Source organism: Rhizobium sp. RM (assembly GCF_013390595.1).
GTDB lineage: Bacteria > Pseudomonadota > Alphaproteobacteria > Rhizobiales > Rhizobiaceae > Agrobacterium.
Genome location: NZ_JACAWV010000022.1, coordinates 563,346 through 620,009 on the forward strand (window position 1 = coordinate 563,346; position 56,664 = coordinate 620,009).

Annotated in this window: 56 protein-coding genes and 2 tRNA genes (2 of these 58 running past the window's edge); 32 read left to right on the forward strand and 26 right to left on the reverse strand. The window is 58.0% G+C overall.

All coding sequences use genetic code 11. The features are described 5' to 3' along the window. Positions 1-348 carry the 3' portion of a DUF192 domain-containing protein gene (locus tag HWX89_RS19270; RefSeq protein ID WP_138793847.1) on the forward strand. It extends 123 nt beyond the left edge of the window, so the window shows 348 of its 471 coding nt (coding positions 124-471); the start codon falls outside the window, past its left edge; its stop codon occupies positions 346-348. Positions 349-392: 44 nt separating this feature from the next. On the opposite strand, the gene HWX89_RS19275 is transcribed toward HWX89_RS19270, so the two are convergent. Next, the gene (locus tag HWX89_RS19275) at positions 393-641 is read right to left on the reverse strand and encodes a BON domain-containing protein (RefSeq protein ID WP_138793848.1); all 249 of its coding nucleotides are present in this window, start codon (positions 639-641) and stop codon (positions 393-395) included. 186 nt (positions 642-827) lie between these two features. On the opposite strand from HWX89_RS19275, the gene HWX89_RS19280 reads away from it, so the two are divergent. Beyond that, on the forward strand, positions 828-1,097 hold the full coding sequence (locus tag HWX89_RS19280; protein WP_138793849.1) for a DUF982 domain-containing protein: 270 nt from the start codon (positions 828-830) through the stop codon (positions 1,095-1,097). 207 nt (positions 1,098-1,304) lie between these two features. Then, the gene (locus HWX89_RS19285; RefSeq protein WP_138793850.1) at positions 1,305-2,450 is read left to right on the forward strand and encodes a ceramide glucosyltransferase; all 1,146 of its coding nucleotides are present in this window, start codon (positions 1,305-1,307) and stop codon (positions 2,448-2,450) included. A gap of 133 nt (positions 2,451-2,583) precedes the next feature. Here the strand turns inward: HWX89_RS19285 and HWX89_RS19290 are convergent. Both HWX89_RS19290 and HWX89_RS19295 read right to left on the reverse strand, forming a co-directional pair. Beyond that, positions 2,584-2,660, reverse strand: a tRNA-Arg gene (locus HWX89_RS19290). A gap of 33 nt (positions 2,661-2,693) precedes the next feature. Next, on the reverse strand, positions 2,694-2,999 hold the full coding sequence (locus tag HWX89_RS19295) for an ETC complex I subunit (RefSeq protein ID WP_138793851.1): 306 nt from the start codon (positions 2,997-2,999) through the stop codon (positions 2,694-2,696). A gap of 267 nt (positions 3,000-3,266) precedes the next feature. Here HWX89_RS19295 and HWX89_RS19300 point away from each other — a divergent pair. Beyond that, positions 3,267-3,343, forward strand: a tRNA-Pro gene (locus HWX89_RS19300). Positions 3,344-3,597: 254 nt separating this feature from the next. Here the strand turns inward: HWX89_RS19300 and HWX89_RS19310 are convergent. Next, entirely contained in the window at positions 3,598-3,750 is a 153-nt protein-coding gene (locus tag HWX89_RS19310) for a hypothetical protein (RefSeq protein WP_178340841.1), read from the reverse strand. Between the two features lie 254 nt (positions 3,751-4,004). On the opposite strand from HWX89_RS19310, the gene HWX89_RS19315 reads away from it, so the two are divergent. Genes HWX89_RS19315 through HWX89_RS19325 form a run of 3 tightly spaced genes read left to right on the forward strand, consistent with a single transcriptional unit; the run spans position 4,005 to position 7,232 of the window. Beyond that, a complete protein-coding gene (locus tag HWX89_RS19315) occupies positions 4,005-5,300 on the forward strand; it encodes an efflux RND transporter periplasmic adaptor subunit (RefSeq protein WP_138793853.1) in 1,296 nt (431 codons plus the stop codon). Positions 5,301-5,314: 14 nt separating this feature from the next. Beyond that, positions 5,315-6,034, forward strand: coding sequence for an ABC transporter ATP-binding protein (locus HWX89_RS19320; RefSeq protein ID WP_138793854.1), 720 nt, complete (start codon positions 5,315-5,317; stop codon positions 6,032-6,034). Then, positions 6,024-7,232 (forward strand): ABC transporter permease, encoded by a 1,209-nt coding sequence (locus HWX89_RS19325; protein WP_138793855.1) that lies wholly within the window; start codon positions 6,024-6,026, stop codon positions 7,230-7,232. Before HWX89_RS19320 ends, HWX89_RS19325 begins: the two co-directional genes overlap by 11 nt. Before the next feature lie 199 nt (positions 7,233-7,431). Here the strand turns inward: HWX89_RS19325 and sufA are convergent, their stop codons facing one another. The 7 genes from sufA to HWX89_RS19360 all read right to left on the reverse strand — a co-directional run bounded on the left by sufA (position 7,432) and on the right by HWX89_RS19360 (position 14,549). Then, positions 7,432-7,821, reverse strand: coding sequence for a Fe-S cluster assembly scaffold SufA (gene sufA / locus HWX89_RS19330; protein ID WP_138793856.1), 390 nt, complete (start codon positions 7,819-7,821; stop codon positions 7,432-7,434). A 113-nt stretch (positions 7,822-7,934) separates the two neighbouring features. Beyond that, positions 7,935-8,318 (reverse strand): SUF system Fe-S cluster assembly protein, encoded by a 384-nt coding sequence (locus tag HWX89_RS19335; protein WP_138793857.1) that lies wholly within the window; start codon positions 8,316-8,318, stop codon positions 7,935-7,937. A gap of 23 nt (positions 8,319-8,341) precedes the next feature. Beyond that, positions 8,342-9,592 carry a cysteine desulfurase gene (locus tag HWX89_RS19340; protein WP_138793858.1) on the reverse strand — a complete coding sequence of 417 codons (1,251 nt, stop codon included), beginning with the start codon at positions 9,590-9,592 and terminating at the stop codon, positions 8,342-8,344. Further along, positions 9,585-10,856, reverse strand: coding sequence for a Fe-S cluster assembly protein SufD (sufD, locus tag HWX89_RS19345; RefSeq protein ID WP_138793859.1), 1,272 nt, complete (start codon positions 10,854-10,856; stop codon positions 9,585-9,587). The genes HWX89_RS19340 and sufD overlap by 8 nt, the downstream gene beginning before the upstream one ends. 24 nt (positions 10,857-10,880) lie before the next feature. Then, a complete protein-coding gene (sufC, locus tag HWX89_RS19350) occupies positions 10,881-11,636 on the reverse strand; it encodes a Fe-S cluster assembly ATPase SufC (RefSeq protein ID WP_138793860.1) in 756 nt (251 codons plus the stop codon). A 72-nt stretch (positions 11,637-11,708) separates the two neighbouring features. Beyond that, a complete protein-coding gene (sufB, locus tag HWX89_RS19355; RefSeq protein WP_138793861.1) occupies positions 11,709-13,178 on the reverse strand; it encodes a Fe-S cluster assembly protein SufB in 1,470 nt (489 codons plus the stop codon). A 201-nt stretch (positions 13,179-13,379) separates the two neighbouring features. Beyond that, positions 13,380-14,549 carry a cysteine desulfurase family protein gene (locus HWX89_RS19360; RefSeq protein WP_138793862.1) on the reverse strand — a complete coding sequence of 390 codons (1,170 nt, stop codon included), beginning with the start codon at positions 14,547-14,549 and terminating at the stop codon, positions 13,380-13,382. A 210-nt stretch (positions 14,550-14,759) separates the two neighbouring features. Between HWX89_RS19360 and HWX89_RS19365 the strand changes: the two genes are divergently transcribed. Beyond that, positions 14,760-15,437, forward strand: coding sequence for an alpha/beta hydrolase (locus tag HWX89_RS19365; protein ID WP_003522662.1), 678 nt, complete (start codon positions 14,760-14,762; stop codon positions 15,435-15,437). A gap of 101 nt (positions 15,438-15,538) precedes the next feature. Here the strand turns inward: HWX89_RS19365 and HWX89_RS19370 are convergent, their stop codons facing one another. After that, a complete protein-coding gene (locus HWX89_RS19370) occupies positions 15,539-16,660 on the reverse strand; it encodes an anhydro-N-acetylmuramic acid kinase (protein ID WP_138793863.1) in 1,122 nt (373 codons plus the stop codon). Between the two features lie 149 nt (positions 16,661-16,809). On the opposite strand from HWX89_RS19370, the gene tyrS reads away from it, so the two are divergent. Next, a complete protein-coding gene (gene tyrS / locus HWX89_RS19375) occupies positions 16,810-18,063 on the forward strand; it encodes a tyrosine--tRNA ligase (protein WP_138793864.1) in 1,254 nt (417 codons plus the stop codon). Positions 18,064-18,118: 55 nt separating this feature from the next. Here tyrS and HWX89_RS19380 read toward each other — a convergent pair whose 3' ends face one another. Further along, complete coding sequence (locus HWX89_RS19380; protein ID WP_138793865.1) at positions 18,119-21,505, reverse strand: YhdP family protein; 3,387 nt, start codon at positions 21,503-21,505, stop codon at positions 18,119-18,121. 119 nt (positions 21,506-21,624) lie between these two features. On the opposite strand from HWX89_RS19380, the gene bcp reads away from it, so the two are divergent. The 15 genes from bcp to HWX89_RS19450 all read left to right on the forward strand — a co-directional run bounded on the left by bcp (position 21,625) and on the right by HWX89_RS19450 (position 36,616). Then, on the forward strand, positions 21,625-22,092 hold the full coding sequence (gene bcp, locus HWX89_RS19385; protein WP_138793866.1) for a thioredoxin-dependent thiol peroxidase: 468 nt from the start codon (positions 21,625-21,627) through the stop codon (positions 22,090-22,092). Between the two features lie 309 nt (positions 22,093-22,401). Then, positions 22,402-23,682: a M23 family metallopeptidase gene (locus tag HWX89_RS19390; RefSeq protein ID WP_138793867.1), complete on the forward strand. Its 1,281-nt coding sequence runs from the start codon at positions 22,402-22,404 to the stop codon at positions 23,680-23,682. A gap of 221 nt (positions 23,683-23,903) precedes the next feature. Continuing rightward, complete coding sequence (locus tag HWX89_RS19395) at positions 23,904-25,397, forward strand: DEAD/DEAH box helicase (RefSeq protein WP_138793868.1); 1,494 nt, start codon at positions 23,904-23,906, stop codon at positions 25,395-25,397. Between the two features lie 19 nt (positions 25,398-25,416). Beyond that, positions 25,417-25,854 (forward strand): NUDIX domain-containing protein, encoded by a 438-nt coding sequence (locus tag HWX89_RS19400; RefSeq protein WP_138793869.1) that lies wholly within the window; start codon positions 25,417-25,419, stop codon positions 25,852-25,854. Positions 25,855-25,999: 145 nt separating this feature from the next. Next, a complete protein-coding gene (locus HWX89_RS26220; RefSeq protein ID WP_210271451.1) occupies positions 26,000-26,149 on the forward strand; it encodes a hypothetical protein in 150 nt (49 codons plus the stop codon). A gap of 628 nt (positions 26,150-26,777) precedes the next feature. Beyond that, positions 26,778-27,857, forward strand: a complete 1,080-nt coding sequence (locus HWX89_RS19405) for a branched-chain amino acid ABC transporter substrate-binding protein (RefSeq protein WP_138793928.1) — start codon at positions 26,778-26,780, stop codon at positions 27,855-27,857. 108 nt (positions 27,858-27,965) lie between these two features. After that, positions 27,966-28,643 carry a ribulose-phosphate 3-epimerase gene (rpe, locus tag HWX89_RS19410; protein ID WP_138793870.1) on the forward strand — a complete coding sequence of 226 codons (678 nt, stop codon included), beginning with the start codon at positions 27,966-27,968 and terminating at the stop codon, positions 28,641-28,643. Between the two features lie 81 nt (positions 28,644-28,724). Next, positions 28,725-29,222, forward strand: coding sequence for a hypothetical protein (locus HWX89_RS19415; protein WP_138793871.1), 498 nt, complete (start codon positions 28,725-28,727; stop codon positions 29,220-29,222). 60 nt (positions 29,223-29,282) lie between these two features. Then, on the forward strand, positions 29,283-30,590 hold the full coding sequence (gene purB / locus HWX89_RS19420; protein ID WP_138793872.1) for an adenylosuccinate lyase: 1,308 nt from the start codon (positions 29,283-29,285) through the stop codon (positions 30,588-30,590). Positions 30,591-30,660: 70 nt separating this feature from the next. After that, on the forward strand, positions 30,661-31,224 hold the full coding sequence (locus HWX89_RS19425) for an alpha/beta hydrolase (protein WP_138793873.1): 564 nt from the start codon (positions 30,661-30,663) through the stop codon (positions 31,222-31,224). Positions 31,225-31,569: 345 nt separating this feature from the next. Then, positions 31,570-34,101, forward strand: coding sequence for a sensor domain-containing protein (locus HWX89_RS19430; protein ID WP_246705218.1), 2,532 nt, complete (start codon positions 31,570-31,572; stop codon positions 34,099-34,101). A 282-nt stretch (positions 34,102-34,383) separates the two neighbouring features. Further along, positions 34,384-35,148, forward strand: a complete 765-nt coding sequence (purC, locus tag HWX89_RS19435; RefSeq protein WP_138793874.1) for a phosphoribosylaminoimidazolesuccinocarboxamide synthase — start codon at positions 34,384-34,386, stop codon at positions 35,146-35,148. Positions 35,149-35,181: 33 nt separating this feature from the next. Then, positions 35,182-35,424, forward strand: a complete 243-nt coding sequence (gene purS, locus HWX89_RS19440; protein WP_138793875.1) for a phosphoribosylformylglycinamidine synthase subunit PurS — start codon at positions 35,182-35,184, stop codon at positions 35,422-35,424. 18 nt (positions 35,425-35,442) lie between these two features. Then, a complete protein-coding gene (gene purQ, locus HWX89_RS19445) occupies positions 35,443-36,114 on the forward strand; it encodes a phosphoribosylformylglycinamidine synthase subunit PurQ (RefSeq protein WP_138793876.1) in 672 nt (223 codons plus the stop codon). Positions 36,115-36,211: 97 nt separating this feature from the next. Next, on the forward strand, positions 36,212-36,616 hold the full coding sequence (locus HWX89_RS19450) for a hypothetical protein (protein ID WP_138793877.1): 405 nt from the start codon (positions 36,212-36,214) through the stop codon (positions 36,614-36,616). A gap of 173 nt (positions 36,617-36,789) precedes the next feature. On the opposite strand, the gene HWX89_RS19455 is transcribed toward HWX89_RS19450, so the two are convergent. Then, complete coding sequence (locus tag HWX89_RS19455) at positions 36,790-37,095, reverse strand: DUF1127 domain-containing protein (RefSeq protein ID WP_138793878.1); 306 nt, start codon at positions 37,093-37,095, stop codon at positions 36,790-36,792. A gap of 91 nt (positions 37,096-37,186) precedes the next feature. Between HWX89_RS19455 and HWX89_RS19460 the strand changes: the two genes are divergently transcribed. The 4 genes from HWX89_RS19460 (at position 37,187) to HWX89_RS19475 (ending at position 41,912) form a co-directional block, all read left to right on the forward strand. Next, the gene (locus HWX89_RS19460; RefSeq protein ID WP_138793879.1) at positions 37,187-38,605 is read left to right on the forward strand and encodes an aminotransferase-like domain-containing protein; all 1,419 of its coding nucleotides are present in this window, start codon (positions 37,187-37,189) and stop codon (positions 38,603-38,605) included. Between the two features lie 118 nt (positions 38,606-38,723). After that, positions 38,724-39,314, forward strand: coding sequence for an acyloxyacyl hydrolase (locus HWX89_RS19465; RefSeq protein WP_138793880.1), 591 nt, complete (start codon positions 38,724-38,726; stop codon positions 39,312-39,314). Between the two features lie 114 nt (positions 39,315-39,428). Further along, a complete protein-coding gene (purL, locus tag HWX89_RS19470; protein ID WP_138793881.1) occupies positions 39,429-41,663 on the forward strand; it encodes a phosphoribosylformylglycinamidine synthase subunit PurL in 2,235 nt (744 codons plus the stop codon). Positions 41,664-41,678: 15 nt separating this feature from the next. Continuing rightward, complete coding sequence (locus HWX89_RS19475) at positions 41,679-41,912, forward strand: BolA family protein (protein ID WP_003516012.1); 234 nt, start codon at positions 41,679-41,681, stop codon at positions 41,910-41,912. 83 nt (positions 41,913-41,995) lie between these two features. Here the strand turns inward: HWX89_RS19475 and HWX89_RS19480 are convergent, their stop codons facing one another. Beyond that, positions 41,996-43,144: a hypothetical protein gene (locus HWX89_RS19480; protein ID WP_138793882.1), complete on the reverse strand. Its 1,149-nt coding sequence runs from the start codon at positions 43,142-43,144 to the stop codon at positions 41,996-41,998. A 114-nt stretch (positions 43,145-43,258) separates the two neighbouring features. On the opposite strand from HWX89_RS19480, the gene HWX89_RS19485 reads away from it, so the two are divergent. From HWX89_RS19485 to HWX89_RS19495, 3 genes are all read left to right on the forward strand, one after another. Then, a complete protein-coding gene (locus HWX89_RS19485) occupies positions 43,259-43,522 on the forward strand; it encodes a hypothetical protein (RefSeq protein ID WP_138793883.1) in 264 nt (87 codons plus the stop codon). Positions 43,523-43,666: 144 nt separating this feature from the next. Next, a complete protein-coding gene (grxD, locus tag HWX89_RS19490) occupies positions 43,667-44,002 on the forward strand; it encodes a Grx4 family monothiol glutaredoxin (protein WP_138793884.1) in 336 nt (111 codons plus the stop codon). Positions 44,003-44,138: 136 nt separating this feature from the next. After that, positions 44,139-45,347, forward strand: a complete 1,209-nt coding sequence (locus tag HWX89_RS19495; protein ID WP_138793930.1) for a multidrug effflux MFS transporter — start codon at positions 44,139-44,141, stop codon at positions 45,345-45,347. 73 nt (positions 45,348-45,420) lie between these two features. On the opposite strand, the gene HWX89_RS19500 is transcribed toward HWX89_RS19495, so the two are convergent. The 5 genes from HWX89_RS19500 to rpsD all read right to left on the reverse strand — a co-directional run bounded on the left by HWX89_RS19500 (position 45,421) and on the right by rpsD (position 49,703). After that, on the reverse strand, positions 45,421-46,245 hold the full coding sequence (locus HWX89_RS19500; RefSeq protein WP_138793885.1) for an inositol monophosphatase family protein: 825 nt from the start codon (positions 46,243-46,245) through the stop codon (positions 45,421-45,423). 28 nt (positions 46,246-46,273) lie between these two features. Further along, positions 46,274-47,101: an inositol monophosphatase family protein gene (locus HWX89_RS19505; RefSeq protein ID WP_138793886.1), complete on the reverse strand. Its 828-nt coding sequence runs from the start codon at positions 47,099-47,101 to the stop codon at positions 46,274-46,276. Positions 47,102-47,113: 12 nt separating this feature from the next. Then, complete coding sequence (ttcA, locus tag HWX89_RS19510) at positions 47,114-48,022, reverse strand: tRNA 2-thiocytidine(32) synthetase TtcA (protein ID WP_138793887.1); 909 nt, start codon at positions 48,020-48,022, stop codon at positions 47,114-47,116. A gap of 63 nt (positions 48,023-48,085) precedes the next feature. Further along, positions 48,086-49,015, reverse strand: a complete 930-nt coding sequence (locus HWX89_RS19515) for a glutaminase (RefSeq protein ID WP_138793888.1) — start codon at positions 49,013-49,015, stop codon at positions 48,086-48,088. A gap of 70 nt (positions 49,016-49,085) precedes the next feature. After that, entirely contained in the window at positions 49,086-49,703 is a 618-nt protein-coding gene (rpsD, locus tag HWX89_RS19520) for a 30S ribosomal protein S4 (RefSeq protein WP_138793889.1), read from the reverse strand. Between the two features lie 452 nt (positions 49,704-50,155). Here rpsD and HWX89_RS19525 point away from each other — a divergent pair, with 452 nt between their 5' ends. Then, positions 50,156-51,145 carry a TerC family protein gene (locus tag HWX89_RS19525; protein ID WP_138793890.1) on the forward strand — a complete coding sequence of 330 codons (990 nt, stop codon included), beginning with the start codon at positions 50,156-50,158 and terminating at the stop codon, positions 51,143-51,145. Between the two features lie 32 nt (positions 51,146-51,177). On the opposite strand, the gene HWX89_RS19530 is transcribed toward HWX89_RS19525, so the two are convergent. The 6 genes from HWX89_RS19530 to HWX89_RS19555 form a co-directional block, all read right to left on the reverse strand. After that, a complete protein-coding gene (locus HWX89_RS19530; RefSeq protein WP_178340842.1) occupies positions 51,178-52,692 on the reverse strand; it encodes a helicase HerA domain-containing protein in 1,515 nt (504 codons plus the stop codon). Between the two features lie 130 nt (positions 52,693-52,822). Further along, the gene (locus HWX89_RS19535) at positions 52,823-53,707 is read right to left on the reverse strand and encodes an EamA family transporter (RefSeq protein WP_138793892.1); all 885 of its coding nucleotides are present in this window, start codon (positions 53,705-53,707) and stop codon (positions 52,823-52,825) included. Between the two features lie 37 nt (positions 53,708-53,744). Beyond that, a complete protein-coding gene (locus HWX89_RS19540) occupies positions 53,745-54,380 on the reverse strand; it encodes a LysE family translocator (protein WP_138793893.1) in 636 nt (211 codons plus the stop codon). 152 nt (positions 54,381-54,532) lie between these two features. Then, the gene (locus HWX89_RS19545) at positions 54,533-54,772 is read right to left on the reverse strand and encodes a hypothetical protein (RefSeq protein ID WP_138793894.1); all 240 of its coding nucleotides are present in this window, start codon (positions 54,770-54,772) and stop codon (positions 54,533-54,535) included. A 386-nt stretch (positions 54,773-55,158) separates the two neighbouring features. Continuing rightward, positions 55,159-55,971 (reverse strand): glutamate racemase, encoded by an 813-nt coding sequence (gene murI / locus HWX89_RS19550; RefSeq protein WP_138793895.1) that lies wholly within the window; start codon positions 55,969-55,971, stop codon positions 55,159-55,161. Beyond that, positions 55,955-56,664, reverse strand: the 3' portion of a protein-coding gene (locus tag HWX89_RS19555; protein ID WP_138793896.1) for an RNA methyltransferase. Its footprint extends 118 nt past the window's final position; 710 of the gene's 828 nt are visible here — the last part of the coding sequence; its start codon lies off the right edge, out of view; the stop codon is at positions 55,955-55,957. The genes murI and HWX89_RS19555 overlap by 17 nt, the downstream gene beginning before the upstream one ends.

Below are 56,664 nucleotides of genomic sequence, written 5' to 3' on the forward strand. Positions count from 1 at the left end.
GGTGAGAAACATGAATTTACTGTCGAACTGGCCCTGGACGATGCCCAGCGCCAGCAAGGGCTGATGTTCCGCAAGACGATGTCTCCGGACAAGGGCATGCTGTTCGACTTCGGTGAAGAGCGCAATGTGACGATGTGGATGAAGAACACCCTTCTCGCGCTCGACATGCTGTTCATCGGCCGCGACGGCAAGATCAGTCACATTCACGAAAATGCAGTTCCACATTCGGAAGCCATCATCAGCTCCCGTGGCGCCGTGAAATATGTTCTTGAACTGAATGGCGGCAGTGCAAAACGCTACGGCATCAAGACCGGCGATGTCGTTCGAAGCCGCCAGATCGGCAATTAAACCGATATGGGCTGCCGGGTGCATCTTCACCCGGCAAAAGAGTTTCAGTAAACTGGCTCGACGTGGCTCAGAATACGGCACGTCGACATGGACGAAGCCAGGCTGATGGCGATATCGATCGCTTCAACGGAATCAGCCGTTCCTTCAAGATAGATCACATCATTTTCGGCGATTGCCGAAATCTGCGACTTTTCGAGTCCGGACTCAAATGCCAGTGCGGATGTGATCGCCTGGCAAACGCCAGCCATGCGATCGCCGAAAAAGCTTTCCTGTATACCAGACAGATTGAACATGATGCGTTCTCCTTCTCTAGGGACAGTAACGTCTCAAAAACCGATTTGTTCATCTCCGGTTCATCAATTCGTTCATCTTCCATTCATCTTGGAAAATTGGAACCCCCTTTTCGATCACATTTTCGAAGGTCTGGAACCATTTCGTGAGGCCAGCATTTCGCGGCTGTAGCAGGAAAGGAGGAGGTTATGCTCATTGACAAGACGCAACCGTGTCACCATGCGCTGTGGATGAAACCGGTGGCCATCCACCTGCCGCTGTCCGCAGCGGTAGAAATCTACAGCCCCTTGGTGGCGCTAGACATGCTGATGTACCGGTGGCCGGAAGATCACGGGCCGGAATATGCGCAGGCACGGAAGAACTGCCTGGCAGCAGTTTCGGGAAGATGTGACATTGAATTGGCACGGGAATCGTTCCTGATTGCCAGCAGTCACGCCCACATTCTGAACGTCCACTGACATGCCTATAGCCCTTCTGTCATGAAGGGCTCTTTTCTCTTTTCGCATCTTCATGAAGACACGGCTTGTGAGAAACCCGTTCACGGGCGCGATGCGCATGCCGTGTGACATGTGGCTGTCACGCAAACGTTATAATCGGCAGAGACGAATTCCATGGAATCGCCCGGCCAATGCGCCGTGAAAATCTCGGGAGTGGAACTGTACGGCATGGAAACAGTCTTTGGCTTTTGCGCAGCTCTGCTTCTGGCTTTCAATCTCCTCGGCATCGGTCTGGCAGGCTGGCGTCTTTCTCGACCAGGCGGCGGAAACGAACTCACCCGCCAAAAACCGGCGGTCTCCGTCGTGATTCCCCTGCGCGGTATCGAAAACTTCACGCCGCTCACCCTCGCCCGCGCCTTCCAGCTCGACTGGCCGAATTATGAACTGCTGTTTTGTGTGGCTGACGAGTTCGATCCCGTCATCGAGGAAGTCCGCAAGGCGCAAGCCGCGTTTCCCATGGTTCCGGCGCAATTGCTTGTTGGCGATGACCGGATCAGCGCCAATCCGAAGCTGAACAATTGCGTCAAGGGCTGGCGCGAAGCGCACCATGACTGGGTCATTCTCGCCGACTCCAACGTTTTGATGCCTGAGAATTACATCGAGCAGCTGTTGTCGGCCTGGCAGAACGATACGGGTCTTGTCTGCTCGCCACCTCTCGGCTCCCGCCCGGACGGCTTCTGGGCACATGTGGAGTGCGCCTTCCTGAATGGCTCACAGGCCCGCTGGCAATATGCGGCGGAAGCCATCGGCATGGGTTTTGCCCAGGGCAAGTCGATGTTGTGGAACAAGCCAATGCTGGAATCGCGCGGCGGCATTCGTGCTCTGGCAGCAGAAATCGCCGAAGACGCCGCATCGACCAAGCTTGTGAGACAGGCCGGTCTCAAGGTCCGTCTGGTCTCCTCCCCCTTCGAGCAACCGCTTGGAGAACGCCGTGGCGCCGAAATCTGGTCCCGGCAGACACGATGGGCAAGATTGCGCCGCGTGACCTTCCCGCAATATTTCGCACCTGAGATCCTGACGGGCGCACTTCCCCCGCTGGTGCTTTCACTGATCGCCGCAAGCCTTGCCGATATTGACCTTGTTGCAACGACGCTTGCGGTGATCGCCATCATGTATGGGCCGGAACTGATGCTTGCGCTGCTGAATGGCTGGCCAGTGTCTTTCTACACCCTGCCCGCCATGATCGTCCGCGATCTCACCATGCCGCTGATCTGGGCGCGAAGCTGGATCGGTGCACCGGTCGCCTGGCGCGGTAACGTCATGACGATCGGCACAGCGGAGAGCACGCTGGCAGGCCCGTCAAGCGAACGGTGAGACCAATCTCTCGAGAAGCGCCGACAAAAGCTCAGGCTCTGCAGAAGCCGAGCCAAATGCAAACGACCTTTTCCTCACGCCATTTCAGGGACGCACAGAAAAGGGCCATACAATCAGAAACTTCGGAAAATGGTGGCGACCCCTGCAGGACTCGAACCTGCGACCTACTGCTTAGAAGGCAGTTGCTCTATCCAGTTGAGCTAAGGGGCCGAAACGCCGATTGAGTTCGGCGTCAAATAATCTTTAGTGCGTCCAGGGCTGCGTGCGGGTGAAGCGGAAGTTGTCCGTGTAGGACACGACCTTACGCGTCGCTTCCTTCGGCTGGATAACACGATATTCAATACCTTTACGCTGAGCGTAAGCTTCCGCCTGCTCCTGCGTTTCGAACGTCAGCTTGACCTGCTGGTTCATGTCGGACGTGGAGGTGTAACCCATGATCGGATCGATCTTGCGCGGAACCTCGGCGTCGAATTCCAGAACCCAGATATTCGTCTTCGCCTTGCCGGACTGCATGGCTGTTTTTGCAGGGCGATAGATCTTCGCAGACATTTCGAAACGACTCCGGTGAGACGACGGGCTTTTACCCTTTAACGACTATTGGCGTACAGGAACGACGTAACCAAATCGTGTCATGTACGATAAATCTGGAATGGACCGACTCCATGTGAGAGTCAAGCCGCCAGCGGCCATTCGATTCTGTTGTATGGCCCGCATTTGCACGATGGTTTCTGCTGACAATGAAACAATGTGGAAAAAGTCGATTTTTGTTGTTGCGGTATCGAGATGAACCGTGTATCTCCCCACCCATCGCTTCGGCGGAGTGTAGCGCAGTCTGGTAGCGCATCTGGTTTGGGACCAGAGGGTCGGGAGTTCGAATCTCTCCACTCCGACCATCAACATCTTGTTGATGTGATTGGCTTTTCCCAAAAAATCAAAAGTTAGGCTTGATGACTCTCGACAAGAGAGATGCAGGAAATGCGTGCGCCGGTTTCACGGTTGCAGCAGTCGGCAGCACAGGCCGGTATTGTCACCTACCTTGCCGCGATCAGCAGGATCGACGCAGAGCAAAATCTCCCCGTGAATTGCCGTAACGTCATGCGCCACGGCAATTCGAACAATGCTGACAGGCAAAGTGTTTCGGGCAGGTTCACTGCCCGACAAATGTGAAGTAGCCGTAAGTCGCGGCGAAGAAGAGAACGATAGCAGCAATCGTCAGCGCCTTTTTGGCATTCGGCCCAAGCGGCTTGCGCGGCTGTTTCGGTGGCTTCGGCTTGCGGAACTGCACCACGTTGTCGTTCATTGTCTCATGTCCTGCGTATTATTTTTCAGAGGTCACCAGTCAAACCGGCTAACGAAGTAAGCTCGTATGTCTGGCATGTTTCATTTTATCTATAAGCATCGACGACTGTAAGAAATATTACCAAGTTTTCACTTCCCCCTTTCGTCAAGCTGTGCCACTCCCCACAATCAGAGGAATAGAAACAGCAATATCCGAGACAGAAAGACGGCTGGAAACAATCCACCGTGGTATTTCGGGTTTTCCAGGTGATGAAAATGAGCGAAGCAGACGGTAACGGCTCGAACCCGAACAACAACCAGCCCGATTTGCGAGAAATTCTCGGCTCTGCACGGTCGGGCAAGAAAAAATCGCGCCGCTCGATCTACATCGTCGCCGGTCTTTTGCTGGTGGGTGCCGCAGGCGCCTATTATTATCGTTCCGCGACCGCTGGAGTCGCCTATAGCTACACGACAGAGGCTGCCAGACGCGGCGATCTTGCGGTAATCGTCACCTCCACCGGCTCCGTTCAGCCGACGGATCAGGTGGATATATCGAGCGAACTGTCCGGTACCGTGCGCAAGGTCAATGTGACTTATAACTCGCCGGTCAAGGCCGGCGACATCCTGGCCGAACTCGATACGAACAAACTTGAAGCCGACGTGCAGAGCGCCCGTGCCAAGCTTGCCTCCGCCAAGGCAAACGTGCTGAAGGCGCGCGCCGATCTCGGCTCCGCCAAGACATCGCTCGAACGGTTGAAATCTCTGGTGCAGAACCGGGTGTCCAGCCAGCAGGATCTCGATGCAGCCCAGTTCAGCCACGATGCGGCAGCCGCCACGCTAGAGGTCAACGAGGCGACCGTGCTTTCCGCCGAGGCGGATCTGAGACTGGCTGAAGTCAATCTCGGCAAGGCCAAGATCGTTTCGCCGATCGATGGCGTGATCCTGACCCGTGATGTCGATCCGGGTGCTACCGTCGCCTCCTCCCTCAACGCGCCCGTTCTCTTCACCATTGCCGGCGATCTGCGCCACATGGAATTGCAGGTATCCGTCGATGAGGCTGATGTCGGCAAAGTCGAGGCAAGACAGAAGGCCACATTCAATGTGGATGCCTATCCCGACCGTAGCTTCCCCGCAGAAATCGAAACCGTGCGTTTTGCCTCGGAAACGGTCTCCAACGTCGTGACCTACAAGGGCATTCTGACGGTCGACAATGAGGAACTTCTGCTTCGCCCGGGTATGACGGCGACCGCAAACATCGTCGTTGAAGACGTGAAGGATGTGTTGCTGGTGCCGAACTCGGCGCTTCGCTATACCCCGCCGCGTGAATCCGCCTCCCGTGGCGGCGGCCTGATGAGCCTTTTCCGCCCGCCCCGCATGGGCCGTCCGCAAAACCGCGGCGCCAGCGAGGCCGCGGCTGGAAAACGTACGGTCTGGGTGCTGCGCAACAACAACCCGGAATCGGTATCGATTGAAACCGGCTCGACCGATGGCCAGCACACTGTGGTAAAATCCGGCGAACTGAAGGCCGATGACCTGGTGATTACGGACGCATCTGCACGCAACAGCGGCTGACAGAGGAAAACGTCATGCAACAACCGCCGCTCATCGAATTCCGTGATGTCATCAAGCAATACGGCCGTGGCGAAGCGACGATCCGCGCACTGGATGGCGTAAGCCTGTCGATCCACCAGCATGAGTTCGTCGCGATCATGGGTCCGTCCGGTTCAGGTAAATCGACATCCATGAACATCATCGGCTGTCTCGATACACCGACGGCGGGTGAATATCTGTTTCAGGGTGTGCCAACCAGCGGCTTTGACAACGAACATCTGACACTGCTGCGCCGCCATATGCTTGGTTTCGTCTTTCAGGGTTTCAACCTTCTGGCCCGCACTTCGGCGGTGGAAAATGTCGAACTGCCCCTCGTCTATCGCGGCATGAAGGCAGCCGAACGGCGTGAACGCGCCATGGAAGCGCTGGCACAGGTCGGGCTGAAAGGCCGTGAGGATCACACCACCCAGGAGCTTTCCGGTGGCCAGCAGCAGCGCGTGGCAATTGCCCGCGCCATCGTTACCCGCCCTGCTCTTCTTCTGGCCGACGAGCCGACCGGCAATCTCGACACAAAGACCAGCAATGAGATCATGGAACTGATCACCTCGCTCAACCGCGACAAAGGTATCACGGTGGTGATGGTGACGCATGAAGAAGACATTGCTGCCCACGCCAAGCGGCTGTTGCGCTTCGTTGATGGCCATCTTGCCTCCGACAGCGCCGTGACGGAAAAGGAGACGACAGATGTTTCTTGAAACGTCCAGACTTGCGTTGCGCGCCATCAACCGCAACCTGCTGCGCTCTTTCCTGACCGTTCTTGGCGTCGTCATTGGCGTTGCCGCCGTTATCGCCATGGTGACGATCGGCAATGGCACGACGGCACAGGTAAAATCTGAACTGTCGCGCCTCGGCACCAACATGCTGTTCGTCCGCCCAGGCCAGTTTGGCCCCGGCCGTGCCAGCACCGAAGCCAAGCGCTTCGATGATCGCGATGTGGAAGCCATCAGAAACCAGATCAGTGGCGTGCGCGCCGTCGCGCCGCAAAACCGCAGCTCTGCGGCAACGGTCATTTTCGGCGGCAAGAACCATCAGACAAGCGTGATCGGCACGACCAACGATTACCTGATTGCTCAGGACTGGACGATTGCACGCGGGCGTGATTTCCAGCCGGCGGAAGATCGTGGCGGCCAGATCGGCTGCATCATCGGCGAAACCGTGCGACAGGAATTGTTCGGTGCGGAAAATCCCGTTGGCCAGACCATCCGGGTCAGCAACATTTCCTGCCCGGTCATCGGCCTTCTGGCGCGAAAAGGCCAATCCGGCCTGGGCGACGATCAGGATGACACCATCATCATGCCGCTCAAGATCCATCAGCGGCGCATCGGCGGCACGACAACGATTTCCTCTATCATGGTCTCGGCGCAGGACGGCGTTTCGACATCCAAGGTCCAGGCGGACCTGGAGCGCCTGCTGCGCGAACGCCGCCGCATCGGCATTGGCCGCGAAGACGACTTCTCCGTAAACGACATGACGCAAATCGCCTCTGCCATGACAGGAACGACAACGCTGCTGACAGGTCTTCTCGGCGCCGTCGCTGCCGTCAGTCTTCTGGTCGGTGGCATCGGCATCATGAACATCATGCTGGTGTCGGTCACGGAAAGAACCCGCGAAATCGGCATCCGGCTGGCGATTGGCGCGCTGGAAAAGCAGGTCCTCACGCAGTTTCTGGTGGAAGCTGTGATGCTGTCGGCCTTCGGTGGCATTGTCGGCATCTTGACCGGCCTTGGCCTTGCTTATGCCGTCGTCACCTTCCTCAACGTCCCCTTCGTCACCAGCCCGTCGATCATTGTCCTGGCTTTCGCCTTTTCGGCGGCGATCGGCGTGATTTTCGGCTATTTCCCGGCGAGACGCGCCGCAAGCCTGAGCCCGATCGAAGCCTTGCGGCACGAATGAACCTGGCATTTGATGCGGTGTCAGTTTTGAAAAGGGACGCGTATTTCCGCATCCCGGCCTTGCCCGCGTCTCTCGCGATCAAGGACGTGAGAGAACGCCGATCAAGCCAGGAACGACGATGTACGGTTTAAGCAGCGCTGCAGCCTGAATCAAAAAGCGCCGTCAGAGCGGCGCTTTTTTTACACAATGGCTGAAACGATCAGATGCTTGCAGCAGCCTCGCGCTGTTTTGCCAGAGCAGCCAGATCGGCGGGCTTCAATTCGACCGATTCACCGCAGCCGCAGGCAGAGGTCTGATTGGGATTGTTGAAGGTGAAGCCGGAGCGCATTTTCGTGACTTCGAAATCCATCTGCGTTCCCAGCAGATAAAGCACGGCTGATGGCTGTATCCAGACTCTGGCACCATCGAATTCGATCAGATCGTCCTTCGCATCCGGCTCGGTCACGAGGTCGATGGTATATTCCATACCGGCGCAACCACCCTTTTTGATGCCGACGCGCACGCCTTTGGCGTCTGGACCGGAATTTTCGGTGATTGCTTTGACACGCGAGGCCGCAGCCTGCGTCATGGTCATAACTGCAAAGCCCATGGGCTCATTCTCCTTCAACAATCGAGTTCAAGGCTCGATGCTCGATGGATTCGAATTTAATCGTAGCTGAAGGCATCATCAAGGGACGATGCCTGTCAAAATTGGCAAGCGGCTCAATACCAGCCGACAGCGACCTGCGCTTCTTCCGACATGCGGTCGGGCGTCCACGGCGGATCAAAGGTCATTTCAACCGAAACGCCCGACACGCCTTCAACGGCGCCGACCGCATTTTCCACCCAGCCGGGCATTTCGCCAGCGACCGGGCAACCGGGCGCCGTCAGCGTCATGACGATCTTCACCATCCGGTCGTCTTCAATGTCGATCTTGTAAACAAGGCCGAGTTCGAAGATATCAGCCGGAATTTCCGGATCGTACACGGTTTTGAGCGCCGCAATCACGTCGTCGCTGAGGCGCGCCAACTCGTCTGGCGGAATGGTCGAGACCTTTTCCGCAACTTCGGGCGCATCCAGTTTTTTTTCAGTGGCTTCGGCAGTCATGATCCTGATCCTCGATCCTGATCTCAGGCAAAAAATTTGCGTGCATATTCGAGAGCATCCGCCAAAGCGTCCACCTCTGCGCGCGTGTTGTAAAGTCCGAACGACGCCCGGCATGTGGAGGTCACACCGAAGCGTTTCAAGAGCGGCATGGCGCAATGTGTGCCGGCACGTACCGCAACACCACGACGGTCGATCACCATCGACACGTCATGGGCGTGGATTCCTTCGAGTTCGAAGGAGAAGATACCGCCCTTGCCCGGCGCATTGCCGATGATCCGCAGCGAATTGATCGACTGCAGCCGTTCAGTGGCATAAGCGGCCAGATCGGCCTCATGCGCGGCAATCGCAGCGCGACCGATACCATCCATGTAATCCAGCGCGTAACCAAGGCCGATCGCCTGGACGATCGGTGGCGTACCCGCTTCGAAACGGTGCGGCGGATCGTTATAGGTGATCGTGTCCTCGGACACGTCGAGGATCATTTCCCCACCACCCTGGAACGGCCGCATCTCCTTCAGGCGGTCGGCCTTGCCGTAAAGCACGCCGATACCCGATGGGCCGTAAAGCTTGTGGCCGGTCATCACATACCAGTCGCAATCGATATCGCGCACATCGACAGGCATATGCACAGCGCCCTGGCTGCCGTCAACCAGAACCGGAATGCCACGCTCATGCGCAATGCGGCAGATTTCCTTCACCGGAACGACCGTGCCGAGCGCATTCGACATGTGGGTGATGGCAACGAGCTTGGTGCGCTCAGTCAGGCTCTTTTCAAAAGCCTCGATATGAAACGCACCATCGTCGTCCACCGGCACCCAGACCAGCTTGGCGCCCTGCCGTTCGCGAATGAAATGCCACGGCACGATGTTGGAGTGATGCTCCATGATCGAGATGACGATCTCGTCGCCCTCGCCGATCTTCGGCATGCCGTAACCGTAGGCAACCGTATTGATCGCCTCGGTCGAGGATTTGGTGAACACGATCTCGTCCACCGAGCCGGCATTCAGGAAACGTCGCACCTTTTCGCGCGACGCCTCATAAGCATCGGTTGCCGCATTGGAAAGAAAATGCAGGCCGCGGTGGACGTTCGCGTACTCGTTTGCATAGGCATGCGAAACGGCATCGATGACCACCTGCGGCTTTTGTGCGGACGCGCCGTTGTCCAGATAGACCAGCGGCTTGCCATAGACCTCGCGCGAAAGGATCGGAAAATCCTTCCGCACGGCTTCAACGTCATAAGGGGCCGCTACGACGGCGCGTTCGCTATCAGGCATGATTTTCCAGCCAGCCGGAAATGATTTCTTCCAGCGCCTCTACCAGATTTTCTTCTTCCAGTTCCTCGACGATCTCGGCCACGAAAGCGTTGACGAGCATTGCCCGTGCCTTTGCCTTCGGCACGCCACGCGCCATCAGGTAATAGAGGTGGTTGTCGCTGATATCGGCAACCGTCGCACCGTGGCCGCACTGAACGTCGTCCGCGAAGATTTCAAGTTCCGGCTTGGCCGAGAACTCGCCATCGTCAGACATCAGCAGCGTGTTGCACGACATCTTGGCATCGGTCTTCTGGGCATCGGGCGCAACCCGGATCATGCCCTGGAAGATGCCCTTCGCACGGTCGAAAACGACGTTGCGGAAGATTTCCGTCGAGGTCGTGTTCGGCACGTTGTGGCCGAGAACCATGGTCACATCGGTGTGCGTTTCGCCGCCCAGCAGGTTGACACCACGAACGGTGAGATCCGTGCCCTCACCTTCAACATCGATGCGCAGTTCCTGGCGTACCAGTTTGCCGCCGGCATTGATGATGAACAGGCGAAGCTTGGCTTCGGCACCCAGCTTGATGCGGAGCTGGCCAAGATGGATATCGGCTGCACCCTGCTGCTGCAGAATGATCCAGGTTGCTTCCGCACCATCGTCGACAACGATGTCGCTGACGGACGAAACGAAAGCCGCACCATCAGTCACCGACAGGTGACGTTCGATGATCGTTGCCTTGGAACCCTTGCCGAAACGGACCGGGAAACGGCTGTGCACCTGGCCAGCGCCGTGAACGGCCTGCAATTCGATCGGCTTTTCGATGTCGGCTTCCGCCGGAATATCGAGCGTCAGACCGTCGCGAACGAAGCTGCCGTTGATACGGCCGATTGCGTCATCCTTGCTGGCTTCGGCAAGACCGGCCGCAGCCGAACCGTCTAGCAGGTTGTTGGCAAAGCTCGAAACCGTCACGCCCTCGATCTTGCCGAGCGCCGATGCGCCATGCAGCACATAGGCAACGGAAGAACCGGCAACGGCAGGAGACTGCTTTTCGATCACGGGTGCCGGCGCATCCTCGGGGATAGCGCGCAGCAGGCTTTTCAGATCGGTATAGTGCCATGCCTCGATACGACGGGTCGGAAGACCACCCGTCTTCAGATCGTCAAACAGCACGTCACGGGCGGCAACCACCGCACCATCGCCCGGCAATTCGCTGAACTTGGCGGTATAGGCATCGACAAGCGCGCTTTCAGCGGGTGTCAGCCGGTTGGTAGCTTGAATGTTCATGGACATCACCTCCTGGCCTCTTGATTAGGCCGCTTCACCGATGATGTCGGCGTAACCGTTGTTTTCCAGCTCGAGCGCCAGTTCCTTGTCGCCAGAACGGATGATCTTGCCCTTGTAGAGAACATGAACGCTGTCCGGAACGATGTAGTCGAGCAGGCGCTGGTAGTGGGTGATGACGATGGTTGCGCGGTCCGGAGACTTCAGCGCGTTAACGCCATCGGCAACGATCTTCAGCGCGTCGATGTCGAGACCGCTATCGGTTTCGTCGAGAACGCAAAGCTTCGGCTCCAGAAGCGCCATCTGTAGGATTTCGGCGCGCTTCTTTTCACCGCCGGAGAAGCCGACGTTGAGCGGACGCTTCAGCATGTCCATGTCGATCTTCAGATCGCCGGCAGCTTCCTTCACCTTCTTGATGAAGTCAGGCGTCGTCAGTTCGGCTTCGCCGCGTGCCTTGCGCTGCTCGTTCATGGCAACCTTGAGGAACTGCATGGTGGCAACGCCGGGGATTTCGACCGGGTACTGGAAGGCCAGGAAGATACCCTTGGCAGCGCGCTCTGCAGCGTCCAGTTCGAGAATGCTTTCGCCGTTATACAGGATGTCACCGGACGTGACTTCATAGTCTTCGCGGCCCGACAGGATGTAGGAGAGCGTCGACTTGCCCGAACCGTTCGGGCCCATGATGGCGGCAACTTCGCCAGCGGCAACCTTCAGGTTCAGACCCTTGATGATCTCGGTTTCGGTGTCGGCGATCTTTGCGTGCAGGTCGATGATTTCAAGCATGGTTTTTTCCTAGAATAGTGTGATCGAGTGGTGCGCGAAAACCGCGCACTCAGGGTCGTGTCCGTCTGAAGATCAGCCCACCGAGCCTTCGAGCGAGATGCCGATCAGCTTCTGAGCTTCAACGGCGAATTCCATCGGCAGCTCCTGAATGACTTCCTTGACGAAGCCGTTGACGATCAGAGCGATCGCCGCTTCCTCGGGAATACCGCGCTGCAGGCAGTAGAAGAGCTGGTCTTCGGAAATCTTCGAGGTGGTCGCTTCGTGCTCGAAATGCGCCGAAGAGTTCTTCGCCTCGATGTAGGGCACGGTGTGGGCGCCACACTTGTCGCCGATCAGCAAGCTGTCGCACTGCGTGAAGTTACGCGTGTTGGTCGCCTTGCGGTGTGCCGAAACCTGACCGCGATAGACGTTCTCCGAGAAACCGGCAGCAATACCCTTGGCGATGATGCGGCTCGACGTGTTCTTGCCGAGGTGGATCATCTTGGTGCCGCTGTCGATCTGCTGATGACCGTTGGAAACGGCAATCGAGTAGAACTCGCCACGGCTGTCGTCGCCGCGCAGGATGCAGGACGGGTACTTCCAGGTGATGGCAGAACCGGTTTCAACCTGTGTCCAGGAAATCTTCGAACGGTTGCCGCGGCAATCGCCACGCTTGGTCACGAAATTATAGATGCCGCCCTTGCCTTCCTTGTCGCCCGGATACCAGTTCTGGACGGTGGAATACTTGATTTCGGCATCATCGAGTGCCACGAGTTCGACCACGGCGGCGTGAAGCTGGTTCTCGTCGCGCTGCGGTGCGGTGCAGCCTTCCAGATAGGAAACGTAGGCGCCTTCTTCACAGATGATGAGCGTGCGCTCGAACTGACCGGTGTTCTTCTCGTTGATACGGAAGTACGTGGAAAGCTCCATCGGGCAGCGAACGCCCTTCGGCACGAACACGAAGGAACCGTCGGTGAAGACCGCCGAGTTCAGCGTCGCATAGAAGTTGTCCGTTGTCGGAACGACCGAGCCGAGATACTTCTTCACCAGCTCCGGATATTCGCGGATCGCTTCGGAGATCGACATGAAGATCACGCCGGCCTTCGCCAGTTCCGCCTTGAAGGTGGTCACAACCGACACGCTGTCGAACACGGCATCAACCGCGACCGGGCGCTTTTCAACGCCAGCGAGGATTTCCTGTTCCTTCAGCGGAATGCCGAGCTTTTCGTAGACCTTCAGCAGCTCCGGATCGACTTCATCCAGCGACTTCGGGCCAGGAGCGGACTTCGGTGCGGCATAATAATAGAGATCGTTGAAATCGATCTTCGGATAGCTGACGCGAGCCCATGTCGGCTCTTCCATTGTCAGCCAGCGCTTGTACGCCTCAAGGCGCCATTCCAGCATCCATTCCGGCTCCTGCTTTTTTGCAGAAATGAACCGGATTACCTCTTCGGAAAGGCCTTTCGGGGCCTTGTCGACTTCGATCTGAGTTTCGAAGCCGTATTTATACTGGTCCACATCGATCTGGCGGACCTGATCGATCGTTTCCTGAACCGCAGCCATGTCGTTCTCCAATCTCGCCGGAGCAAAGGTCCGGTGGCTTGTCAACGTATCAAGGCGGAAAGCCGCCTTCATCCATCTTCGGGCAAATTATTCCGGGCCATGCAGGCGGACGGAACTCTTCACCCATGTAGGTGCGGGATGGCGTTTTTCACACATCCCGGCAAGCGGAAATTTGATATTCCGCAATTCTTTACCGCGCTTTCACGCCGCCTGTCCGGCCGGCTTGCGCCGCCCGGCTATTTTTCCGAACGCCGCAAGCGTGCGCTCGATATCGTTTTGCGTCGTCGCATGGCCGAGCGAAATTCTCAGCGCGCCGAGCTTGGGGTCATGCCCCATCGCCGTCAGAACATGGCTCTCGCCAACTTTTCCGGACGAGCAGGCCGATCCGGCCGAAAGGGCGATACCTTCGATGTCGAAAGCGATCTGCCCCGTTTCCGCTTTCAGTCCCGGAAGCGTGAAGAAGGTGGTGTTGCAAACCCGCGCCCCACTCTCGCCGTGGATCACCACGTCGGCGGCGGCAACGCGCATACCGGCCTCAAGCGCCGTCCGCAGATCGGATAGACGCAGCGTTTCCGCTTCCAGATTTTTGACCGCATCGGCAGCAGCCGCACCGAACCCAAGAATCGACAGCGTATTTTCAGTGCCGGAACGATGACCCTTTTCCTGCCCGCCGCCATGGATCAGCGGCCGAGGCATCATCACTTCACCGCGCGACACCAGGGCACCTGCCCCCTTCGGCCCGCCAAGCTTGTGGGACGAGAGAATGAGGAAGTCCGCATCCAGTGCTGCAATATCAAGCGGGATGCGCCCTGCAGCCTGAACCGCATCGACAACCATCAACCCGCCTGCGGCATGCACGAGCCTCGCGGCCTCGACAACGGGCTGAACGATGCCGGTCTCGTTGTTCACCAGCATGCAGGCAACCATCGGCAGGCCGGACGACGCATCATGTCCAGCCAACAGGGTCTCAAGCGCGGCTAGGTCGAGAACACCGGATGCCGTAACGGGAACTTCCGTAACGTTATCCTTGCTGAACCGGCCGCCTTCACGAACCGCAGGGTGTTCGATGGCGGAAACATAGAGGTGGCCCATCCGCAATGGAGCGCGACCCATCTTGAAATCCGGTGTCAAAACCAGATTGGCCGCTTCGGTCGCACCGCTGGTAAACGTCACATTCGGCGCTTGCGCGCCAGCAAGGGCAGCAACCTCGCGGCGAGCAGCCTCAACGGCCGCGCGTGCAGCGCGCCCTTCCCTGTGAACAGACGAAGGATTACCAGACATATCAAGAGCTTCGACAAGCACGTCCCGCACGGCAGGCCGCAACGGCGCCGTGGCGTTCCAGTCCATATATGTGCGAGTCAAAACCGTCATGACGGAACAGCTTCCGCTAATCTTCCATGCGCCGAAACGCATTTTCCTTGAAATTTCAGTTGTGCTTGCCTTATGACACGAGCCGAGTGCTTTAGCACACACAAAGTTTCGAATTGTTCTAAACTGCGTTCTAGAAAAGCTGACAGACTTCGTCAAGTCTTATCGCCAGAAGATCGCCGCCAGGAACAAAAAAACACGACCGGAGTACCAATGCCCGAAGTCATCTTTAACGGCCCGGCGGGTCGCCTCGAAGGCCGTTATCAGCCCTCCAAGGAAAAGAGCGCACCGATCGCGATCATTCTGCACCCGCACCCACAGTTCGGCGGCACGATGAACAACCAGATCGTCTACCAGCTCTTCTATCTTTTCCAGAAGCGCGGCTTCACGACGCTCCGTTTCAACTTCCGCTCCATCGGCCGCAGCCAGGGCGAGTTCGACCATGGCGCCGGTGAACTGTCCGACGCGGCATCCGCGCTCGACTGGGTGCAGAGCCTGCATCCGGACAGCAAGAGCTGTTGGGTCGCCGGTTACTCCTTCGGCGCGTGGATCGGCATGCAGCTTCTGATGCGCCGTCCAGAAATCGAAGGTTTCATGTCGATTGCACCGCAGCCGAACACCTACGACTTCTCGTTCCTCGCCCCCTGCCCGTCGTCCGGCCTCATCATCAACGGTGATTCCGACAAGGTCGCACCGGAGAAGGACGTCAATGGTCTGGTTGAAAAGCTGAAGACCCAGAAGGGTATTCTGATCACGCATCGGACCGTTCCCGGCGCCAACCACTTCTTCAATGGCAAGGTGGATGAGCTGATGGGCGAGTGCGAGGATTACCTCGACCGTCGCTTGAACGGCGAACTGGTGCCGGAACCGGCTGCCAAGCGTATCCGTTGATAATAAACCAGTTACACTCAAAACCGCCGGTCATCCCGGCGGTTTTTGTTTGGGCTGATCTGGCCGGGCCGCCGCCCGTCACGGCATGTTTTCAGGCAGGCTCACGCCGTCGCCAGAACACCGCCGGTGACCGGCTCTGCCACCCCTGTCGTACCGGGATAGGTCAGCGGCAATCCCTTCAGAGACCGAACCGCGAGATAGGCCCAGGCTTCCGCCTCCATCGCCCCACCATCGAAACCGGCATCCTCCGCCGCGATGACCTTGGCATCCTTTTCGGCGGCCTGTGCGGCAAACTCTGCCATGATAACAGGATTGAGACGGCCACCACCACAGACCACATAGGTTTTGGCCGCTTCCGGAAGATAGCTGGCGGACTTGAGAATAGCCGTACCGGTCAGGTGCGCCAGCGTGCGCGCGCCATCACCCAGCGAAACCTCGCCCTTCTGCGGCGGCAGGAAATCGCTGCGGTCGAGCGAGCGGCGAATATTGGCCGAAAAGAACGGGCTTTCCATGTAGCGGGTCACAAGCGGAGGCACGACCTTTCCGCTCGCGGCAACCTTGCCGCCCTTGTCGAAGGTCTTTCCGGTATGCGCCTCGATCCACTGGTCGATCAACATGTTGCCCGGCCCACTGTCGAAGGCCGCAAGCCGCCCATTGTCGCCAATGAAAGTGAGATTGGAAATGCCGCCGATGTTGACGAAGACGGCAGGCGTTGCAAAACCCTCGGGCAGATTGGCAGCAAGTGCGGCGTGATAGGCGGGAATAAGCGGCGCGCCCTGCCCGCCATGCACCATGTCGTTGGCACGCATGTCATAGACGACGTCGATCCCGGTTTCTTCGGCCAACAGCGGACCGTCACCGATCTGCACCGTCAGCGCCTCATCCGGCCTATGCAGCACGGTCTGCCCGTGAAAACCGATCACATCGATCTGGTCTGCCTGAAGCTTGTGGCGGTGCAGGAAGGATTTGACCGCCGCCGCATGCGCAAGCGTCAGCTTGCGTTCGGCATCGCCAAGATCCTCGGGGCGTTCGCGACGTTCGCGGATCGACTTGGCGGTCGTGAGTGCTTTTTGCCAGATGGCGCGCAAATGCGGATCATAGGGAAAATAGCCACTCGGTCCATGCCGCACGATGCTTTCGCCATCCGTGTGCAAAAGCGCAATATCGATGCCGTCCATCGATGTTCCGCTCATAAGACCGATCGCCGTTTTTACGTCACCCACGCGTCATTCTCCCGTCCGAAGGAATCATCATTGTACGATTCGCCAATATTCATGGCCGAAACGGGTGCACTTTTCAAAAAACAATGATAAATCCGCCGCGTTCATTGGCTCCCAATGACGACAAAGATCCAATCAGAAAGAAAAAGGTCATGTCCAGGTTCAAGTCCGATTTCCTCCGCACGCTCGACGAGCGCGGCTTCATTCACCAGATCTCCGATGAGGCAGGTCTCGACGAACTGTTCGCCAAGGAAACTGTGACTGCCTATATTGGCTATGATCCGACGGCATCCAGTTTGCACGTCGGCCACCTGACCCAGATCATGATGCTGCACTGGCTGCAGCAGACCGGCCACCAGCCGATCTCCCTGATGGGCGGCGGCACCGGCATGGTCGGCGATCCCTCCTTCAAGGAAGAAGCTCGCAAGCTGATGACGATCGACATGATCGAGGACAACATTACCTCGCTCAAGCACGTCTTCGCCAACTACCTCGATTACGATCGCAAGCCGAACCCGGCACTGATGATCAACAACGCCGACTGGCTGCGTGGTCTGAACTACCTCGAATTCCTGCGCGACGTCGGCCGCCATTTCTCGGTCAACCGCATGCTGTCCTTCGACAGCGTGAAGACTCGCCTTGACCGCGAACAGTCGCTGTCCTTCCTCGAGTTCAACTACATGATCCTGCAGGCCTACGACTTCGTCGAGCTGAACCAGCGCGTCGGTTGCCGCCTGCAGATGGGTGGTTCCGACCAGTGGGGCAATATCATCAACGGTATCGACCTTGGTCACCGCATGGGTACGCCGCAGCTTTACGCGCTGACCTCGCCTCTGCTGACCACGTCTTCCGGGGCAAAGATGGGCAAGTCGGCCTCCGGTGCGGTCTGGCTCAATAAGGACCTGTTGCCGGTCTACGACTTCTGGCAGTACTGGCGTAACACCGAAGACGCCGACGTCGTGCGTTTCGCAAAACTCTTCACCACGCTGCCGATGGACGAGATCGCCCGCCTTGCAGCACTCGGTGGTTCGGAGATCAACGAAGCGAAGAAGATCCTCGCAACGGAAGTCACTGCGATCCTGCATGGCCGCGCTGCCGCCGAAGAAGCTGCGGAGACCGCACGCAAGACCTTCGAAGAAGGTGCACTTGCGGAAAACCTGCCGTCCATCGACGTTCCGGCAGCCGAACTCGAATCCGGCGTTGGCCTGCTGTCGCTGATCGTTCGCGCTGGCCTGGCCGGATCGAATGGCGAAGCTCGCCGCCACGTTCAGGGCGGCGCCGTCAGAATCAACGACAAGGCCATGGCCGATGAGCGCCAGACGATCGGCTCCGGTGAGATCACCGCCGATGGCGTCATCAAGCTTTCGGTCGGCAAGAAAAAGCACGTTCTCGTTCGCCCGGCATAAGCCGCGCAAAACGACATCAAAAAATGAGGGCCGCGAAAGCGGCCCTTTTTATTGGTTATTGGAACTCGAATATCTGCCGGAAGACGCCCGGCGCGATCAGCGACAGAGGATTGATCGTTAGCGTTGGCTGGTTCGCCTGCCCTGAAAGCTTGAAGGTGATGCCGAGCAGACCACGATCACGGCCATTGCCGAGGAAGATACCGATGAACGGCAACTCGCCGAACAGACGGTTCAGGCCATAAGCCGGCATGAAGGTGCCGGTCATTTCCATCCTGCCGCTCTGGTCTTTCAACAGGCCCTGGAAGGTCGCGCCGATCTGTTCGCCTCTCACCACACCGTTTTCGACAGCAATCGAGCCGTTGACGTAGACGATCCGCGCAAACCCACGCTGAAACTTTTCCGAGCTTACATCGATGTTGCGGCGAACAGCCGTGTTGAGGCTGCGCCCGTCTTCACCTGTCGGCGTCGCAACGATATCCTGCAGCTTGGCCTCGTTGACGACGGAGAAGTTGCGCAGGTCGAGCGAACCGCTCCAGGACGTGCCGTTGCTGGTCGTCAGCGCCAGATTGACGAGGCCGCCACGCAGACGCGTATAAAGATCGGCAAAGCGGGCAAGCGAACCGGCATCGCTGCTTGTCAGCGTGATGGTGCCTGATGACGCCTTGTTGGTGGTCTGCGCCACGACGGCCTGGCCATTGCCCGTTACACCGCGAAAATCGACCGAGCGTATCTGGCCTTCGCGCAGATTGACGTCCGCATTGACGTTGGAGAGAACCTCGTTGTTGAAGCCGTAGACCTTGTCGATCTGCGCCTTGATGGCGAGCGAGGGCTGCGAACGAGGCGTACCATCCCCGGTGCCTGCGGGATTGCGCAATTTGGAAATCAGGGGCCGAAGGTCGATCGATTTTCCGTTTGCGGTGATGATGTAACTGTTCTTGGATGCAACGACAGAAACAGCATAATCGTCGGAAGACGATAGTTTCAGCCGGTCGAGATCTGCGGAAATCAGACCGTTCTTGTTGAAGGCAATATTGCCGGCCGCGCCAAAGCCGTCACCATCGAGCGAAAAGTCATTGATGTTCGTACGGCCATCGACCGTCTCCATCGAAAACTCCGCGCTGGCGGGGATACCGATCCCCTTGCTCCAGCCGATGCCCGGCAGGATGATCGATGCTCGGGTGAGATCGAGCTTGACCTCCTGATGCTTGGGATCGGCCCCGCTGACCTCCAGCGTCGTGGTGCCGCCAAGAACCGTCGTCAGCTCCGGCGCAAGTTTCGCCACCTGATTTTCGTTCAGAGACGCCTTGAGGGCGAGCTGACGGGGAACGTTGCCGTTCTTGCGCACGGGTTCCGTCAGCGCGATGTCCATCGGCACGTCGTCGATCCGTCCTTTGCCCTGCAGCACGAGCTGCTGATCGTTCAGCGTCATCGTGCCGTCAACCGCCGTCACGCTGCGACCGGCAAAAGGCCGCGCCAGTGCCAGCCCCTTGAGGTTCAGCTCCGCCGACCAGACCGGTGGTGGCGGGGCCTGACTGCTCAGCAAACCGACCACGAGCTTTGCGTGGGCTTTGACGTCACCGGTAAAATCTTCCGGTGTGAACTCGGTATCCTTGAGCGCATTGATCGGGTGAAAGGTGGCAAGCTCCGCCACCGCATCCGCAGCCCCGGCAATGTTCAGGTCGAGATTGGCAAGCAGCGGTTTCTCATACACCGAATCGATCGAAAAACGGCTGTTTTCCAGCGTCAGGGAACGATTGGACGGGAAGTAAGACGTCGCCCGCGAAATATCAACATCGATCTCTTCGCCGGAAAGCTGGAAATGGGCACTGGCATCCCGCAACGGCGGAATGTTGCCCGTGGTGTTCAACCGCGTATCGGCAATATCGAAGCGGATCTGCATCTCGCTTTTGCCGAGAATCAGCGGGCAACCGGGACCGCACATGCGTCCCTGCGGAATGAACACCGCGATCGAACCATTGGTGACGGTTCCGCCGAACAGGTTCGACACCACCCAGTCGCGCGGCTTGTGCGCCATCCAGAACGGCCAGAGCTGCTTGACCGCCGTTGCCTCCATTTTCGGGATCTGGCCGCCGAAGCTGATTTCAGGTGAACCCTGTTCTCCAAAACGGATCTTGAGCGACCCCGCCATGTCACCGAGCGGAGAGCTGACATAGAGCGAGGAGATATCCAGTTGCCTTGTCGCAGCCGTGAACTGCCCGTCAGCTTTCAGATTGAAAGGAACCGGCGGCTCGCCGGAAGCCTCTGCCGACGCCACGGCATTGTCGATCCTCAAGGCAAGACCGAAACCCTCGTCCGTGTCCTTGATCTCTCCAGCAATCGGAAGGATCGTTCGACCGAACTCGAGCCGCGAATTGTCGATCGCCAGCGACGTGTTGGCAAAGTCGTACCGCGCATTGATCGTGCCACCGGAGACCGGCTGGGCTTCCCCGGCGATCAGCAGCGTACCGTTTCCCACGCCCAGAGAAACCGAAAGCTGCGGCTCACGCCCCTCTCCGCCGCGATGGGCGGCGATATTCACACCCGCCTTGACGTTCAGGCCTTCGTGCAGGCTGCCTTGCGGATCGTATTTCTCAAGCAGCGGCCCGACATCGAAACCATCGAGACGGGCCTGGAAACCTTCGATGACCCCACCGGTCCCCGATGTCTTGAGCGACAGGCTGGCAACCTCGTTGTTGAAGATCGCTTCGCCATCGATGGTGTAACCACCCTCCGCATCCGGCGAGAGGGACAGCTCCTGCAACTGGATCGTCCGTAACTTGCCCTCGTTGCTGGGGGGCAGATGCACCGAGACATCCGAAATGGTGATCTGCTCCGTGCCGCTGACCCGGAATGCCTGTGCAAAATTATCGAGCTGCGTGAATGCCGATTGCAGGGCATCCGGGATCGCGTCGATCTTGATCTTGGTGGGATCAAAGCCATTGCCCTTGGGCAGAAGCGCTGTATCGAGTTCCATCCCGTCAGCTTCAAGGCTCTGTACGGAAACACGGCCGGCAAGAAGCGCCAGCGGATCGAGCGCCATACCAATGGCACGCGCCCGGCTCATGTGCTGGCCGGAGGCCTGATCGATGATATCGACGTCACGCGCCACAAGCGCCAGCCGCAACCCGGTTGAAAAGCGAATGGCCGAAGAGCCGATGCGGGCGCTGTAATGGGGACCAAGCGCTTTTTCCAGCGCCTGCTGCGCCTGTGCCGACAGGGTTTTGTCGATAGAGCCGGTCTCTACCGACAGGATGATGCCGCCAATCGACAGGAAAGCGAGAACGAAAAGGGCCGTAAATATCTTCGTGAAAGTGCGCAGCATCGAACGCGGCGCCGGGCAATGCACGATGATCGGATCTTCGGCCTTTGCCGAAGGAAGATCGTGCAGCCGAACGATATCGCGCTTGCCGAACGTGACCCTTTCACCCCGTATTTCCGCCATACGCCCGTGTCTGCTCCCGGAAAGCTTTTGTTTCGCCGCAATACTGGACGACGCTTCGTTTCGCTATATACCGAATCTGGTGAGTTTCACTCAACATCCCGGTGAAAGAAAGGTGGATTATGACAGATACGACGATCGGCAGCCCAGCTCCTGACTTCACTCTACCGCGCAATGGCGGCGGAACGGTGACACTGACCGACCTCAAGGGCAAGGCAGTCGTACTTTACTTCTACCCGAAGGACGATACGTCCGGCTGCACGGCTGAAGCCATCGATTTCAGCGCGCTCGGCGCACAGTTCGAGGCAGCCAATACGGTTGTGATTGGCATCTCGCCCGATTCTGTCAAAAGCCACGACAAATTCGCTGCAAAACACTCGCTGACCGTGATGCTGGCGGCAGACGAAGAAAAGACCGTCGCCGAAGCCTACGGCGTCTGGAAGGAAAAAAGCATGTACGGCAAGAAATACATGGGCGTCGAGCGCACGACCTTTCTCGTCGCACCCGACGGCACCATTGCCGAAATCTGGAACAAGGTGAAGGTTGCCGGACACGCCGAGGCTGTTCTGGACGCTGCCAAAAAGCTCTGACATCGCTTTTGGTGTGCCTGACACGACGGGCGACGTACGCGCCCGCCACTTACCGCTTATACTATTCCTGCCGGAACGGTCCGGCAGGGAGTCTCCGACATTTGGTCATGACGGTTTCAGCACGTGGCAGCCACATGTAATCTCGCCTTTGCGGAAGCCGACCTCACGCCCTCCTCCCACCGATCCCTGACAGCCATCCGCCAGAGCTGAAACGCTGATCTGGCAAGCATTCCCGGCTCCATGGCAAAACTTCGTTAACCTTAACGAAATATGATTTTCTCTGGCACACGGACAGGCTGGAGAGAGATTTTGGCTCAGACGGCAGAACAACCGGGGTTCGGAAAGAAGCGAAAGCAGCACGTCCTGATTCTGGCAAGCGGCGACAGGGTAAGGCATCTGACGATACGCCCCTGGATGACTGCTCTCGCCGTTTCCGTGGCTGGCGCTTTGTCGCTCGCCTATCTCGGCGCAACGTCCTACCTTATTCTCAGAGACGATCTGATCGGCGCGACAATGGCGCGACAGACACGCATGCAGCACGATTATGAAGACCGGATTGCGGCCTTGCGCGCGCAGGTGGACCGCGTCACATCACGCCAATTGCTCGATCAGCAAGTTGTTGAAAGAAAAGTCGAAAAACTTCTTGATCAGCAGACCGCCCTCACCTCCCGACATGGGCGCATGAGCGAGTTGATGGAGCGTGCCGAAAATGCCGGCATCACGCCTGCTGCCACTCCCTCGGCCTTCTCCAACGCACTTCTTCCAGAAAAAAGCGCCGACAAGGGACGCGGCGTTTCCGCCATCGAAAAGCTGATGCAGCCCGACAAGGCACCCAAATCCGAAAAGCAGGTGTTTTACGCGCCGGGTAGCGGCGAGACACCTTCCGACCGCGCCGACCGGATTTTCTCCAAAGTCACGCTGTCTTTGAAAGACATCGAACGCCAGCAGATATCGCGAATCGCTGAACTCACCGCCGACGCCGAAAACAAGGCGACAGCGATGCAGGACATCATTCGCCAGGCAGGCCTGAAAATTGACGAAGCCGGAAACCAGGATGTTGGTGGCCCCTATGCCGCCCCGCAACCGGCTGAAAACGACCCTTTCAATGTCTCACTCGCCAGCCTGGACAACGCACTCAACCGGCTCGATCTCGTCAAGGAAACCGCAACCGGCATGCCGTTTGGCAACCCCGCTCCCGGCCGCACCATCACCAGCCGCTTCGGCAACCGTCTCGATCCCTTTCTCGGTCGGCCAGCATTGCATACGGGTATCGACTTTCGTGCCGAGACCGGCGCCAACGTCAAGGCAACCGGCGCGGGTACCGTCGCAATCGCTGAAAACTCCGGCGGTTACGGTAATATGGTCGAGATCGATCACGGTCAGGGCGTATCCACCCGCTTCGGTCACCTGTCCGCCATTCTGGTCAAGCCCGGCGACAAGATCGACACCGGCGACGTGATCGGCCGCGCCGGCAGCACAGGCCGTTCCACCGGCCCGCACATCCACTACGAAGTTCGCCGCAATGACGCGCCAGTCGATCCGATGCGCTTTCTTGTTGCCGGATCGGAGCTGAAAACATATCTCAAATAAGAGTAGCGATTTTATCGCGGATTTTTCTCTTGTTTTAGACAATCTCCGGAAAATTGCTTGAAAGCGCATGTAGCTTGGCCTGCATGACGTCTTTAAAGCACAATCACCCGTTGTTTCCTTGACTTTCAGGCGTTTTAGGCATATCCCCGCGCCACAGTCTTGCAGGCGCTTTCGCCGCATGCGGGCGTTCTTATTGAACCAGAACGGAAAAAGTTCTTCCTTTGACAACATTCTCTGATCTTGGCCTGAGCCAAAAAGTTCTTTCCGCTATTGCAGATGCCGGCTACACAACGCCGACGCCCATTCAGGCGGGCGCTATTCCGCCTGCGCTGGAAAGACGCGATATCTGTGGCATCGCACAGACCGGAACGGGGAAAACGGCTTCCTTCGTTCTGCCGATGCTCACCCTTCTGGAGAAGGGCCGCGCACGCGCCAGAATGCCGCGTACGCTGATTCTCGAGCCGACGCGCGAACTCGCAGCGCAGGTTGCCGAAAACTTCGAAAAATACGGCAAGAATCACAAGCTGAACGTCGCGCTGCTGATCGGCGGCGTCTCCTTCGAAGAGCAGGACCGCAAGCTTGAGCGTGGCGCAGACGTGTTGATCTGCACCCCCGGCCGCCTTCTCGACCATTGCGAGCGCGGCAAGCTTCTGATGACCGGTGTCGAAATTCTCGTCATCGATGAAGCCGACCGCATGCTGGACATGGGCTTCATTCCGGACATCGAGCGCATTGCGAAGATGATTCCATTCACCCGCCAGACGCTGTTCTTCTCGGCAACCATGCCACCGGAGATCCAGAAGCTTGCGGACCGCTTCCTGCAGAACCCGGCCCGTGTCGAAGTAGCCAAGCCTTCTTCGACGGCAAAAACGGTTGCCCAGCGCATCGTTGCTGCGCACAACAAGGATTATGAGAAGCGCGCCATGCTGCGCGACCTGATCCGTGCCGAAGAACAGGAACTGAAGAACGCCATCATCTTCTGCAACCGCAAGAAGGATGTCTCCGATCTGTTCCGCTCGCTTGACCGGCACGGTTTCTCGGTCGGCGCTCTGCATGGTGACATGGATCAGCGTACGCGCATGACCATGCTGCAGAACTTCAAGGACGGAAACCTGAAACTGCTCGTCGCGTCCGATGTCGCGGCACGCGGTCTGGATATTCCTGACGTCAGCCACGTCTTCAACTTCGACATTCCGATCCATTCGGAAGACTACGTTCACCGCATCGGCCGTACCGGCCGCGCTGGGAGGTCGGGTAAGGCCTTTACCATCGTCACGAAAAGCGACACGAAGTATCTCGATGCCATCGAAAAACTGATCGGCGAAAACATCGAGTGGCTGAACGGCGACCTTTCCGCCCTGCCCGCCCCCATGGAAAGCCACGACAACGGTGGACGTCGCGGCAACAAGGAACGTGGCGGCAAGGGTCGCGACAAAAACCGTCGTGACAACACGCAGCAGAACGAAACAATCAACAAGGGCGCACAATCCGCAACGGAAGCGGATGTCGCGGTTCACGGAGAAGACAAAGTGAAGGCAGAACGCAAAGCGGAAAAAGCGCCCCGTCATTCCGATCGCCGCAGCCCTGGCCACGCCAACGACGACAACCGCGACCGTCGCCGTCATTACCGTGACCACGACGATGGCCCGACACCGGTTGGCTTCGGCGACGACATTCCGGCATTCATGCTGATCGTGGCAAACGCCAAGAGCTGATCTGCCGGAAGGGCAAACGATGACCTCTCCTGGCAAACCGGGCCTCGATTTTCCTGGCGTCGGCGCTGGTCTCGTTATTCTGCGCGATGAAAAACTGCTGCTTTGCCGGCGCGTAAAGGCGCCGGAAGCAGAACACTGGAGCATTCCAGGCGGAAAAGTCGACCATATGGAGCCGGCTCATGTCGCGGCAAAACGCGAGGCCGAAGAGGAAACGGGGCTGGCGATCGGCCAGGTGGATTTCCTCTGCCACAGCGAACTGGCGCTGGCCTCCGATAACCAGCACTGGGTTTCCCTGATATATCTAGCTCGCGATTTCCAGGGCGAGCCCACGTTGACGGAACCGGACAAACTGTCCGAGATCGGCTGGTTCGCACTGGATCAGCTTCCGGCCCCCCTCTCCGCCTTCGCAAAAGACGCATTGACGGCGCTCAAGCACCACCCGGTCCATCAGAGTTAATAGGGTACGGCGCAGCACATCATAGAAGTGCGCGCTTGAAAATTCATGCAGAAAGCAACCGGCAACCATTTGCGTCATGGCCTCGGCAAATGACGATTCGCACCGGGATTGCAGCAGGCCTCACGACACATGATCAGACAGGGAAATGCGTACCGAGATTGCGCAGGGAGCTCTTTTGACGAAAAACGTGTCGAAAGCTTCAGCTTCTGCAGGGCAGGAACAACACAACCCAGAATTGCCTCATATTATCCCGCGTAAAAAACCGCTTCAGTTGCCCGAAGCGGTTGGTACGTAATAAAAAAGGATAGAATATCGAGTCCAATATAGTCTGGCAGTGCTTATATTCGGAACACTTCCGAGGCTCAAAAGAGCCAATTTCAGTCGTCCCCTGAAACACCTATATCTAAGCGAAACATTTACTTTTCGTCAAGCACATCTTCTCGCAAATGCGAAAAAACCAGAGAAAACTACGCGACTGCGAAAGAAAAAATGGGCCATTACGAAAATAAATCAATAGATTAACCAAGTGAAAACAAAATGGGCAATTTTTTCGGCTGCACTGTAGAAAGCAGAAATGTAATCTTGCGAGATACAATCTTCAGGTTATATCGCCCTCGCGTTACAGTTTTATAAACTAAAAAACGACCATCGCACATTCAAGTATACTTAAATATTCATGTATCCTGATTTTCACTTGCAAAGAGGCGATGCGAACAGGACTGAAGATCAGCTTTTCCTCTACCTGGTGAATTTCAACAACCCTGGCGCGTCCGAACCCGAATCTTTGTGCCCGAAACATTGACCCGGGAAAACATTTCGGTAGCCGGTATCGGCTTATGGTCGCTTTGACGTTATTTTTCCTTTTGAAAACGCGATCCTGCCGATAAACAATCAGACCGTGAAAATAGGATTTCGATCACGTGATGCGTTCTCTTTGCCTGCTGCCCTTTATCGCCAGTCTTGCCTTCGCGGGCGCAGCAAGCGCGGCAACAATTGGCATTGTCGCTCCCCAGAATGGTCCGTTCGAACTTTTGGGACAGCAGATCCGGCAAGGCGCGAAGGCGGCAGCGGCCAAGCTGGGTCTTGATGTGATCGAAATTCATGAAAGCTGCGAAGACGGCAGCGGCGGCGCCATTGCTGATGGGCTCGTTGCCGCCAAGGTCAGCGCGGCAATCGGTTTCCTGTGCACCGAAACGCTGCAGGGCGTCCTGCCACCGCTCAAGTCTGCCGCCATACCAGCCATCACACTCTCCAGCCGTGCGCCTATCCTGATGGAAGACGCCCTGAAATATGGCTGGCCACTGTTTCGTTTCGCCCCGTCCGACAAGGCGGAATCCGATAAGGTGGCTGAAATCATCCTGCGCGACTGGAAGGGTCACCCCATCGGTCTGGTCGATGACGGCACGATATACAGCCGCGAACTTGTTGACCGGGTTCGCTCCGCCCTCGAGGAAAACGGCCTGAAGCCGACGCTGGCCGACACCATGCGCCCCACCCAGGAACAGCAGGTCGCACTGGTGCGCAGGCTGGCACGAACCGGGGTGACGCATGTATTCGTTGGCGCAGAGCGCAACGATGTCGCCATCATTGCAAGAGATGCCGGCACGGAGAACATTGCCCTGACGATCATGGGTGGCGATGCGATGGCCGCAGCCAACAACCCCGTCGCCCTCCCCCCCAATGTTCTGGCCGTAACACGCCCAGCCTACGACACCCTGCCTTCTGCCCAGGCAGTGACGGGTGAATTGCGGGCGGCAAACATCGAACCCGAGGGTTATGTCCTGCCGTCTTACGCAGCGACAGAGCTGACGGCAGCGCTTGTTGAAATGGTGCAGGCGCAAAACAAGCCGGCGTCCGAACTTCTGGCAAGCGGCACCGCATTCAAAACCGTCATTGGCGACATCGCTTTCAATCCGTCACACGAGTTTGCAGCGAACCCATACGGCCTGCAACGTTGGAACGGCCAACGCTTTGAGCCGACCGAGAGGGCGGAAAAGCAATAGTTGGCCACGCCACCTAAAAAACCCGTCCGAACCGGCTGTAAAGCCGTTTCAAAGGGCATCGCTTGATGTTAAAGGCACCGCAGCAAACGCGCTGAGAGGAGTATGCCCATGTCCCTGCCCATCCGGATCGCCCCATCCATTCTGGCATCCAATTTTGCCAAGCTGGGACAGGAGGTCGCGGACGTTACGGAAGCCGGCGCGGACTGGATTCACCTCGATGTCATGGACGGCCATTTCGTTCCCAACATCTCGTTCGGCCCCGACGTCATCAAGGCACTACGCCCGCACAGCAAGGCATTCTTCGACTGCCACCTGATGATTGCGCCCGTCGACCCCTATCTGGAAGCTTTCGCCAAGGCAGGCTGTGACAGCATCACCGTACATGCCGAAGCCGGACCGCATCTGCACCGTTCGTTGCAGACCATCCGCTCGCTCGGCAAGAAGGTTGGTGTGACACTCAATCCCGCCACACCGCTTTCGGTCATCGAAAACGTTCTTGATGATGTCGATCTGATCCTCATCATGAGCGTCAATCCGGGCTTTGGCGGTCAGAAATTCATTCCCGCCATGCTCGACAAGATCCGAGCAACCAAAACGATGATCGGTGAACGTCCGATCGAACTCGAAGTTGACGGCGGCGTGACGGTTGAGACCGCACCTGCTATCATTGCTGCTGGCGCCAACGCCCTCGTGGCGGGCTCGGCCGTGTTCAAGGGAGATGGCGTCGACGACTACCGCAAGACGGTTGCCGCATTGCGCGCTGCCGCCGAAACGGGACGTCGCTGAACCCCATATGTCGCCCTGACCGCTCGGGGCGACATGCGACCATGCCGACAGCAACCCTGCAAGTGCTTCTAGAGTGCTTTGATGCGTAACGACGGTCAGCATTTTTACGACAGGTTCCCCGGAGTGCTCGCCCTGTCGTTTGGCGCGGTGGCATGGGGCATCTGTTCGTCGGCAACGGCATCGCTCGGCCTTTATCTGCAGAACAGGCTCGAAACCGACAATTTCCTTACCATCGCAGTGCTGTTCTTCGTCGGCGGACTGCTCGGCTGGTTGGTCGCCGCCGCCGCATTCTGTGTCGTGCCATCAGCAAGCCCGAATGCCATCCGCTTCGGCACGGCCTTTATCCTGGTGGCCATCTCCACATGTCTTGCCACCGCTCTCATCTTCGCTCTGCAATACCGTGTCTTTTATGCGCAGTGGCACGCACCCGTCTTCTCGCGCATCTGGTTCTTTCAGCAGCTCTTCACGTCGCTTGGCGCCATCTACCAGTTCTCGGTCATCGGTCTTCGCCTGTATTTTCCTTATGCGCTTTTGCCGATCCTTCTGGCCAGCGCCATACTTTGCCGCCGCACGCATTGAGATTGCCGGAACACTTTGCTAAACGGGCAGAAAATTTCCTCCACAAAGAAAGCCCTTGCCATGATCCCTCGTTACTCCCGGCCGGAAATGGTCGCTATCTGGTCGCCGGAAACAAAATTCCGCATCTGGTTCGAGATTGAGGCCCATGCCTGCGACGCGCTGGCCGAAATCGGCGTCATTCCGAAGTCCGCAGCAAAGACGATCTGGGAAAAGGGCGGCAGCGCCAACTTCGATGTGGCGCGCATCGATGAAATCGAAGCTGTAACCAAGCACGACGTCATTGCCTTTCTGACGCACCTTGCCGAATTCGTCGGCCCCGACAGCCGTTTCGTGCACCAGGGCATGACCTCCTCCGACGTTCTCGACACAACGCTTAACATTCAGCTCGTTCGCGCCGCCGACCTGCTCCTGGCCGACATGGACCGGCTGCTGGCCGCGTTGAAGACACGCGCTTTCGAACACAAGAACACGGTGCGCATCGGCCGTAGCCACGGCATTCATGCCGAGCCGACCACGATGGGCCTGACGTTTGCCCGCTTCTACGCGGAGATGGATCGCAACCGCGCCCGCCTCGTCAACGCCCGCGCTGAAATTGCCACGGGCGCCATCTCCGGCGCCGTCGGCACATTCGCCAACATCGATCCTTCCGTGGAAGAACATGTCTGCAAGGCGCTCGGTCTTGCGCCGGAGCCGGTTTCGACTCAGGTCATTCCGCGCGACCGCCACGCCATGTTCTTCGCAATCCTTGGCGTCATTGCCTCGTCGATCGAAAACGTCGCGATCGAAATCCGCCACATGCAGCGCACCGAAGTGCTGGAAGCCGAAGAGTTCTTCTCTCCGGGCCAGAAGGGTTCTTCGGCCATGCCGCACAAGCGCAACCCCGTGCTGACCGAGAACCTGACGGGTCTTGCCCGCCTGATACGCATGTCGGTCGTTCCGGCGCTGGAAAACGTTGCCCTCTGGCACGAGCGTGACATCAGCCACTCCTCCGTGGAGCGCGGCATCGGTCCTGACACCACCATCACCCTCGACTTCGCGCTGAACCGTCTGGCCGGCGTTATCGAGAAGCTGGTGATCTACCCGGACAACATGCTGAAGAACATGAACAAGTTCCGCGGCCTGGTACATTCGCAGCGCGTTCTGCTCGCGCTGACGCAGGCAGGTGTGTCTCGTGAAGACGCATATCGCCTGGTCCAGCGCAACGCCATGAAGGTCTGGGAACACGGCGCAGACTTCCTTGAAGAGCTTATGGGCGACGACGAAGTCCGCGCAGCTCTTTCCGAAGAGGTTATCCGCGAGAAGTTCGACCTCGGCTACCACACCAAGCACGTCGACACGATCTTCAAACGCGTGTTCGGCAACGCATAAGAACAAAATCAGAAAAGATAGTAACGGCGCGATCTTGATCGCGCCGTTATTGCAACACAGATATGGGCCCATGAAGGTTTCAGAAGCAGATATTCTTATCGTACCCGGTTACACCAATTCCGGCCCCGACCACTGGCAGAGCCGTTGGGAGCGCAAGCTTTCCACCGCGCGCCGGGTTGAGCAGGCGGAATGGTCAAAACCGGTGAAGGAAGACTGGGTGGCAAGGCTGGTCGAAGAGGTCAACGCCTCAACCAGACCGGTTGTCATCGTTGCCCATTCGCTCGGCGTTCCAACCGTGATCCATGCCCTGCCCGAGATTGGCAAGAAGGTAACGGGCGCACTTCTCGTTGCCCCGCCTGACGTCGCCAACGATGCGATCAGGCCGAAACACCTGATGACGTTCGGCCCCTACCCGCGCGATCCACTGCCGTTCCCGACCATCACCATCGCCAGCAGGAACGATCCGTTCGGCTCTTACGAACATGCCGACGAAATTGCTGCTGCCTGGGGTTCGCTGCTGATCGATGCCGGAATGTCCGGACATATCAACGCCGAGTCCGGCCACGGCCCCTGGCCGGAGGGTGGTATGGTCTTTGCGCAGTTCCTGAGCAAGCTGAAGCCTACCGAAACCTGATCGCAGGCTTCTTCCGGCGCCTGTAACGAGAGCAATCAACGCGCGAATATTCGCTGACGCGCGTTGCTGCCCTTTTCTCTTCTGTATCAGAATTCGACTTGCGCCGCGCCCGAAGCGGCCCTATCCATTGGTCGTAAGACTATGCAACTGTTCACAACCGACCCTTCTTTATATTAGACATGTTGCAAACACCGGATTTCCTGTAGATTGACATTTCGCAACTTTCGGTAACGCCGTCGTGAATTTAACGATAGATTAAACCGGCAACGTTACAGTTAACCTTCGTAGAAGGCGCGTGAAGAAAATTATTTAATATCAAAGACATCTCAAAATGGGCCGGATCGATTGAGCGTAAATCGTGTTCTCAGTGCCATATTCGAACGCCTACCGGTTCCGACGCTGGAGCTGGGCAAGGATGGCCAGGTATTGCAGATACCTGAACACGCTCCTCTTTTCACCGCACTTCCAGACAAGACCAGCATATTCGGTCTCGTCCACAAGGATCACCATCCAGCAATCAAGGCCGCGCTCGCCAATCCAGAGCAGCAATTGCCCTTTTCCGCCGATGTCCGGCTTGCCACTGTAGACGGCGGGCAGGACGTTTTCGTCGTATTGTCCATCGGCAGGATGGAAGTGGATGGAGAACAGCGGCTTTTTGCTCAGCTGACCGATGTCACCAGCCAGAGACGGCACGAAAACGCCATCGCATTCCGCGAAAAACGCTGGGATAGCGCGCTTGTCAGCGCCGGTCTTGGTGTCTGGGACCAGAATTTCGCGACCGGTGAAATGTACGGCTCCGACATCTGGCGCCAGATCCGCGGCATCAGAAACGACAGCGAGCTGGAAACTGATTTCGAGCGCTGGGCGCAGAAAATACACCCCGACGACCGGGAACATACCCTGCATTGCATAGAACGCCAGAACGCCGGTGACCCTGCCTATGCTGTGTTCGAATATCGCGAGCGCCACGAGGACGGCCGCTGGGTCTGGATCGAGTGCCGGGGCGCCTGTGTCGAACGTGATGAAAACGGCAAACCTGTGCGCATTGTCGGCACGGATGCGGATATTTCACAGAGAAAAGAAACCGAACATCAGGTCGAACGCATTTCGCGGTCCCTGAAACTTGCACTCGAAGCCTCTCAGGTCGGCGTGTTCGTGGCAAATTTCGATACCGGCATCACCGTATGGGATGACCGCATGTACGAGATCATGCAGATCGAAAGATCGGAAACCATAGCGGTCGGCGGGCTCTGGGAAACCCGCGTTCATCCCGACGATATCGAGCGCGTCGAAAAGAACGTCGAATACCATGTCGCGCGGATGATCCCGTTTTCGGAAGAGTATCGTGCCATCATGCCGGATGGTTCGTACCGTTATATTCGCGCACGCTCTCTGCCGTTCATCGATTCCGATGGTCAGAAGAAGATGATCGGGGTGAACTGGGACGTCACCGCCGACGTGGCGCTCCGCAATGAACTGGAACGAGCCAAGACGCTTGCCGAGGCCCGCAATCGCGAACTCGAAACGGCCAAGACCAGGATCGAGTACAACGCAACCCACGACGATCTGACAGACCTGCCGAACCGCCGTTATCTCGATGCGATGTTCGACGGTTTTGCCAGGGAAAGTTTCGCCGAGGGCAAGGGTGTCGGGGTTCTCCACGTCGACCTCGACCGCTTCAAGCAGATCAACGATACACTCGGTCGCAAGACCGGTGACATGATGCTGAAGCACATCGCCGCGCTTTTGAAAAAGAACGCGCGCAATGCCGATTTTGTCGCCCATGTCGGTGGCGACGAATTCGTTGTCATCTCCCGGTTCTCAGGCAATCAGCGCAAGCTCGCATTGATGGCCGACCGGTTGATCAAGGAAATTCGAAAGCCCGTGCACTTTGAGGGGCATGTCTGTCGCCTCGGCGCCAGCATCGGCATTGCCAGCAGCTATGGTCTGACGTCTGACGCCAAGCAGATACTGCTCAATGCCGATATTGCCCTCTACAACGCCAAGAAGCGTGGCCGGAACCGCTACGAATTCTTTTCCGCCGATACCCAGGACATTCTCATCAACACCAAACGCATGTCCGATGACATCCTGCTGGCGCTCGAACGAGATGAATTCATCCCCTTCTACCAGTTCCGTTTCGACGCCCAGACACTGGACATTGCCGGCGTGGAAACACTGGCACGCTGGCAGCACCCGGAAAAAGGCATCCTGACACCTGATCGTTTTCTCGCGATCGCCGAGGACCTCGATGTCGTCTCGTCGATCGATGCGATGATGCTCGAAAAGGCGATCAAGGATTTCAAAGCCTGGGATATGGCCGGTCTCGATGTTCCGAATATTTCCGTCAACGTCTCGTCGCGACGCCTGCATGACCCCGGACTGATGAAGTCGCTGTCCAATGTCGATATCCCGCCCGGCTCGGTATCTTTCGAACTGCTGGAATCGATATTCCTCGACGATAGCGACGAAGTGGCTATTTCGAACCTGCGCCAGTTGCGAGACATGGGCATTGATATCGAGATCGACGATTTCGGCACCGGCCACGCCTCCATCGTCAGCCTTCTGAAAGTCAGTCCGAGCGTACTGAAAGTCGACCGGCAACTGGTGCGCACAGCACCGCAATCGTCCGAACAGCGCAAGTTGCTGACATCGATTATCGACATCGGCCGCTCGCTGGGCATCAAGGTTGTTGCCGAAGGTGTGGAAACGGCAGCCCATGTCAGGGTGCTGCAGAAGCTTGGCTGCGACTACCTGCAGGGCTATGCGCTGTGCCGGCCATTACCGCAGCAGGCAATCATCCCATTCGTCCAGTCGCAGCCCTGGCGGCAACTGAACCTGGAAAGCCCGGGACCAACGCGCAAGCGCGCTTTTTGAGGCGCTTTCGCCCTTTGCCATCGTGAAAACATAATTTTTCTTCGCTGATGGATGCCGCATTCGTGGCATTCGTCTTCACGACGAATGGGATATTCATGAAGCACCGCTGCTGAAAAATCGTGACCGACGGTATCATTCAGGCGTAACCTGCAGCAGACCATAAGAATCGAAGGGAAGATATGCCGCCCGCATTGTAGAATTCTCTCTTTTCCGTTATGGGACCGCTTCAAAGACAGAAACGCAACGCCGACAGAATCGGCGTCAACCAAGAGACCTGCTAATATGAATCGTCGCCGCCGTATCTACGAAGGCAAGGCCAAGATCCTTTACGAAGGTCCGGAGCCGGGAACGCTCATCCAGTTCTTCAAGGACGATGCGACCGCCTTCAACAAGAAGAAGCACGAAGTCATCGACGGCAAGGGTGTGTTGAACAACCGCATCTCTGAATATGTCTTTACCCATCTGAACAAGATCGGCATTCCGACGCACTTCATTCGCCGCCTCAACATGCGCGAGCAATTGATCCGGGAAGTCGAAATGATCCCGCTTGAGGTCGTCGTGCGCAATGTCGCCGCCGGCTCGCTATCCAAGCGTCTCGGCATTGACGAAGGCGTTGTTCTTCCGCGCTCGATCATCGAGTTCTACTACAAGTCCGATGCACTTGAAGACCCGATGGTCTCCGAAGAGCACATCACGGCTTTCGGCTGGGCAAATCCTGCCGAGCTTGATGACATCATGGCACTGGCGATCCGCGTCAACGACTTCCTGTCCGGCCTGTTCCTTGGCGTCGGCATCCAGCTCGTCGACTTCAAGATCGAATGCGGCCGCCTGTTCGAAGGCGACATGATGCGCATCATTCTCGCTGACGAGATTTCTCCCGATAGCTGCCGTCTGTGGGATATCGAGACCCAGGAAAAAATGGACAAGGACCGCTTCCGCCGTGACATGGGCGGACTGCTGGAGGCCTATTCCGAGGTCGCGCGCCGGCTTGGCATCATCAATGAAAACGAACCGATCCGCGGCACTGGCCCGGTTCTGGTGAAGTAACTGCCGTTTTAAGTGAAATCAGGAGAAGATCAGGTGATCAAGGCACGGGTGACTGTTACGCTGAAGAATGGCGTTCTCGATCCGCAGGGCAAGGCAATCGAAGGCGCGCTCGGCAGCCTCGGTTTCGAAGGTGTGGGCCAGGTCCGTCAGGGCAAGGTGTTCGACCTCGAAGTCGGCGGCACAGACAAGGCCAAGGCCGAAGCCGACCTGAAGGCAATGTGCGAAAAACTGTTGGCCAACACGGTTATCGAAAACTACGCCATCGCTATTCTCTAAGCTGAGGAGCCGCCGTCCATGAAATCCGCCGTCGTTCAACTTCCCGGCCTCAACCGCGACCGCGACATGATCGCCGCCCTGACCAAGATTTCCGGCAAGGCGCCCGTGACCATCTGGCAGACGGAAACGGAAATTCCCGATGTCGACCTGATCGTCATTCCCGGTGGCTTTTCCTACGGTGACTATCTGCGGTGTGGCGCAATCGCTGCACGCATGCCGGTCATGCAGGCCATTCGTGAAAAGGCTGAAAAGGGCGTCAAGGTTCTTGGCGTCTGCAACGGCTTCCAGATCCTCGTCGAAGCCGGCATGTTGCCGGGTGCATTGATGCGCAACGCATCGTTGAAGTTCGTCTGCCGCGAAGTGAAGCTCGAAGTCGCCAATAACGACACCGAATTTACCCGCGCTTACGACAAGGGCCAGATCCTGCGCTGCCCGGTTGCCCACCATGACGGCAACTACTTTGTCGAAGCCGACGAACTGAAGGCCCTGGAAAACAACGGCCAGGTCGTTTTCCGTTATGCCGAAGGCACCAACCCGAACGGCTCGCTGAACGACATTGCCGGCGTGATCAACGCCAAGGGCAATGTTCTAGGCATGATGCCGCATCCGGAAAACCTGATCGAAGCTGCCCATGGCGGCAACGACGGACGCGGCCTGTTCGCATCGGCGCTCGGCGTCATCGCGGCCTGATCCGACACAAGGCCCAAAGGGCCGACAAGATACAGAGCGGCGGGACCGGTTCCGCTATCCGCCGCTCCCGCCTGTTCTCATTTTTCGGATAAACGTGATGAGCCGCCTGCTTCGCTTTACTTTCAGCCGTGCCGCAGGTCTGACGCTTGCCGCCCTTGCCCTCGCCGCTTGCCAACCAAAGCCGCAGCCGGTCAGTTCCGTTTCCCACGCAGCATTGCCGACCATGGAGCGCATCGCGCTCGGCGCCAATGCCTGCTGGTTCAAATCCGGCGACCCGGCATTCAAGTCCTACCGCCTTGCACCCGAACTGAATTCCTTCTCCGGCCGCCCGCGCATTCTTCTCGTGCCGCGCAACAGCCCGGAATCCAGACCGATGCTCGTCGTCCAGGCGGAAGGCAATCCGGCAAAGCTCGATGCTTTCGGTCCTGTGATGAATGAGGGGATGTCGTCTCGCATTGCCGCCGACGTCAAGCGTTGGGCAAATGGCGGCAAGGGTTGCTGATCTAACAGCCTTCCGCACATAAAAAGACCCGCCAGGCCGGTTGGGATTGGCATGGCGGGCCTGCCGATGGCATTAAGGCGCCGGGGAAAGAAGGCGCCGCTCTCCGGCAGAAAATCAGCAGGCACCGGGCCGCAGAACCTGATACGGTCTGCTGGTGATCTGCTGACAGAAAACTAAAGGGATCGCGAAGGCCAGTTGAGAAGATCGGCCTTGCTTGCCTCCCTCTGGGCCTCCTCACGCGTCAGACCGATATCGAGCAATTGCTCATCGGACAATTCGCGCAGGGCAAGACGGCCCGACCGCTTCATGAACCACTGAGATGCGCGCACAATGACGCGACCAATAAACGTGCGGGCGATCCTGGCCGGAAACGGCGCCGGTGCAACCATGTCACCGGCATCGCGGAACACGCGTTCCCGTTCGTAACCGTCAGGATAAATTGTATCCATTGTCGAAAGGTATTGATCCATCTTGCGCATATTGCACCTATTGTCTCCATTTATGTTCACATTGAACGCAAACAATAAATACAATTGACTCACAGACAGATACAATGCATAAATTGTCACCATGACAAATTGGCTTCCAGACATCACCAAGGGCGATGGCCCGATTTATCTCCGCCTTGCAGACAGCATTGAAGGCGCGATTTCGGATGGCACGCTTGGCGCCGGCACAAAATTGCCGCCACAACGCAACCTCGCTTACGACCTGGGCGTGACAATCGGTACAATCAGCCGGGCCTATGCGCTGATACACGAGCGCGGGTTGGTCAGTGGCGAGGTTGGCCGCGGCACCTATGTCAACGAACGAAAATCTCCCACACCGCAGACCCAGGCCGCGCCGACAACGGCGGCCTTCGGTGGAACACGCCACGGGCTCGACGTTAAGGGCGAATTCCGCATGAACACGACGGCCGCCCCCGATATCGGCCAAAGCGCATTGATCGGCGCGCATATCGGTGAGATTGCCCGCGACTGCCCTTCCGAGATCACCAATTACATCAGGGCATTGCCGGATAGCTGGTGCATCGCCGGCGCGCGCTGGCTGTCGCAGAATGGCTGGTCCCCCAAGCCGGAAAACATCGTCTCCACGCTCGGTGCGCATGCAGGCGTGATGAGCGTCATTACCGCCATGACTGCGCCCGGCGACCGGATTGTTTTCGAGCCCCTCACCTATTCGCACATCAGCCGCAGCGCGGCCCTTGCCGGACGGCGGGTGACGCTGGTCGAAGCGGATGAGAAGGGCATCGTTCCCGAAGATTTCGAACGGGTCTGCGCCCAGCAGCACCCGAAGATGATCTTTCTGATGTCGGCCGGCCAGAACCCCACTTGCGCCACCTTACCGGAAGAGCGGCGGCGGATGATTGCCGACATCGCCCGCAAATACGGCGTCTGGATCATCGAAGACAATTTGTACGGCGCCATGACCCGCGAAGAAATTCCGCTTATCGCTGAGTTCGCGCCGGATATGACCTTCGTTGTGGGAGGCCTTTCCAAATCTGTTGCAGCCGGCGTCCGTGGCGGCTGGGTCGCCTGCCCCGCGCAATTTTCATCGCGAATCCGCATCTCGCATTCGATGATGACTGGCGGATTGCCGTTCATGCTGGCGGAATTGAATGCCCGCCTCGTCAACAGCGGTGACGCGCACGATATCCGCAAGGACTGTCTTGCCGAGATCAATCAGCGCGAAGCGATCGCCAGAAAGGTTCTTGCCGGCATGGAGTTCAATTCCCTGCCGGATATTGCCTTCCTCTGGCTGAAGCTGCCTGAACCCTGGCTTTCCGGGACATTCCGCAGCGCTGCTGCGCGAGAAGGCGTGCTGATCGATGATGAGGACGAGTTCAAGGCCGGCAGAGCCGAGAAGGTCTATCACCGCGTCCGTATCAGCTTCTCCGGCCCCTCGACGCAGCAGGAAATGACCGAAGCCTTCGGCATTCTGCGCCGCCTGCTCGACAATGGTTCGGCAGGATATGAAAGCGTTGCCTGAGCCGATCTGACGGCAACAGAGTCTTTCGCGCAACAGCCGGCGGAATTCGAAAACCGGATCATTTCCTAACCCCGCGAATCTGGCATCCTCCGCCTGATCAGAGCGGGGGATTGATTCGATGGTTGCATTCGGTTCCTTTTCCGCCAGGCGTGCAATCGCTCTGGCTATGATGTCTGCCCTTTTGCCCATTGCTGCAGTGACGGGGGCGCAGGCTGCCGAGGGCACCGTGTTCGACGAGTTGCGGTTTGGCACCACAGCCTCCGTCTCCAATCCGGACAATGGCGGCGAAGACGGCGTATTCCCCGCCTTCACCGCATATTTCGACCCCTTCGCCAACGCTTCCGCCGTCACGCTCGGTCAAAAGCTTGCCCGCCCCCGTCTGCACATCGGCACTGAAATTGGCACCGATGGCGCTGCCAACACCATTTTCGGCGGCGTGAACTGGACCTTCGATCTCAATCCGAAAATCTTCATCGATCTTGGTTTTGGCGGGCTGTGGCATGACGGCAAGCTGAAAAACGACCCCGGCGAAACAGGCCCTGAGTTCGGCTGTCGGGCGCTTTTTCACGAATACGCCGCGATCGGCTATCGCTTTGACAACAACTGGAACATTTCGGCCCAGATCGAGCACGCATCACACGCCAATCTTTGCGACGGCCCCAACGACGGACTGACGCGAGTGGGCCTGATGGTCGGTTACAAGTTCTGAATAAGGGCATAAAGCGGCGATTTGCTGGGTTTACCGCGCATTTTCCTGTCGCGCCAATCAGCCTCTTGCGCTAAAGAACCGGAAACTTCCCTCGGCTCGAACCGCGTGAGACCTATGTCGATTCCAAACTCCATCAAGATCACCCCGGAACTCGTTGCATCCCACGGGCTGAAGCCCGACGAATACCAGCGTATCCTCGACCTGATCGGACGAGAGCCCACTTTCACCGAGCTCGGCATCTTTTCCGCCATGTGGAATGAGCACTGCTCCTACAAATCGTCGAAGAAGTGGCTGAAGACGCTGCCGACCAAGGGGCCGCGCGTCATTCAGGGACCGGGCGAAAACGCCGGTGTCGTGGATATCGATGACGGCGACTGCGTCGTCTTCAAGATGGAAAGCCACAACCACCCGTCCTACATCGAACCTTACCAGGGCGCGGCAACCGGCGTCGGCGGCATTCTGCGCGACGTGTTCACCATGGGCGCGCGTCCGATCGCAGCCATGAACGCGCTGCGCTTCGGCGCTCCGGATCACCCGAAGACCCGTCACCTTGTCGCAGGCGTTGTTGCAGGCGTTGGCGGCTACGGCAACTCCTTCGGCGTACCGACCGTCGGTGGCGAAGTGGAATTCGATCCGCGCTATAACGGCAACATTCTGGTCAACGCATTCGCTGCCGGCCTTGCCAAGTCCGACGCCATCTTCCTTTCCGAAGCCAAGGGCGTTGGCCTTCCGGTCGTTTACCTCGGTGCGAAGACCGGCCGTGACGGCGTGGGTGGTGCAACGATGGCGTCTGCCGAGTTCGACGAGTCCATCGAAGAAAAGCGCCCGACGGTTCAGGTCGGCGACCCCTTCACCGAAAAGTGCCTGCTGGAAGCCTGCCTTGAACTGATGAAGACCGGCGCGGTCATCGCCATTCAGGACATGGGAGCGGCTGGCCTGACCTGCTCGGCTGTTGAAATGGGCGCCAAGGGCGACCTCGGCATCGAGCTTGACCTGAATACCGTGCCGGTGCGCGAAGAGCGCATGACGGCTTACGAAATGATGCTGTCGGAAAGCCAGGAGCGCATGCTCATGGTGCTCGAGCCCTCCAAGGAAGACGTTGCCAAGGCGATCTTCGTCAAGTGGGGTCTGGACTTCGCCATTGTCGGCAAGACCACCGACGATCTGCGTTTCCGCGTTCTGCACAACGGCGAAGAAGTTGCCAACCTGCCGATCAAGGATCTCGGCGATCAGGCTCCGGAATACGACCGTCCGTGGACACCGGCCAAGGTTGCCGCACCGCTTGCGGAAAACGACGTGCCTGCGGCCGATGTTGCCGATGCGCTCGTTTCGCTGATCGGTTCTGCCAACAACTCGTCGCGCCGTTGGGTCTACGAACAGTACGACACGCTGATCCAGGGCAACTCCCTGCAGCTTCCAGGCGGCGACGCCGGTGTGGTGCGCGTTGAAGGTCATGACAAGAAGGCACTTGCCTTCTCCTCCGACGTAACGCCGCGTTACGTTGAGGCCGACCCGTTCGAAGGCGGCAAGCAGGCCGTTGCGGAATGCTGGCGCAACATCACGGCGACCGGCGCTCTGCCGCTGGCTGCCACCGACAACCTGAACTTCGGCAACCCGGAAAAGCCCGAGATCATGAGCCAGCTCGTTCATGCCATCAAGGGCATCGGCGAAGCCTGCAGCGTGCTGGAATTCCCGATCGTCTCGGGCAACGTCTCGCTCTATAACGAGACCAACGGTCAGGCGATCCTGCCAACCCCGACCATTGGCGGCGTCGGCCTGCTGAAGGACTGGGGCAAGATGGCTCGCATTCGTTTTGCTGCGGCTGATGAAGTCATTCTCCTGATTGGCGCGCCTGTCGGCCTTGGCAGCCATATTGCCCAGTCGGTCTACATGCGTGACATTCACGGCCGTATCGATGGCCCTGCCCCGCATGTCGATCTCGCTGCCGAAAAGCAGAACGGCGATTTCGTTCGTTCGCTGATCGTCGACGGACTGACGACTGCCGTTCACGATTGCTCGTCCGGTGGTCTGGCGCTTGCTGTTGCCGAAATGGCAATTTCGTCCGGTATCGGTGCAACTGTCGATGCGGTTGAAGGCCATAATCCGATCCTCACCTTCTACGGCGAGGACCAGGGTCGCTATGTTCTGACGGTCAAGACGTCCGACCTCGAAAAGGTCGAGGCGGCTGCCAGGGCATCGGGCGTTTCCTGCCAGAAAATCGGCGTTACAGGCGGCTCCAGCGTAAAGCTGGGCACGGCGCGTGCTGTCGAGATTAAAGAATTGCACTCGGCATATGAATCGTGGTTCCCTGAATTCATGGACGGCGAAACTCTCGTCGCTGCAGAATAATCAAGGAGAAACACCATGCCCATGAAACCCGGCGACATTGAAGACATGATTAAGGCGGGAATCCCCGGGGCAAAGGTCACGATCCGCGATCTGGCCGGTGATGGCGATCATTACGCGGCGGAAGTCGTCGCTGACGCATTCAAGGGCAAGACCCGCGTGCAACAGCACCAGATGGTCTACGACGCATTGAAGGGCAACATGGGCGGCGTTCTGCATGCCCTGGCCCTTCAGACATCTGCGCCTGAGTGATCTGCCCGCAAGATGAAACTCAAAGGCCCGCGTGACATCTCACGCGGGCCTTCTTGTTTTCAGAGCTGAAATGGCGTTGCCGCTTAGAGGACGGGGGGCTGCTGCGACTCCAACCCGGCAAATGACGCCACCGGCAAAGGCCCGGCGGTCATCAAGGTAAAATCGAATCCCGATTTGCGATCCGGGCCGAGCACATATTGCCTGTGCATGCGCAGGAAGTTGCGCTTGTTCTTCTTGTAGCGCTCCGCCGAGAGCGAATGCTTGAAGCGGATCGGCACGATGGTGGGCTGCTGCGCATCCTCATGGCCGGCAAGATGGGCCGTATTGCAGCGATAGAGATGAATGGGGTCGGTCAGGCACTGAATGTCGAACCATGTCACCTCCGGGTGATGCGCGACCGCTCCGATGCTCTGCCGCAGCCGCGTTGCGCTCGACAGGAAGGCGCATTGCAGCGCAGCCCCGCCAAGGGTCGAGAAAGACAGCTTGCGGCCCTTGAGGGCATCCGGCTGCAATTCCAGCACCCGTCCGATCACGGCCAGTGCGAGACTTGCACCCATGCTGTGAGACACGACGAGAATTTCTTCGGACGGCTGTTCAAGGGCGAGAAGCACCGCCTGCGCTTTGTCCTCGATCCATTCACGCGCCAATGGGTCGTCCCTGCCCACCGCAAGCGCAAACCGCCAGTCGGCGTAAAGATGCAGGGTATGGAAACGCTCCGCAAACGGCAGGAATGCTTTTACGAAGAACAGCGCCGCAACCGGCACGCTCAGCAGACAGAGCCAGGCGGAAAGGCCGAACAGCCAAGGCAGAAACGTGATTGCCACAGTCGCGGCACCGCCTGCCAGCATCAGGAGAAACGGGAAAATGAAAAACAGTCCAAACCGCCAGGCATGGCGGAAGTAGCGAACAGCAGCGCCTTCGGCGATGATCCCTGCTCCGGCCTTGAAGCCAGAGGCCACCTGCTGCGCGACCGACGTGCTGCGCAGATGCGAAATGATGTCGTTGTGATCGTAGACGAAAATGGAGGAACGCGTGTTTTTCTCGCCTATGCGGGCATCAACCGTGAAATGGTCGCCGGCCGGTGTGCTCTCCAGCTTGCCCACCTCATAGGCCACGTCCCAGGTCTTGCCAGCAAGGGCAGCGGCGCGTTGATACCGCAGATGGTGGGCAGCCGCATCGAGAGGATCGAAACCGGGAAAATAAAATACCAGCCGTGACTGCACAGTCGCCATAAACAAAGAACCTTTGGGTTTGAAATACCCAAAAGGATCGCTTGATACAGTGGGTGACGCACGTATAGTAAAAATCACGACCGAAATATGGTAGATTTTGCAGGCGGTGAAAATTTGTCCAAGATCGTAGATGAGCTCGTTGGCGGCGTCATGAAGGGCGCCATGGCTGAGATTCTGAAAAAGACGGGCGTCAAGAAAACCCGCCGCACAAAGCGCAGGACCAAGAGCAGCACCTCGCTAGCAGGCGGTATTGTCGGCTCGATCATCGAGGCGGCGCTCGGCGGCAGCTCATCCTCCACTGCCAAGCGAAAACCTGCCAGAAAGCAGGTCAGCAAACGCCGCACCGCCTCCTCGCGCAGCAAGCAGAGAAGCCGCTAAGGTACGAGTTCGAAAATCTGACCCGATGGGTTTGCAACTGCCGCAGTTTTTTAGCCGCGGTGGGTGGAAATCGCGTCGCGACATGTTATTTAAGAACAAAGACAAAGCAGCGGCCTTGACCCGCATGTTGAAAGGATTTGGCCCATGAGCGGCATCAACGACATGATCGACAACGAAGTGAAGAGCAACGATGTGGTGCTGTTCATGAAGGGCACCCCGCAGTTCCCGCAGTGTGGTTTCTCCGGCCAGGTCGTTCAGATTCTCGATTATCTCGGCGTCGACTACAAGGGCATCAACGTGCTTGCCGATGCCGACATCCGCCAGGGCATCAAGGACTACTCCAACTGGCCGACCATTCCGCAACTCTACATCAAGGGTGAGTTCGTCGGTGGCTGTGACATCGTAAGAGAGATGTTCCAGTCCGGTGAACTTCAAAACCATTTCCAAGAACAGGGTATCAGCGTCCGCGGCGCGGCCTGATTTCGGCCGGGAAACCGGCCCACTCTGATTGTCAGAAAACTATGCCAGGCGTTGCGTCATGCAACGCCTTTGCCGTTATTTTGGGGCAAACTCTGTGACAAATCTTTCACAATCCACCGCTTCGCGCGCAGGCTCGATGGGGCGCACGGAATTTATTGGCCTGGCCGCAATGCTGATGGCGCTCAATGCACTGGCCATCGACATCATGCTGCCCGGCCTTCAGGAAATCGGCGCGTCGCTTGGCGTCGAGAACGAAAACCATCGCCAGTATGTCATTTCCGCCTATCTTCTCGGTTTTGGTATCGCCCAGCTTTTCTACGGCCCCATTTCGGACCGTTTCGGGCGCCGCAAGCCGATGTTTTTCGGTCTGGCGATCTACATCGTTTCAGCCATCGCCGTTGTTTTTGTACCGTCCTTCTCCGGCCTGCTCATGCTGCGCTTCATCCAGGGCATCGGCTCGGCAGCAACCCGCGTCATCACCGTGTCGATCGTCCGTGACATCTATGGCGGCCGCCAGATGGCCGAAGTGATGTCGCTGATCATGATGGTCTTCATGGTTGTGCCTGTCATCGCGCCGGGCACCGGCCAGATCGTGCTGTTCTTTGGTGACTGGCACCTGATCTTCGCCTTCATGGCCGTCATCGCAGCCGTGGTGACCGCGTGGATGTATTACCGTCTTCCCGAGACACTGCACCCGGATGATGTACGCCCTCTGACGGTTCGCTCGGTTATCGGCGGCTTCAAGATCGTCCTCACCAACCGCATTGCGCTCTGTTACACACTGTCCAGCACCTTCATCTTCGGCGCCCTGTTCGGCTTCATCAACTCCGCAGAGCAGGTCTACAAGGGCATTTACGGGCTCGGCGCATGGTTTGCGGCCGCCTTCGCCGGCGTCGCATTGTTCATGGCGTTCTCGTCCTTCATCAATGCCCGGCTGGTCGGCAAGTTCGGCATGCGCAAACTCTCGCACGGGTCGTTGCTTGGCTTCATCGCCATCACCTTCCTGTGGCTGCTGGTGCAGGTTCTCGGACCGGAACCGATGCCGTTCGCGATCTTCATCGTGTTCTTCGCGCTCGCCATGTTCCAGTTCGGCTGGATCGGCTCGAACTTCAACTCTCTGGCGATGGAACCGCTGGGTCACGTCGCTGGAACAGCCTCGTCGGTCATCGGCTTCATGGGCACGGTCGGCGGCTCGCTGATCGGTGCCGTTATCGGGCAGGCTTTCGACGGTACGGCGCTGCCAATGGTCGCCGGCTTCTTTGTCGTCTCGATCATCGGCCTGATCTTCGTGCTGATCGGTGAAAAGGGCGTGTTGTTTCAGGCCCACAACAAGCCGACGCGATAAGAACGCATTTCATCAAAAAACAAAGGGCGCGGGAATGTCTTCCCGCGCCCTTTTCTTTTGGAAGATACCGTCTTCAGACGGTGAAGATCTTCTCGCGCAGCAACTCCCAGGTTGCCTGATCAGGAGCAAGCAGCAGCCCGCCATCGACATGGCTCGGCAGATAAGCCGAACCGTCCAGACGCGCCGCATAGGCGCCGGCTTCCTGCGAAATCAGCGTACCCGCCAGGTGATCCCAGGGCATCAGCTTGTTGTACATCAGGAAGTGCATGTGACCGCCGCAGAACAGGCGATATTCATGTGCCGCGCAACGATAGCTGGTGAACAGGCGCACATCGGCGAGGTTCAGCAGCACCTTGCGGCGAGTTTCGATATCGAAATAGCCGGTGTTGGCAATGCCGATCATCTGCGACAGCTCAGGCGCCGGGACGACAGACATCTGCGTCTGTGCACCGTCTGCGCTGCAGAGCCACGCGCCGGAGCCCTTCTCGGCAATCACCCAGTCATTGCCCATCGGATCGAAGATAAGGCCGGCAATGGTCTCGCCCTTGGACACGACGCTCATCATCACGCCGAAGAGCGGCAGGCCGGATGCGAAATTGTAGGTGCCGTCAATCGGATCGACCACAACAGCAAGATCGGCATCGGCGATTTTGCCAAGCAGCGACGCGTCCGCCGCAACCGCTTCCTCACCGATAAAGACCGCCTGCGGCATGATCTCTTCGACACGGGCGCGGATCAGGCGTTCAGCAGCCTCATCGGCTTCGGTGACGAGGTCGATCGCCTCGGTTTTGATACGCACGTCGCCATCGCCCAGATTACGGAACCGCGGCAGAATTTCCACCGCCGCCGCTTCCTGAAGCGTGGTGGCAAGCGCTGCAATGTCGAGCTCGATACTCATGGGCGTCATCCTTCCTGTGGTCTTGAATTTATAAGGCAGCAATTTCCCGGCGCAGCATTCTCCAGCTCTCCTTGTCAGGCGCGGACAGAATGCCACCGGTGATGTCTCCGGGACGATATGGGGTATTGTCGAAACGGGCCGTGTACCCACCCGCTTCCTGGTGAACGAGCACGCCGGCCAGATGATCCCAGGGCATCAGCTTCTCGTGACCTATGAAGTGCAGCTTGCCGGTGGAAACCAGCCAATATTCATGCGCCGAGCAGTTCAGCGAGAGCGCCATCTTGGTCTTCGCCATATTGGCCGCGATCACCGGACGCCGATCGATGTGGCTGTGCCCCCAGGAGAAGATACCGACCATATCCGAAAGCGGTACCGGATCGGCGACCTTGAGCTTTGCCCGCGTACCGTTTTTCCGCGTGAGGTAAGCCCCCTCGCCTTTGACGGCGATGATGGTGTCGGCCATGACGGGATCGTGGATGATGCCGGCAACGGTTTCACCCTTGACGGTCACCGCCAGCAAGGTTCCAAAGGCAGGAAAGCCGGACGCGTAATTGAACGTGCCGTCTATGGGGTCAATGACGAAGGCAAGTGGCGCATCGGCAAGCGCCGGAACAGCGGACTTGTCCGCATCATAGGCTTCTTCACCCACGATATGCGCCTTCGGGAAGCGCGCCAGCAGTGCCGCTGTAATCCGTTTTTCAGCGAGAAGATCGGCCTCCGTCACAAGATCCACAGCCGACGACTTTTCCGAGATCGCTCCGGCGCTCAGGTTTCGGAAACGGGGAAGAATTTCTTCCGCGCCGACAGCGGCAACAGTGGAAACGAGAAAGTCGAGGTCGGAATCAGAAAGTGGCATGGAGGATCTTTTTCATAAGGGAGGGTGGGCCTCCCTACGCTCCTGATGTGACGGCTCGGTGACAGCGAGCGCCGAAAAGTCGAAAAGCTTCGGATCGAGCAGATGTGACGGATTCACGTGCGCAAGCGCCCGCAACATGACATCCTTGCGGCCCGGCATACGCCGCTCGATATCCGCCAGCATGTCCTTCATGGCATTGCGCTGCAACCCGTCCTGCGAACCGCAAAGATCGCAGGGAATGATCGGGAATTCCATGGCAGCGGCAAACTTCGCCATGTCGTCCTCGGCGCAATAGGCAAGCGGCCGCAGCACCATCAGGTCGCCTTCGTCATTCATCAGCTTGGCGGGCATGCCCGCAAGCCGGCCGCCATGGAAGAAATTCATGAAGAAGGTTTCGAGAATGTCTTCGCGGTGATGGCCGAGCAGCAACGCGTCACAGCCCTCCTCGCGGGCAATGCGGTAGAGATTGCCACGCCGCAACCGCGAACAGAGCGAACAGTAGGTTCCGCCCTGCGGAACCTTTTCCTTCACGACGGAATAGGTGTCGCGATATTCGATGCGGTGCGGCACGCCGATCCCGGTGAGGTACTCGGGCAGAACATGCTTGGGGAAATTCGGTTGCCCCTGATCCAGGTTGCAGGCGATCAACTCGACCGGCAGAAGACCGCGCCATTTCAGATCCAGCAGCAGCGCCAGCAGGCCATAGCTGTCCTTGCCGCCGGAAAGCCCCACGAGCCAGCGTTTCTGGCCCTTCAGCATGTCGAAGTCTTCGAAGGCCTGTCGCACGTTCCGGAGCAAGCGCTTGCGCAGCTTGTTGAACGAGACGGAACGCGGCGCGTTGGCAAACAGCGGGTGCGAGCCGTTTTGCTCTCCGGTCAGATCCTGATCCGGCATATCATCGATGCTCGTGATAATGTTCATGATTAGCTCGCTTGGCTTGTCCGCCACCTTTGATGCTCGAAATGCCTGTATATGCCGGGAAGATCAAGCCCCGAACACGGACCAGCCGGTTTTTGTCGCCAGCATTTCCAGCGCAACCGAACCCAGCGCCGAATTGCCGACCTTGTTGAGACCCGGCGACCAGACAGCAATCGACGCCTTGCCCGGCGCCACCGCCAGAATACCGCCGCCAACACCGCTCTTGCCCGGCAGGCCGACATGATAGGCGAAATCGCCCGAACCGTCATAATGGCCGCAGGTCAGCATCAGCGCATTGATCCGTCGGGCCCGACGATCAGAAACGACAGTATGCCCGGTCAACGGGTTGCGCCCGTGGTTTGCCAGAAACAGCCCGGCACGGGAAAGCTGCGAGCAGCTCATGGCCAGCGCGCACTGATGGAAATAGACGCCCAGCGTATAGTCCACCGGATGATGGATATTGCCAAACGAACGCATGAAATTGGCAAGCGCCATGTTGCGGAAACCGGTCGCCTGTTCCGACTTAGCCACCGTGTCATCAATGCTGATCGTATCGTCATCGGCAAGATAACGCACGAAACGCAGGAGTTCACCGATTGCTTCGCGCGGCTGATGTCCGGCAAGCACGATATCACTGACGACGATCGCACCCGCATTGACGAAGGGGTTGCGCGGAATGCCATGCTCATGTTCGAGCTGGACAATGGAATTGAAGGACGAGCCGGACGGTTCGCGGCCAACACGGTTCCAGACTGTCTCCCCCGCCTTGCCGAGCGCCAGCGTCAGCATGAAGACCTTGGAAATACTCTGGATCGAAAACGGCGCCAAAGCGTCGCCCGCCGTGTAGGTCGTGCCATCCACAGTGGTTACGGCAATACCGAACTGCTTCGGGTCGATCTTGGCCAGTTCGGGAATATAGTCAGCGACTTTCCCCTCGCCCAGCCGCGGCACCATGCTGCCATAGATCGAATCGACGATCGCCTGAATGTCCTGCATACCCAGCCTTCCGCAACAAACAAAAAAGCCGCCCACAAGGGGCGGCTTCTTGAATAATAAAACCCGACGATTAACGCGAGTAGAATTCGACGACCAGATGCGGTTCCATGATGACCGGGTACGGAACGTCGGACAGCGAAGGAACGCGAGCGTAGGTCGCAACCATCTTGTTGTGGTCAACTTCGATGTAGTCAGGAACGTCGCGCTCAGCGAGAGCAACAGCTTCGAGAACGATTGCGAGCTGCTTGGACTTCTGACGAACTTCGATAACGTCGCCCGGCTTGCAACGGTAAGAACCGATGTTGACGCGAACGCCGTTAACCGTGACGTGGCCATGGTTGATGAACTGGCGCGATGCGAAAACGGTCGGAACGAACTTTGCGCGGTAGACGATGGCGTCCAGACGCGACTCGAGCAGGCCGATCAGGTTTTCAGAGGTATCGCCCTTGCGACGGTTTGCTTCGTCGTAGGTTGCGCGGAACTGCTTTTCACGCAGTTCGCCGTAGTAGCCCTTGAGCTTCTGCTTGGCGCGCAGCTGCGTGCCGAAGTCGCTCATCTTGCCCTTGCGGCGCTGGCCGTGCTGGCCCGGGCCGTATTCGCGGCGGTTAACCGGGGACTTCGGACGACCCCAGATGTTTTCGCCCATACGGCGGTCAATTTTGTACTTAGCCGATTCGCGCTTGCTCATCGTATTTCCTTCGAAACAGGTTATGCCGGTCCGTTGCCAAACCGGATTAAGGAAACACGCCCTCCTCTGAGATCCGTTTCAGAACCTCTGACAGGATTCTCACACACGCTTGTGGAGAAGCCACGGGACATGTCGGTGATGTTGACCGCCGAACGTCAGCTTATAAACTGCAAGGCAGTCAACGAAACACACCGGACATCACTGCCCGGCGTTGGGGCGGCTTCTATAGCTGTTTTACAAATTTGTCAAACACGCCATTTTCGTTTTTTTACAGCTCCGCTCTTGAAAAGCCGGAAAGGCATCCTATCTCCCCGTCGTGATCAGAACTCGGGCCCCTCTGGCGTGTTACCGGACAACACGTGATGTCGAGTTTTTATAGGATGGGGCCACGTTAAGTTCTGATATGCGTTCCCCATCCGAAAAGCCAACCTCGTCCGGCTAAAGGTTGACTGATGGACTTCCTGTTTCTGGATTTTCTCGGCACCCCCACATGGATGTGGGCGGTTTTCATTTCTCTCGTTCTCGGCCTTCTGGCCCTGGACCTTGGTGTTCTGCATAAGAATTCCAAGGAAATCGGCATTCGCGAAAGCATGCTGATGTCCAGCTTCTACATCGCCATCGGCTTGGCCTTCGGCGGCTGGATCTGGTACCAATCCGGTCAACAGTCGGCGATGGAATACGTCACGGGCTTTGTTGTCGAAAAAAGCCTGGCGATGGACAACATCTTCATCATCGCCATGATCTTCTCCTATTTCGCCATTCCGCGCCAATACCAGCACCGCGTCCTGCTGTGGGGTATCCTCGGCGTTATCGTACTGCGCGGCATCATGATCGCGGCTGGTGCGGCCATCGTCGAAAACTTCCACTGGGTTCTGTATTTCTTCGCGGCTTTCCTGGTCTTCACCGGCCTGAAAATGCTGTTTTCGTCCGACCACGATGAAAATGACATTGGCAACAACAAGATCCTGAAATTCCTGCGCAGCCACCTGCCGGTCACCAATGCCCTGCATGGCGAAAAGTTCTTCGTCAAGGAAACCGATTCGAAGACCGGTAAGCTGAAGACCTTCGTTACGCCGCTGTTCCTGGCGCTTATCATGGTCGAAATTGCCGACCTGATCTTCGCAGTCGATTCGATCCCGGCGATTTTCGCGATCACCACCGATCCGTTTATCGTCTATACGTCGAACATCTTCGCAATCCTTGGCCTGCGTGCGCTCTACTTCGCACTTGCAGCCCTGATGCACCGCTTCGCGTATCTGAAATATGCGCTGGCTGCGGTTCTGGTGTTCGTTGGTTCGAAAATCTTTGTCGCCGACATGCTGGGTATCGCCAAGATCCCGCCGGCTCTTTCGCTCGGCGTGACCGTCGCCATTCTGGCGACCGGCATCATCGGTTCGCTGATCGCGACGCGCAACGAAAACAAGGTCATCGACAAGGCATAAATGCAAAAGGCGGCGAAAGCCGCCTTTTCTCATTATTCTGCAGCGAGACTGACGTCTCCATCCGCCGCATCCGCATCGCCGGGTGCGGTTTTTGCGTCGAGGTCAGGGAAAGCCACGATCCGCTTGCCGGAAAAATCGGCATGAACGACCACCAGTTCCTTTTCCTCGAAATAACCGAGAAGGCGCCGGGCCCGGCGAGCCGAATGGGTGCCGTAAGCGCGGGCAATACGGGCGTCAGAGGGACATGGCTCTTCGCCGAGCGCGGCCTTCACCAAGAGCAGGAAAACGCCTTGAAGATCGTCGGAAACGCTTTTTGAAAGTTCGAGCGCTGTCTGCCAGTGCTCGCTCGCCGCCATCTCCACATCGACGCCGGACCGGGTAATGGCCACCTGACGACGGAATTCGGACAGCGGCATGGGGGTGCCGGCAATACGCCGCATACGGGCGCGCACCAGAAAATCCTGATAAAGCACGGCATCGGTACGATAGGCCGATTGCGGATCATCGAGAATTTCCATCAGCACGCCGGCGATCTTCTCTTCCCGCTCCTCGGGGGACATTTCGGGCTGGCTCGAGCGTGTCTGCTCGGAGGGTGACGTGACTGCTGCCGGCGTCGATCGCGAAAGCTCCGCCAGGATATCCGTTGTCGGGCGCGGCGCAGGCGGCGTACGACGAACGACTGGCCGGTTGAATTCCTCCGGATCGGGCGTGAAGATCAGGTCTTCCACATCCTGCGGCGCATCCGGCAGCGGCATCAGCTTCGGTGAGGAGGAACGCGCCGAGGTTTCAACCGCACCAATGACGATCGGCAGCGGGCGGCGCGACAAAGCCGGACCAAGAGCAACGAAGTTACCACGCTGCAGATCGCGGAACATTTCCGCCTGACGGCGATCCATGCCGAGAAGATCGGCTGCACGCGCCATGTCGATATCGAGGAAGGTTCGGCCCATCAGGAAGTTCGAGGCTTCAGCCGCGACGTTCTTGGCAAGCTTGGCGAGGCGCTGTGTGGCGATCACACCGGCAAGTCCACGTTTACGGCCTCGGCACATCAGATTGGTCATGGCGCCAAGCGAAGCCTTGCGCGCATCTTCCGTAACCTCGCCGCCGACGGATGGCGCAAACATCTGCGCCTCATCCACCACAACGAGAACCGGATACCAGTATTCGCGATCGGCATCGAACATGCCGTTGAGGAAGGCAGCGGCGGCGCGCATCTGCTGCTCGATATCAAGACCTTCCAGCGTCAGAACGCAGGAAACGCGGTGCTGGCGGATACGATTGGCGATACCGGCAAGCTCTGCTTCGGTGCGCTCGCCATCCACGACAATATGCCCGAACTTGTCGGCCAGCGTGACGAAGTCACCTTCCGGATCAATAATGACCTGCTGCACCCACGGCGCGGACTGTTCCAGCAGACGACGCAGAAGATGCGACTTTCCGGAACCGGAATTGCCCTGCACCAACAGACGCGTGGCCAGCAATTCCTCGATATCGAGCTTGGCAGCCTGCCCGCCCGAAAGTGTTCCCATGTCGATGCCGACCTGCACTTTACACTTCCCTGCACTGCGAATGGATGAAACGCCGACTCTCATGGAGGCCGACCGAACACCCTCTTTAACAAAAAATTAAACGAATAACCCTGCCCATCGCAACAATGCACAGGGAATTGCTGGTGCGTCACACCGCCTTCGGGCGGCGGCCAAAGGACAGGCGACGGCCGAAGACGTTGAGCGCCAGGCCACCGACAACCAGCGTGCTGCCGATGATTTCAAGACGCGTAATGTGCTCGTCAAAAGCAAAATAGGCGCCGAGGAAACCGACAATCGGCACCAGGAGCGAAAATGGCGCAACCGTTCCGGCAGGATAACGCAGCAGCAGGAAACTCCAGATGCCCGCTCCCACGATCGTCGCGCCATAAGCCATGTAGATCACCACCAAGCCCGTCATCAGATTGGCACTCGCCATGCCATCGGCGATGGCCTGCGGGCCTTCGAGCAGCAGCGAGAGGATAACGAGCGGCAACACCGGCACCAGGCTTGTCCAGGCGACAAAGGAGATCGCATTGACCGATCCGACCTTGCGGTTGACGATATTGCCAATCGCCCAGCTGAACGCAGCGCCAACGCACATGAGAAGCGGGATCATGGCGGCAGCCGTCATCCGCTCCAGGCCAATGACGGCAAGACCCGCAAATGCAACGCCGGCACCTGCAATGTGGGACTTCAACGGAATCTCACCCAGCATCGTGACCGCCAGCGCCATGGTAAAAAACGCCTGAGACTGCATGACCAGCGACGACAGCCCGGCCGGAAGCCCCCATTTAATGGCCGTGTAGAGCAGCCCGAACTGCAAACAGCCCATGACCATGCCGTACACGATCATATGGCCCCACGGTACTTTCGGGCGCGGCAGGAAAAACACCAGCGGCACGGCTGCAAACAGATAGCGCAAGGCTGTCAGCAAAAGCGGCGGCATGCCCATGACGCCAACCTTGATGACAACAAAATTGAAGCCCCAGAGAAACACGGTAACGAGGGCGAGAAGAATGTGCGGCACTGCCATTGGGATGTCCGAATTTCAAACCGCCACCGGCGGCATTTCAGGAAGCAGCCCTCTTCCAGCCAATTGCCAACAAACCAGCGCCGATCAGCAGACTGCCGCCGGTACGATTGACGATGCGCTGAACGTTGGGTTTGCGAATGGTGTTGCGGGCTGCACTTGCCAGCAATCCATAAAGAGCCGCATTGCAGGTGGCAAGCACGAGAAATGTCACTTCAAAGATAATCACCTGCGGCAGGAAGGGCAAAGTCGGCACCAGGAACTGCGGCAGGAAAGCGACGAAAAACACGATGCTTTTCGGGTTCAGCGCCGTGACGACATAGGCATGCAGGAAGATCTTCAGTGGCCGTTCCCGACCCGTTGCCCCCTCGCCTGCGGCCATTTCACCGCTGACGGGCGCGCGCCAAAGCTTGATGCCGAGATAGATGAGATAGGCCGCTCCGACCCATTTCAACCCGGTAAAAAGTGCGGCCGACGTTGCAAGCAGCGCACCAAGCCCGAGCATCGAAGCTGTCATCGCCGTGAAGTCGCCGAGCGCCACGCCGGTAACCGTTGCCGTACTCGCCTTGCGACCATGGCCCAAAGCATAAGAAATCACCAACAGGATCGTTGGCCCCGGAATGGCGAGCATGATGGCGGATGCGGCCACGAAGGCCAGCCAGTTTTCGAGAGGCATGAGGAAACTCCCCTTGTTGATCGGAGCGAGCAAGCCATGGAAACGCCACGCTGGCAAGTGGTCGCCTGCGTGACGGCAGGCGGAAAAAATGCGGTGACAATCCGGCCTGCACCGACCCTCTCAGGTATGGTGCAGGCCGTTGAATGACGCCGTTAGAACCGTGGCGCCCAATAAGGAGCCGACCAATCGCGCCGCTTCTTCCTTGCGGAAGGTTCGACGCCGATATCGTCAAGCAGCCACTCCGGCAAATCGTCAACGCTGTCGGGCGGCGCACGCGGCACAATCGCCGCAAGCAGAACGGTTTTTACGGTTTTCCAGACACCGAATACGACGAACAGACGGTCGACCGCATCAGGAAGGCTGAATGCTACCAATGGTTGATTTTTATGCATAGGAAATCCATCCCGGCGCCGCACGGGCAGCCAGGTCCTCTGGTGATGAAAAACGGCATGCGAGGCGAGCGGACGCGGCTCAGCACCGCGCGAACGCGCAACTCAATTGCCAGATGATGTGAAAATGCCAGATGGCAAGAAAAAACAGGCGTATCAGCCTTGTCGGAGGCAAGAACCTCGGGTCATATAACCACCGGAAACATTGCCCGAAATAGCGGACACGCCCAAAAGGCGTACATTGATATTTGCAGACATTCCACGCCTCCATAGTTAGCGGTTATAGACGATTGCCACGATACACGAGATGTCCGCACGCGCAAGCGCCGCAATCTCGAATTGCATAATCAGCGAAAAACAGATGCAAAAAAGCAACAGACCGTCTGGACCTAGACGCTGAGGCCGAAACCCTGCATCAGTCGCCGTGTCGCGAAATCCGGCTTGCCGGACGTAAACCGCGCAAAGTCAAATCCGTCAGGATGCTCCGCCCCCTGGACGAGTGGCACCAGATGGCGGGCACGGCGCGCAATCGCCTCCGCAGGGTCCAGCCAGTCAACCGGCCAGGGTGCCAGCTTGCGAAACACATTCGCCATGAAGGGATAGTGCGTGCAGGCAAGAACGACGATGTCGGTGCGTTTGCCGTCGTTATCGATAAAGCACGGTTCGATCTCGGCCAGCACCGCCTCGTCGGAAATCGGCTCGCCCCTGATCCAGCTTTCCGCCATCCGCGCAAGGTTTTCCGAACCGACAAGGCGTACATGACATTGCGAGGCAAAGGACTGGATGAGATCACGCGTATAGGCACGCTTGACGGTACCCGGCGTTGCCAGAACGGATACCAGCCCCGAACGGGTGCGCTCGGCAGCCGGCTTGATCGCCGGCACCGTACCAACGAAGGTCATATCCGGAAATTTCGCACGCAGATCGGCACCCACAAGAGTGAATGCCGTATTGCAGGCAATGATGCAGACTTCAGGATCGTAGTCTCGCAAGAGCTCTTCGAACAGCGAGAGAATGCGGACCTTCAGTGCGGCCTCTTCCCAGCCGCCATAGGGAAACCCTGCATCGTCAGCGACATAGATGAAACCGCGCTCGGGCATCAGCACACGCGCTTCGCGCAGGACCGTCAGACCGCCAATGCCGGAATCGAACACCAGCACCGGCTTCAGTTCTACTGCATCCATTTCAGTCGCTAGAGCCATTCTCCGTCGTCTCCCCTGTCGTTTCCGTCTTTCCGGCCTGCTTGGGCCAGCGACGCGGGAAACGGTCGAGCGAATTGATTACGCCGCGAAACACGCTGATTTCCTGTTCCGAAAATCCCCGCCGGGAAAGCACGGCACGCAGGTTGTCGACCATTTTGGGCTTTTTTTCAGCCGGGTGGAAATATCCACGTGCCTCGAGCGCTTCTTCGATGTGCTCGAAAAGGCCAAAAACCTGTTCCTTGGTGGACGGGCGCTGTTCGACGGACTGGAAGACCGTATCTTCCAGATCTTCCATGCCCGATTTCATCCACTCATACGACATCAACAGCACAGCCTGCGCGATGTTGAGCGAGGCAAAGGCCGGGTTGACCGGAAACGTCACGATCTCGTCGGCGAGAGCCACTTCCTCGTTGGTCAGACCCCAGCGCTCGCGCCCGAAGAGGATGCCGGTCTTTTCGCCTGCCTTGAATTTGGTCCGCAGCGTGTCGCAGGCCGTGACCGGCGCGCGCACCGGCTTGAAGCCGTAGCGTTCGCGAGCCGTGGTGGCATAGACGAAATTGAGATCCTTGATCGCTTCTTCCAGCGTATCGAAAACCTTGGTGCCATCGATGACATGGTCGGCCTTGGACGCGGCCGCACGGGCCTTTTCGCTTGGCCAACCATCGCGTGGATTGACGAGGCGCAATTCGGCGA

Bases quoted from the DNA above. Each gene is read 5' to 3' on its own strand.
- HWX89_RS19275 (WP_138793848.1), bottom strand. From the start codon at position 641: ATGTTCAATCTGTCTGGTATACAGGAAAGCTTTTTCGGCGATCGCATG.
- HWX89_RS19280 (WP_138793849.1), top strand. From the start codon at position 828: ATGCTCATTGACAAGACGCAACCGTGTCACCATGCGCTGTGGATGAAA.
- HWX89_RS19285 (WP_138793850.1), top strand. From the start codon at position 1,305: ATGGAAACAGTCTTTGGCTTTTGCGCAGCTCTGCTTCTGGCTTTCAAT.
- HWX89_RS19295 (WP_138793851.1), bottom strand. From the start codon at position 2,999: ATGTCTGCGAAGATCTATCGCCCTGCAAAAACAGCCATGCAGTCCGGC.
- HWX89_RS19310 (WP_178340841.1), bottom strand. From the start codon at position 3,750: ATGAACGACAACGTGGTGCAGTTCCGCAAGCCGAAGCCACCGAAACAG.
- HWX89_RS19315 (WP_138793853.1), top strand. From the start codon at position 4,005: ATGAGCGAAGCAGACGGTAACGGCTCGAACCCGAACAACAACCAGCCC.
- HWX89_RS19320 (WP_138793854.1), top strand. From the start codon at position 5,315: ATGCAACAACCGCCGCTCATCGAATTCCGTGATGTCATCAAGCAATAC.
- HWX89_RS19325 (WP_138793855.1), top strand. From the start codon at position 6,024: ATGTTTCTTGAAACGTCCAGACTTGCGTTGCGCGCCATCAACCGCAAC.
- sufA (WP_138793856.1), bottom strand. From the start codon at position 7,821: ATGGGCTTTGCAGTTATGACCATGACGCAGGCTGCGGCCTCGCGTGTC.
- HWX89_RS19335 (WP_138793857.1), bottom strand. From the start codon at position 8,318: ATGACTGCCGAAGCCACTGAAAAAAAACTGGATGCGCCCGAAGTTGCG.
- HWX89_RS19340 (WP_138793858.1), bottom strand. From the start codon at position 9,592: ATGCCTGATAGCGAACGCGCCGTCGTAGCGGCCCCTTATGACGTTGAA.
- sufD (WP_138793859.1), bottom strand. From the start codon at position 10,856: ATGAACATTCAAGCTACCAACCGGCTGACACCCGCTGAAAGCGCGCTT.
- sufC (WP_138793860.1), bottom strand. From the start codon at position 11,636: ATGCTTGAAATCATCGACCTGCACGCAAAGATCGCCGACACCGAAACC.
- sufB (WP_138793861.1), bottom strand. From the start codon at position 13,178: ATGGCTGCGGTTCAGGAAACGATCGATCAGGTCCGCCAGATCGATGTG.
- HWX89_RS19360 (WP_138793862.1), bottom strand. From the start codon at position 14,549: ATGACGGTTTTGACTCGCACATATATGGACTGGAACGCCACGGCGCCG.
- HWX89_RS19365 (WP_003522662.1), top strand. From the start codon at position 14,760: ATGCCCGAAGTCATCTTTAACGGCCCGGCGGGTCGCCTCGAAGGCCGT.
- tyrS (WP_138793864.1), top strand. From the start codon at position 16,810: ATGTCCAGGTTCAAGTCCGATTTCCTCCGCACGCTCGACGAGCGCGGC.
- HWX89_RS19380 (WP_138793865.1), bottom strand. From the start codon at position 21,505: ATGGCGGAAATACGGGGTGAAAGGGTCACGTTCGGCAAGCGCGATATC.
- bcp (WP_138793866.1), top strand. From the start codon at position 21,625: ATGACAGATACGACGATCGGCAGCCCAGCTCCTGACTTCACTCTACCG.
- HWX89_RS19400 (WP_138793869.1), top strand. From the start codon at position 25,417: ATGACCTCTCCTGGCAAACCGGGCCTCGATTTTCCTGGCGTCGGCGCT.
- HWX89_RS26220 (WP_210271451.1), top strand. From the start codon at position 26,000: ATGCGTACCGAGATTGCGCAGGGAGCTCTTTTGACGAAAAACGTGTCG.
- HWX89_RS19405 (WP_138793928.1), top strand. From the start codon at position 26,778: ATGCGTTCTCTTTGCCTGCTGCCCTTTATCGCCAGTCTTGCCTTCGCG.
- rpe (WP_138793870.1), top strand. From the start codon at position 27,966: ATGTCCCTGCCCATCCGGATCGCCCCATCCATTCTGGCATCCAATTTT.
- HWX89_RS19415 (WP_138793871.1), top strand. From the start codon at position 28,725: ATGCGTAACGACGGTCAGCATTTTTACGACAGGTTCCCCGGAGTGCTC.
- purB (WP_138793872.1), top strand. From the start codon at position 29,283: ATGATCCCTCGTTACTCCCGGCCGGAAATGGTCGCTATCTGGTCGCCG.
- HWX89_RS19425 (WP_138793873.1), top strand. From the start codon at position 30,661: ATGAAGGTTTCAGAAGCAGATATTCTTATCGTACCCGGTTACACCAAT.
- purC (WP_138793874.1), top strand. From the start codon at position 34,384: ATGAATCGTCGCCGCCGTATCTACGAAGGCAAGGCCAAGATCCTTTAC.
- purQ (WP_138793876.1), top strand. From the start codon at position 35,443: ATGAAATCCGCCGTCGTTCAACTTCCCGGCCTCAACCGCGACCGCGAC.
- HWX89_RS19450 (WP_138793877.1), top strand. From the start codon at position 36,212: ATGAGCCGCCTGCTTCGCTTTACTTTCAGCCGTGCCGCAGGTCTGACG.
- HWX89_RS19455 (WP_138793878.1), bottom strand. From the start codon at position 37,095: ATGCGCAAGATGGATCAATACCTTTCGACAATGGATACAATTTATCCT.
- HWX89_RS19460 (WP_138793879.1), top strand. From the start codon at position 37,187: ATGACAAATTGGCTTCCAGACATCACCAAGGGCGATGGCCCGATTTAT.
- HWX89_RS19465 (WP_138793880.1), top strand. From the start codon at position 38,724: ATGGTTGCATTCGGTTCCTTTTCCGCCAGGCGTGCAATCGCTCTGGCT.
- purL (WP_138793881.1), top strand. From the start codon at position 39,429: ATGTCGATTCCAAACTCCATCAAGATCACCCCGGAACTCGTTGCATCC.
- HWX89_RS19475 (WP_003516012.1), top strand. From the start codon at position 41,679: ATGCCCATGAAACCCGGCGACATTGAAGACATGATTAAGGCGGGAATC.
- HWX89_RS19480 (WP_138793882.1), bottom strand. From the start codon at position 43,144: ATGGCGACTGTGCAGTCACGGCTGGTATTTTATTTTCCCGGTTTCGAT.
- grxD (WP_138793884.1), top strand. From the start codon at position 43,667: ATGAGCGGCATCAACGACATGATCGACAACGAAGTGAAGAGCAACGAT.
- HWX89_RS19495 (WP_138793930.1), top strand. From the start codon at position 44,139: ATGGGGCGCACGGAATTTATTGGCCTGGCCGCAATGCTGATGGCGCTC.
- HWX89_RS19500 (WP_138793885.1), bottom strand. From the start codon at position 46,245: ATGAGTATCGAGCTCGACATTGCAGCGCTTGCCACCACGCTTCAGGAA.
- HWX89_RS19505 (WP_138793886.1), bottom strand. From the start codon at position 47,101: ATGCCACTTTCTGATTCCGACCTCGACTTTCTCGTTTCCACTGTTGCC.
- ttcA (WP_138793887.1), bottom strand. From the start codon at position 48,022: ATGAACATTATCACGAGCATCGATGATATGCCGGATCAGGATCTGACC.
- HWX89_RS19515 (WP_138793888.1), bottom strand. From the start codon at position 49,015: ATGCAGGACATTCAGGCGATCGTCGATTCGATCTATGGCAGCATGGTG.
- rpsD (WP_138793889.1), bottom strand. From the start codon at position 49,703: ATGAGCAAGCGCGAATCGGCTAAGTACAAAATTGACCGCCGTATGGGC.
- HWX89_RS19525 (WP_138793890.1), top strand. From the start codon at position 50,156: ATGGACTTCCTGTTTCTGGATTTTCTCGGCACCCCCACATGGATGTGG.
- HWX89_RS19535 (WP_138793892.1), bottom strand. From the start codon at position 53,707: ATGGCAGTGCCGCACATTCTTCTCGCCCTCGTTACCGTGTTTCTCTGG.
- HWX89_RS19540 (WP_138793893.1), bottom strand. From the start codon at position 54,380: ATGCCTCTCGAAAACTGGCTGGCCTTCGTGGCCGCATCCGCCATCATG.
- HWX89_RS19545 (WP_138793894.1), bottom strand. From the start codon at position 54,772: ATGCATAAAAATCAACCATTGGTAGCATTCAGCCTTCCTGATGCGGTC.
- murI (WP_138793895.1), bottom strand. From the start codon at position 55,971: ATGGCTCTAGCGACTGAAATGGATGCAGTAGAACTGAAGCCGGTGCTG.